The sequence below is a fragment of the Bartonella sp. AU18XJBT genome (assembly GCF_028618595.1).
Taxonomy (GTDB): Bacteria; Pseudomonadota; Alphaproteobacteria; order Rhizobiales; family Rhizobiaceae; genus Bartonella.
Map to the genome: position 1 here is coordinate 1 of NZ_JAQITE010000006.1, position 57,671 is coordinate 57,671.

Consider the following 57,671-nt stretch of genomic DNA (forward strand, 5'->3'; position numbering starts at 1 on the left):
TTTTCATATGGCTCCTCGCTTAATTTCGGCCGGGATTGTTTTATTAATGGGTACGCGGTTCCAGTTATTTGGTTGCTTTAGCTTTGGTGCTAATGCACAAGCTGATAAAAGGTTTGCAATCAAAATCATAAAAATGATCATTTTCATTTTAATGCTCCTCTATTTTTTTCAATAAATAAAGTCTAACATTTATTATCATTATTATAATTTTAATAATAAAGTAAAGTGTATAGTTTTGGACAGTTTCTTTTTTCTTAATTTCATTTTTTAATTTCTAAAAATAATTCAGTTCTAGTGCAGGGATCCTAGTGCTAAATGCTAACCGCTTATTTGATTGTGCGGCGCTTACGGAAATATTATTTCTTGTAAGATTTAATTCTCCATAGATGTCCCAATGTAACGCCTTTTGCTAAAGCATTGGCTATGCTTGACAGCTTAAACAACAGCACAATAGAGATAATGGACAAGATGAGAGCACCACCAAGCGCATAACTGATATTCTGATTGCCATCAAATTTAAAATCTTCCATGTAATTGGCAAAGATATTCATTAATAAACTAGACATAGTTGCTAGGAGAAAAATGAGAATTGTGTAGCTTAAGATTTGAGCTATCCATTGCTCAAAAAAGCGATAGGTTGGCTGCCAAAGCAAAGCAATGATGAAGAATGGCCCGAGCCCGACAAGAAGTGTAATTGCAACGTTTGCCAGCAAAATGAATGCGCCACCGACAGCGGTAAGGAAGCTTGTTGCAAGTAAGATAAGGATACCAAAGAGACCATAAAGGAGCCCATCAGCATCTAAGAAAGCTGCCTCTTCGAAAGCTTTGCTTGCACATTCGAATCCTTTCTCAGCCACTGTGTCGATCAGCTTGGCTAATTGATCTTTTTTTTGTGAATTTTGCACAAGTGCTTTTACTAAATCATCAGGTGTTTCCATTATAAGATTTTTAATGTCCTGTTGATAAAGCCCTGCGGTTAAGGCAATAGAAGTAATAACACTGACTCGAAAGCAACGGTTTACGAGTTCAGCGAGAGGCATATCTATAGCACCACGAATAACGAGCCATCCATAGATGATAAAACCAAGCGTGAGACCGATTGATACAATGGGGGTGATTGCAACGATCGCTTTTGATGAAATATCCATGACATATGTATTTGTTGCTTGATCAATTTCATTGAATAGTTTTGAGAACATTTGGAAGCTCATGGTATTTTTCTTTCACGAATTTTCACTTATCCATTGTTTTAGGATACGATTTGTCAAAAACATTTTTTGGGGTATGAAATTGTTCAAAGTTTTCTAAATATTTTTCATCGTATTGAGATGGTATGAGAATGATGCATTCATTTTTTTCACGATCAAAGAAAGTTATGATTAATTCCGTATAAAACCTCATTGTGTAGCGCTAGCGTATCTCACCTGTGGCATGCCTTTGTTTTTATGATTTAAAATTCTTATGTTGCGTTTATATTTTTGTTGGCGGATCAGTGTTTGCTCTGCATTCCGTAAATGCGCAACCATTTGTAATTTTGTAGCCTCGTTCTGGACCATGGCGTGCATGCCTTTAATGTGCGCTTGTACCTCGACAACAGCTTTCAAATCTTGTGTATCCTTAAGTGCCATTAAATATTGTGCGATTCGCAAAAAACGTTCTTCTGTTTCTTCAAAAACTTGCAAACTTACAACCTTATCCATGATAGAAGCATATTGGCTACGTAAATCAATAAGTGCGCGTATTTCGTGGATAGATTTTGCGGAATACTCTTCTTGTTTTCTTATATCCGCAATCAATTGAGGAAATTTCGGATCAATCGTTTCTTCTTTATTCTCATCATAAATGTGTTGCGGTTCCGTAAGTAGAAGATCATCATCATTTTTCATGACGGCGTTTGGTATTCGACGTCCCGTTATAGATTCATGTATTTTTGTAATTTGCTGAAGGTGCGCCTTCGTGTTATCAAGCTGTTTTTTTAATAACTCAATAAGTTCCGGATTCTCTTTTAGCGAAGAAGAATTCGCTGCCATTACATTTTCATCTTGTCCTATAAATGACATAGCTAAACGTGGCATTCCAAAGAACATGATTATTCCTGTTATAATAAGAATCTTTTTCATATGGCTCCTCGCTTAATTTCGGCCGGGATTGTTTTATTAATGGGTACGCGGTTCCAGTTATTTGGTTGCTTTAGCTTTGGTGCTAATGCACAAGCTGATAAAAGGTTTGCAATCAAAATCATAAAAATGATCATTTTCATTTTAATGCTCCTCTATTTTTTTCAATAAATAAAGTCTAACATTTATTATCATTATTATAATTTTAATAATAAAGTAAAGTGTATAGTTTTGGACAGTTTCTTTTTTCTTAATTTCATTTTTTAATTTCTAAAAATAATTCAGTTCTAGTGCAGGGATCCTAGTGCTAAATGCTAACCGCTTATTTGATTGTGCGGCGCTTACGGAAATATTATTTCTTGTAAGATTTAATTCTCCATAGATGTCCCAATGTAACGCCTTTTGCTAAAGCATTGGCTATGCTTGACAGCTTAAACAACAGCACAATAGAGATAATGGACAAGATGAGAGCACCACCAAGCGCATAACTGATATTCTGATTGCCATCAAATTTAAAATCTTCCATGTAATTGGCAAAGATATTCATTAATAAACTAGACATAGTTGCTAGGAGAAAAATGAGAATTGTGTAGCTTAAGATTTGAGCTATCCATTGCTCAAAAAAGCGATAGGTTGGCTGCCAAAGCAAAGCAATGATGAAGAATGGCCCGAGCCCGACAAGAAGTGTAATTGCAACGTTTGCCAGCAAAATGAATGCGCCACCGACAGCGGTAAGGAAGCTTGTTGCAAGTAAGATAAGGATACCAAAGAGACCATAAAGGAGCCCATCAGCATCTAAGAAAGCTGCCTCTTCGAAAGCTTTGCTTGCACATTCGAATCCTTTCTCAGCCACTGTGTCGATCAGCTTGGCTAATTGATCTTTTTTTTGTGAATTTTGCACAAGTGCTTTTACTAAATCATCAGGTGTTTCCATTATAAGATTTTTAATGTCCTGTTGATAAAGCCCTGCGGTTAAGGCAATAGAAGTAATAACACTGACTCGAAAGCAACGGTTTACGAGTTCAGCGAGAGGCATATCTATAGCACCACGAATAACGAGCCATCCATAGATGATAAAACCAAGCGTGAGACCGATTGATACAATGGGGGTGATTGCAACGATCGCTTTTGATGAAATATCCATGACATATGTATTTGTTGCTTGATCAATTTCATTGAATAGTTTTGAGAACATTTGGAAGCTCATGGTATTTTTCTTTCACGAATTTTCACTTATCCATTGTTTTAGGATACGATTTGTCAAAAACATTTTTTGGGGTATGAAATTGTTCAAAGTTTTCTAAATATTTTTCATCGTATTGAGATGGTATGAGAATGATGCATTCATTTTTTTCACGATCAAAGAAAGTTATGATTAATTCCGTATAAAACCTCATTGTGTAGCGCTAGCGTATCTCACCTGTGGCATGCCTTTGTTTTTATGATTTAAAATTCTTATGTTGCGTTTATATTTTTGTTGGCGGATCAGTGTTTGCTCTGCATTCCGTAAATGCGCAACCATTTGTAATTTTGTAGCCTCATTTTTGAAAATAGAAAGTGTACCTTCCATGTACGATTGTAATTCTAGGATGCCCTTCAGATCTAGCTGAGTTGGTATCACGGAGAAAGCACCTTTAATTTTTCTAAAACGACTTTCTGTTTCCCTAAAAACTTGCAAACTTACGGCTTTATCTACGATTGCTGCGTATTGACTGCGCTTTTCGATAAATTGACGTGCTTCATGAACTGAAAGGCGGCTAAGATATTGGTTTATAACAATGTTTTCCTCTACAGCTTTTGAGGAACCTATATTATTTTCTAAAAAACTGTCCTTTGTAAATCCACTTTTGCCGTAAATGGACTCTGGATTTCGAAAATAACCAGTAGTTAAACTAATTCTTGGTACAATATCCTCTTGACGAGGACCTGTTATAGATTGGTATATTTTTTCTGTTTCTTTAATTTGCTCTTTTGTTGTGTTAAGTTGTGCGTTTAAGGTATCGAGAAATGATGTTATATTAAGGGGTTCTTTGATCTCTTTATTTTTTTGTGGAAGGGGGGTATTGTTTTGAGGAGGGATTTTACTTCCTTTAGTAGGGGTTTTAGCTGTACTTGTGCCAAAAAAGAAACTCCACAAATCTAGCGTTTTGGATGGATCTAAGACTCCTCCAACTATAACACCCATTGCTGAGTTTTGGATCCCTAACGTGACAGCTATTGCTATTAAAATAATAGTTTTTCTCATGTTGTTTTTCTCTTTTGAGCATTTTCAGATTATTTTGGTAAATTACAAAGATACTTAATCAATAATGCTGAATACGATTACTAAAAAAGTGCAGCCAAACACAAACAGAGAAAGCTGATAATACAAGCAAGTTATGATAAACTCTCATCGTATAGACCGTATTATCGGCATCCCTTTATTTTCACTGTTAAGAATTCTTATATTACGTTTTTGCTTTTGTTGACTAATAAGTGCTCGTTCTGCATTGCGTGAATATGCAACCATTTGCAATTTTGTAGCTTCATTTTGGATCATGGCAAGCATACCTTTTATACGTGCTTGCAATTCAGCAATACTTTTTAGATCAGTTGTTGTATCGAGTTTTTCTACAAGTTCTGAGATTTTCTTAAAACGATTTTCTGTTTCTTGAAAAGTTTGTAAACTTACAGCTTTATCAATGGCAGTTGCATATTGCATGCGCTTACCAATAGAATCACGAGACTCGCGAGTAGAGGTAGATATGTCTTCTTCGTTTAAGATATTTTTAAGTGACGCAGATATAGCTGAACGAACAGTTTTATTATAAATCAACTCTGGATTTTTAAGAAAAAAACTATTTTGATCTGTTTGTATCTCTGTGGGACTTTTAATTTCAAATTTTCGATTTCCCATTATAGATTGGTGTATTTTTTTCGTTTCCTCAAGTTGTTTTTTTACGACTTCGAGGATTTCCCTAAGACTTATTTCCTTTTGCTGTGGCGACGCTGGCTTTTTGGCTGGTTTTTTTGATCTTGGGGATGACCAATTAAACCAAGACGTTGAAACTGATGCTCCCAAATCTGCTGCTCCAGCTCCCCAACTCCAAGCCATGGCTGAGTTCGAAAATCCTAAAGTTATTGTTACTGCTATTGAAATGATCTTTTTTTTCATGTTTCCCTCCTGTCATTTTTTGCGTGCTGTAAAAAAATTGGCAACCATATTGCTGGATCATCACCAACTTCCGCGATAATGCTTTCGACTAATTCTGCGTTATCGGGCGTACCTGATAACACCAAGAGCTCGTCACTAAAGTCGTATTCGATAGTTTTTCCATCGCGTGTCAGATGGAATTTACCAAGATTCAGTTCTGCAAGCGCAGATTGATCACCTTGCTTAATGAGGAATTGGCGACTAAACTCACCAAGTCCTTTAACGAGTTCAAATTCGGTATCTGTTAGCTTAAAGCCTTTTGTATAATCTTCATAGTTTGCTTTGGGATTAGCTAGAAAAATGTAAGTCGCACACTGTTGAATGAGTGTTTTAGCAATATTACTTTCCAAGGCATCGCTAGGCTCTTGTGTTGCGTAAACAAAAATACCATTTTGTTTACGGATAGTCTTTTGTTTATTTTTCGCTAAATCTTCAAAGTACGGATCTTGCAAAGGCTTCCAAAACTCATCAAAGATATACATAAATCGCTGTCCGCTAATCATACCTTCTGTGCGGTAAAGCAAATACATCATCACTGGAGTGCGAGTTTCAAAATTATCTAAAAATTCCGTGATATCAAAGCCGTAAATTTGATGTGTTGAAAGATCAAGAGCATCATGGGGATTATCAAATAACCATCCATAATCACCACCTTCACACCATTTTAGTAAGCGAGCATGAACAGATGGGTGGGTATTATAATCACTTAAATGTGGATTTGGTAAAAATTGTACCAGAAAGGACAAACGACGGAGTGATTGGTCAATGTTACTGCTCATAACAGACATAACAGCTTTGTTAATTTCTTCTTCGTCGTGATGCGTGACCTCACCACCAGCTTCTGCCAATTTTTTAACAAATTGTTTCAGAAAAATCAGATTTTCTTGTGTGGGTGGGAGTTGGAAAGGATTGAAACCACTTCTCCTGCCTGGCTTGAATGTTAAATATTTTCCCCCCATCGCTCGAATGGCAACTTCCATGCCACGATCTTTATCAAAAACAACAGTTGTTGGACTAAATTTTTGCGCTTGTGCTAACAAAAAGCCAAGTAACACGGTTTTACCGGAACCAGATTGTCCGATAAGTGCGGTATTACCAAGCAAACGTTTATCTGTCGAGTCCTCTTCAAGTTTGGAGGCATGAAAATTGAAATAAAGCGGTGTTTTACTGGTTGTTTTAAGAATTGTGACGGCCGGTCCCCATGGGTTTCCAGTGGGTTTTCCTGACATAAAATTATGAAAAGATGAAAATGATAAAAAGTTCAATGATGTAATCGGAGCAGGACGTGGTCTCCATTTCCAATTGCCAGGAAGTTGTGCCCAATAGCCAGCCTCTATCGCTAAGTCTACAGGTTTGGGCAGTACCGCAACGTCTAGTAATGCTGCACTTGCTTTGGCCATATGGTCGCGAACTTGTTGAATTGTATCACCATAGATAGTCAATGTGCAGTGATGTTCTCCCATGACAAAATGCCCACTGATAAGCTGGTTTAGTGCTTCATCAATTTGTTCAATTTGGCTCGTTGCCACATCTCGTGCATCAATAAGATTACGCTGATGCCGTTGTAAATAGTCTTTAGCAGCATGTCTGGAGAGCACTGAAAAGCTCTGTGTCAATACGAACTCGAAGTCACTTTCCAACAAAACATTTAATTGTCCTGGTTTGGTTGTTGCATCATATTCTTTAATTTCCAGCATTCCAAATCGACGCATCCCACTGCTTGTTCGCAATTCACCAAGCGCACCCCATTTTGAGAAAAAAGGTCGATTGATAGACATATAGTCAGCAAAACGGTCATAGCAAATGGGCATAGGGCGATATTCACCATTGACAAGCATTCCAAGGAACTCAAGTGCAGAAGAATAAACATGCCCATTTTTTTCATAAGTACCAAGAAGTTCTGCACCGTAACGGTTTAAAGACTGGACTAAAGTACGATTGATGTCATTGAGTTCTTTGATACACGAGTCTTGTCGCATCTTTTTTTGATCAAGCGTTTCACGTTCATGTTTAGAAAAGAACGACATAATTTTATCTGCAATTGGTTGAAAAACGATAGTCAGATATAGATCATTGACCATCAAGTTATAACCAGTAAAGCTTTGCCGATATTTTTCATCAAGCTGATAGCAAAACATTTGATCAAATGTTGAATCAGGATATTCATAAACACGGCGGCGCACAATATGAGTCCAAAGCGATAAATTAGCAGATGCAATACCCCGCAGCATATTGTTAAGATCTTTTGTCCATTGAAAAATATCCTCTTCTGAGGCACTTTGATGCGAGCGACCGTCAATCTTCCAAATTGACAAATATTCTGCATTTTTAGTAGAGATAATCGTATCTGTAATATGATGTGAATAAGGCAGAAACAGGCTTACAGATGTCTCTGATGCAAGGCGTTTGCTGCTTTCAACAGCTGTCATGTTTATCTCCTTTTACTATAATGAGAGGGACTATAACTTGATGCGCCCCAAAAACCTTTGTTGCGATTGCGAAACTTAGTATCGATCCATAACCACCAGATACGAAACGCCTTATCATCGTTCTTAGTAATTTGCACCATAATGAACCATAATGGAGGCGCAATAATCCACAAAAAGATACTTACCGTCATAGCAATAACAGCGACCCCCATAACCATAACGATAAATGGCATCATGGGGACACCCCATATCGTTGGAACACGGGTCGCTCCTTTGAATAGGGGGAATTCTCTTTGTTCTTGTGATTTCATAGGAAGTTCTCATTATTGGATGTAAAATAACATGTGGCTAATATAGAAAGCTGCACCAGCAATAATAACACTGAATGCCCATCTTATAAATGTAGCTTTTGTGATGATGCGAAATATATAAATAAGCAAAAGAAATAAAAGAATGATAGCAGCCGCGCCAGGAATAACCATACTTAAACCATATTGCATTCCTATGAAAATATCTAAACTCTTTGTTGCCGTTTGCGCATATGCAGATTGAGTTATGAAGAATACAATTGAAGTGATAACAATAGCACTGATATTGTTATACGTTTCTGCTTGAAGAATCTTTGATCGTTTCATATCTCTCACCCTCGTTTTGGTTGAAAGCAGCATAAATAATATTTTCTTTTTTGCAGTATGAGGAACATTATTATAGTACCTACAACCAATGCATACAGTTTAAAAAAACATTAAGTATTATATTTATCTAGGTTAATATCAATTAGATGTAAACAACATCGTAGCAAGTTGGGTTGCTGATCCAGCAATAATAACGCCGATTGCCCACCGTACAAACGTATCTTTTTCGATATAGCGCCCTGCATACCCAATTGCTAAACATAATAGTATAACGGCAGCGGCAACAGGAATAATTTTAGTAGAGAGTTCTGTTTTTAGCTTAGTTAAAACTTTGTTAGCATTCTCTAGGTTTGCATATGCAGGATGTGTCATAAAAAATGTGCTTATAGTTGCAGAAATCGCAATAACTCTATTGTTACATTTTGACTGAAGATACATTAATTTTTTCATGTTTTTACTCTTATTATGTTCTTATAAAAACTTTATAATTAATCTCAATTAGGCTTAAATAACATATTAGCAATCTGGAGTGCTGATCCAGCAATAACAACACCGATTGCCCACCGTACAAAAGTATCCTTTTCAATGTAACGTCCTGCATAGCCAATTGCTAAACACAAAAGTATAACGGTAGAGGCAACAGGAATAATCACATCCAATTGTTGTTTAAATTTTTCTAAAGCCTCTTTTGCTTTAGTTAAATTTTGTGCTTGCGCAGATATGGGGTATGTTATAAAAAACACTATTATAGTGGTAAAAATTGCGGTGATTTTATTGTCACTTTTTGATTGTGGATTATTTAACATTTGCATTCTCTACTCTGATATTTTCATAAACAATGTTTTGTATTGCATTTGATTATGGTTTGAGTAACATGGTAGCAAGTTGGGTTGCTGAGCCTGCGATAATAACGCCAATCGCCCAACGCACAAATGTATCTTTTTCTATGTAGCGCCCTGCATAACCAATTGCTAAGCACAAAAGTATGACGGCAGCAGCAATAGGAATAATTTTTTCGATAAGCTCTTTTTGCAAACCTTCTAAAGCTTTTTTAGCGTTTCCTAAAGGTCCATTTTGAGCGTATACAGGATTATTCATAAAGAATAAAGTTATAGTTGCAGAAATCGCAGTGATCCTGTTATTACTTTTTGATTGGAAATTAATTAACTGTTTCATGTGATTTAGCCTCAAAGAAATATTTTATGTTTAAATTATCAACTAGTTACCTTTAAACAATAAAGTTGCGATTTCGACGGCTGAACCGGCGATGATAACGCCGATTGCCCACCGTACAAACGTATCTTTTTCGATATAACGCCCTGCATAACCAATTGCTAAGCACAAAAGTATGACGGCAGCAGCGATAGGGATAATTCCGATTAATTGAGTCTTGAAGGTATCTAAAGCGTTTTTTGCAGTATCTAAATTTTGTGCTTGGGTATATATGGGATGCGCTAGAAAAAAAGCAGTCATCAGAGCAGAAATTGAAATAGGTTTATTAACCATTAGCTGAAGAATTTTTGATTGTTGCATATTGTTTACCCCAATTTAGATTACAGTTGGTATGAAAGCTCTATCTTTTTTATGTGATTTTTATTGATATGCATATAATTTTTGAAATTTAGGTTTGTCTTTGAATAATAAAGAGATTTTATGGTTTTGTGAATAACATATTAGTAAGTTCGGCTGCTGAACCAGCAATAATAACGCCAATTGCCCATCGTATGAACGTATCTTTTTCAATGTAGCGTCCTGCATAACCGATTGCTAAACACAAAAGCACAACAGCAGCAGCGATAGGAATAATTGTTCCTAGTTCTGTTTTGAATTTTTCTAAAACATCTTTTGCGTTTTTCAAGCCCTGTGCTTGGGCCCACGCAGGGTAAGTCATAAAAAACACAGCTACAGCTGCAGAAATTTGAGTAGCTTTATTACGAACTGTTTTGTGAAGAATATTTTCTTGTTTCATTTTGCTTGCCTTCATTAAGATTAAAATTGCCACAAATAACCCCCCTCTCATGAAGAAATTTAAAAAGATACTTTGGATCAGCCCAAGTTCTTAGCTTTCCTCTTTGTGTAAGTAATGTATATTTATTTGGCTTTCCGGTGATTGGATCATCGGAAATAAACGTGAAATACCATTCCCTTTCTGAAAGCATTACGACTGTAATCTCACGTGCTGCTTTTTGACTAAATGCTATGTCAACGCTGTTTTGTTCTATCATTTTCATTATCTTTGCCCTCAATTAGAAGAGATTTTGTCCAATCTTACTAATTAGAGCTTTAACATTTTCTTATCTACCTTTCATTATAATATCCTATCAAAATTTTAGGGCTTCATGAAAATATCAGTTGTCACTCTAGCGAGCTTCTCGATGAAGAAGAATCTTCAGCCGAAAAAGCATCACTGGCGCCACTTTCTTTATGTGTAAATGCATCTTCCTCTCCTTTTGAAGAAAGAGGAAGAGAATCTAATTTAGTTGTCTGTTCTGGTTCTTCTTTTTTAAGTTTTACAGGCTCCTGCAAATCTTCATTTCCTCGTACAGCAGCCTTTGCTCCAATATATGAAGTAATTTTCTGTATAGAGATGTTGTTTGAATGTTTTGTGTCGTAAAAATTCAATACAGACTGCAAAGTCGCTTTTTCAAAGATGCACCTTGGTGTTATTTGTTCATAGCAGTAAGTTAAAGCGCTTTGTTCAGCTTTAATATTTCTGCAAAAATCAAATGCATCAAAAAGAGAAAACAATTTCACATTTCCAGCATTAATTTGCCCTGAAATTATGTCAAAATTATGTTTATTCTGTTTAAACTGTTCAGCTGTTGCGATTGTTTTTTCAAGCTGAGATGATTGATAGAAAAAGTTATCTTTTCCACCTGTTACATAGACACTGTCCTGCACTTCTTGTTCGGCGATAACTGAAAATGCTATGGGGGGCGTATTGAACATGTATGCAGCAGCAAAAAATGTGAAGTCTGGAACAATCATTAGCAATACACCTTATTATGAAGAATTTTATTAGTAGAAAGGCTAATTCTTTGTGGCGCTTTCTCTCGTTGTCTTTTGATTTTATAAATTTGCAGGATGAGATTGTTTAGCTTAGAATATCCCGTGTGATTATTGCTTTGTTCTCTTCTAAGAACATTTTTAATATATGCGAATATCCAACAAACAAGATAAAAGTGTGGAACAAAATAGAGCGCATTACGCCAACCAATATTATTGGAATCACGAGAAAAGACAGAGTTTTTACAAAATAATAATCTTTGATACTGTATTGAAGCTGCTTGTTTTATATAATTCTCTAGTTGAAAAAATCTTTTCAAAAAACATTTATACGAGGTAAAAAGCCGTTGTGTGTGAGCGGAGGTTTTATTGTTATAATGAACTACACCATCATTATACAGAGAGGGCTTGTTCTTTGTTGCGTATTGCCATAATTTATAGAGTGACGATTTATATTTACTTTTGACACCTGATTCATGAGAGTCAGAGAGGTGTAATGGTGCTTGAGCACTGCATTTAGTAGTTCCAGCAATTGAACTGAAAAAAGATGCAGTGGTGGTAATTGATATACCAATAAACAGCTCTTTGTGGTCCAAAATACATCTCCGTCAAAGTGATATATGTATCGTAATTTTAATTTCGATAATAAATAGACAAAAATTGTCTATAATTGTGTTTAAAATATGGCAAGAAAAGATTCTTTTTTGCAAGGGGAGTAATTAAGGTGAATGATCTCAAGAATATGAATTTTGATGAACTACAAGAGATGCGTACACAAATCGATGTGGAATTAAAAAAACGGCAAGCAAAGGAAAAGCAAAATGCGCGACGAAAAATTCTTGAAATTGCTAATGCCCATGGAATTGATATCGCTGATCTTGTGAGCAAAGAGCGCCATTATAGAAATCCCAATAACCAATGGGAATTATGGAATGGGCGTGGACGTAGACCTAAGTGGATTAAAGAGTGGTTGGAGAATGGGTATACACTTGATGAACTTGAAGTAACGTAACACATGTGCGATATTTACAAGATAAGGGAATACCAAGGAATGTAAATGCAAGAAGTATGCTCTTTTGGGTAATTTGATTGTATAAACATACTGAACAAATATGTTAAAGTATTGAGTGACCAAATACAATGATAGGGAGCATGAACAAATTTATTTAAATGCAAAAGGTCTTGTTGTTATAATCTGGCAAGCATAATGATAATGCCAGATTAAATATTGTAATTGCTTTTGGCATTTGAGAGAGGGGGATATTTTGCTTCTTTTTATCGTTTTATTGACATTGCTCTTTTTCGTCTATGCAAATAAAGAGTTTTATTGATTCTTAAAAAAAAGGTCGAAATAAGAATAATATTGCATAGGGATTTTAACTCAATATGCAAAATGATAATTTTATCAATTCGTATGTTAATAAATTAGCATACTTATATTTTCGAAATATTGTTCTGTAGAACAATCCTGATATTATACACTTTATTTGCCTCCAATGTTGTTAAAGCCCTTAGTACTTGAGAGGGAGAGGCTTTTTATTAGCTTTGTTTAATTGTTTTTATTTATACGATATTCTCGCTTGTGATGTGTAAGCGAATGATTTTGATTGATTCAACATGAGAGAGATTTGAAATAAGAGTATTTTATGATCGTTAGATTTCTCATTCAATATAATAATAATGAATTATTATTATAAATAAAAGTGTTGTGTGCTAAAAAGCCTTGTTTATTTTGTTATGCTGTGAAATGGTTTTTTTTGAGGTGTGGAGGTATAAGGCAACTTTTTTGAGACGTTTTTTTCAGTGCGTGGTGAATATTCTTAGAATGTAGCTTGCTTGTCGAGTCTTATGTGAAGTGAAATATGGGAAGGGGAAGTCAAGAGAAAATTACTCGACAGGAATCTGGTTTGTAAACAGATTGGATGAGATAGGAGTTTTTTGTTCTTTGAAGGAGGGAGGCAAAGGTTGTAAAAAAGTGAAATAGTATGAATTTTTTCTTAAAGTGGGAAGCCGTGTAGGAGACGTGGGGCATTTGGAGTGAGTCCGGCAGCTTCTTGAATGAAATATTTTTTCATTTTTGGCGCTTGATTAATGATTCCAAGGCCGGTATCGCGGAGCATCCGTAAAAGAAGGCTATCATTAGAAAAGAGTTTATTAAGCCAATCATTGCTTAAAGCCATACGGACAATTTCAAAACGTCTCCAGCTTTGATAGCGCTCTAAAGCAGTGAGGGAGCCAATGTCAAGACCTAGTCGTGCTGTTTCAATAATCACTTCAGCGAGGGCAGCGCTATCGCGTAATCCTAAATTGAGTCCTTGTCCTGCAATGGGGTGGATGGTGTGGGCGGCATCGCCAACGAGAGCAAAACGTGGTTTAACGCATTGACGTGTTAAAGAAAGATTCAAAGGAAAAGCTTGACGTTCGCCATTCCAAGAGAGTTTGCCTAATCGATGGCCAATGCGTCTTTCGAGTTCTGCTTCAAAAATAAGGGCATCAGCTTTGAGATAATATTGCGCAGTTTTATGATCTTCATTCCACACAATGGCGGATCGGTTGCCTTTGAGAGGGAGAAGAGCAAAAGGACCAGCAGGTAAAAAATGTTGAATTGCTTGACCATTATGGGGTTTTTCATGTTCAACTGTGCAGATGATTGCTGTTTGTTTATAGGGATGAGAAAAGTTTTTAAGACCTGCTTTTTGGCGTAATTTCGAATGGGCTCCGTCAGCTGCAATAAGCAATTTTGTTTGCCAAACCTCTTCATTATTTAAATTGACAGTTGTATGTTGGTCTTCTTGATGAAAATCAATGACACGCGTGTTTGCAATAACAGGGATATTGAGATCTTTGATACGTTTTTTTAAAGTGTTGATGAGTTCTCTCTGCTCTACCATAGCAGCAAAGGGCTCACCAGGGTTAATGTCGCCTTCAAAGGTTAAAAGGGTGGGTTTGACAGGATCACTTGTGCTTGTGTCTGTGATGATCATTGAATGAATGGGTTGCGCATAAGGTTTTATAGGTTCCCAACATTGTAATTGTTTTAACATACGAATAGAAGCGGCAGCAAGGGCAATGGTTCGTATGTTAGAAGCAGGGGTATCTCCTTGTGGAGCAGCATCAACGATTTTTATTTTCAGATTAGGGGCTGTTTGTTTGAGTGCTATCGCTAGGGTTAAACCGACAGCCGCCCCTCCTGCAATGAGCAGATCACATTGTTTCGTTTTATGAGATTTAATTTTTTTATTGGGTTGTACGTCTTTATTGCGATTAGAACACACAATACTTCTTCCATTGTTTATAGTTTGCTTTCTTTTAAAAAGAATATCTTTTTACATTGCCTAAAATAGCTTAACTTTTACTTTTCTTTCTGCTTTACAAAAGCGAGGTTTATTTTTAGCCCCAATCTGATGATAGATTGGTTTTTCAGAGTTCTTCTGCTTAATCATTTATGTAATTCATTTTACAGATTTATCGGATAAGCTTTTTTGAATATCCTCTTCAATTCTTTTTACACTTGGTTGATAAAAAAGAAAACTAAAAACAAACAAAGATGGTCGTGTATTTTTTTAAGTCGTATGAGTTACTTTAGTGTTACCTGTCTTGAAGAGGGACATTTAGTGAGTATGATAATAAAAAATTGTGTTCATTCGTGATGGTTAAAACAGTATTCATATTTTGCTGTTATCATGATGTAGCGTAAAAAACATCATCTGTTTAGGAAGGTGCTGTAGCACCATGTAACACTTTACACATGAGGTATTTTTTTGTTGATCGTGTGATAAATATTCAGGGAAAGCTTTTTATCTGCCTTATGAAGGATTGTCTCTTAGGGTGGTGGTATATGAATGATATGAAGTGGTTAGAAGGTAGAACGTGCTAGATAAGAAGTCGGATTGTTTACAGGCTATTTGTTTACAGATCGGTACAGAGTTTAAGCTTCATCTTTTTTTAATAGAGAGAGGGAGTTATAACTCTTTAAAATATGAAAGTTTTGTATTTGGAATTGATAGATGCACCGAAGTTCTTCTCCTTATGATTCATTAGAAGTGCGAAATTCTCAAGGTTCGCGTCTTATTGAGATGTTTTTACGTCAGATAGGGGTATTTATTGGGCTTGGGCTTTTGGGCTTTATTATTTTTTGTGTGTTTGCTTTGGCGACGTGGAATGTTGCGGACCCATCTTTAACCCATGCAAGTACAAATGAGGTTACAAACCTTATGGGGTGGATGGGGGCAATTTTTTCAGATTTTATTATGCAGTTTTTTGGCTTGGCAAGTCTTGCTGTTTTGTTGCCGCCGTTATTTTGGTCTTTTCTCTTGTTGGCGCAAAAGAATATCTACAATTTGACTTTTCGCTTTTTTTTATGGGTGCTATCAACGATTTGTTTTTTAATTGCTTTTGCCCTTATGTCACCTGTTGCTTCTTTTACTTATTGGCCATTGCCAATAGGATTGGGAGGGGTTTTAGGAGATAAAGCTTTAAGTGTTGCTTCTTCAGTCTTTCCTCTTTTTCTTTCTCCTCCTTACACGGTGTTTTTTAGTGTTGTTTTTATTCTTTTAGGGTTTTTCACTGCTGCTTTTGCTGGCAATGTGATATGGCGGCGTCGAACAAAGAAAAGAAAAGAAAAAAGCATTCCAAAAGACGAAATCGTTAATCCAGTTTTTGAGTTGGAAGAAGATACGGAATATGCCGCAGAGGATGAACGTGAAAATCATGGTTTTTTTGCGACAACTTGTGGCGCTCTTTTACATCTTTTTTATTTTTTACAAGCGCGTTTTTTTCGTTTATTCTGTTTCAAAAAGCGTTTTCAAAGTAAAGGGCAAGGAAAGTCATTTGATCGGATTGAGCCAACTTTTTGGGGTGAAAAAGTAAAGTATAAGGAAAATCAAAATAAAGCCTATGTTTCTCCTGCTAAAAATCGAAAGTCTTTAACAGCTTCTTCAAATGGTGGTTTTGTTCTTCCTTTTGTAGATTATCTTTCGGTTCCACCGCCGTCTGTTCGGGATGCAAAACTTTCTCCTGCTGTTTTAAGAGCAAATTCTCAGGAACTTGAAGGGGTTTTGTTAGATTTTGGGGTCAAGGGGCAAATTATTGATGCTTGTCTTGGACCGGTGGTGACTTTGTATGAATTTGAACCGGCTGCTGGCATTAAGTCTTCCCGTATCATTGGTTTGGCAGATGATATTGCACGCTCGATGCGTGCCATTTCAGCGCGTGTTGCGGTGGTTCCAGGACGTAATGTGATTGGAATAGAATTGCCTAATGCAAAGCGTGAGATGGTTTATTTACGAGAAATATTGCAGGCGCAAGAATTTATTGACAGCAAAGCAAAGCTAGGACTTGCTTTGGGTAAGACAATCGGGGGGGAAGCTGTTATTGCAGATTTAGCAAAAATGCCCCATCTTTTGGTTGCTGGTACAACAGGATCGGGAAAGTCTGTTGCTATCAATACAATGATTTTATCATTGCTTTATCGTATGACACCTGAACAATGTCGTCTCATTATGGTGGATCCGAAAATGCTTGAGCTTTCGGTTTATGACGGCATTCCTCATTTATTAACACCCGTGGTGACAGATCCTAAAAAAGCCGTGATTGCTTTAAAGTGGGCTGTTCGTGAAATGGAAGAGCGCTATAGTAAAATGTCAAAATTGGGCGTTCGTAATATTGATGGGTTTAATGCACGTCTTAGGGAAGCAGCAAGTCAGGGAGAGACAATGGCGCGGACAATTCAAGTTGGATTTGATCGCGAGACCGGTGAGCCTCTTTATGAAACGGAAACGCTTGATTTTAGTCCTATGCCCTATATTGTTGTCATTATTGATGAAATGGCTGATTTGATGATGGTTGCTGGTAAAGATATTGAAGGCGCGGTTCAACGTTTAGCACAAATGGCACGTGCTGCCGGTATCCATGTAATTATGGCGACGCAGCGTCCTTCCGTCGATGTTATTACTGGGACGATCAAAGCCAATTTTCCTACACGTATTTCTTTTTCTGTCAGTTCAAAAATCGATAGCCGAACAATTTTAGGTGAACAGGGGGCAGAGCAATTATTGGGACAAGGAGATATGCTCTTTATGATGGGAGGAGGACGTATTCAGCGTGTGCATGGGCCTTTTGTTGCGGATGACGAAGTGGAGCAGGTTGTTGCGCATCTCAAAGCGCAAGCTCGACCTGATTATTTGGACACAGTTACACAAGAAGTTGAAGAGGATGGTGCTGATGTTTCTTTGGCTTCTCCTTCAGAAGATGATCCCTATAGTCAAGCTGTTGCTATTGTGCTTCGTGATCGTAAGGCTTCGACTTCCTATATTCAACGCCGTTTAGGCATTGGTTATAACCGTGCTGCGACATTGATTGAGAGGATGGAAGAAGAAGGTATCATTAGTCCAGCAAATCACGCAGGGAAACGAGAAATTTTAGTGCCTGCCGAAGAAGAGCGCTTTTGAAAAATCTTTATAGTTGCTTTTTATAATATCTTATAAAACAAGTGTTTATTCTACTGTATCGTAGAAAGTCTGCATTTTCACATACCAGTTCTCGATTTGCGATAGCTCCTTGGCACTTGAGACTCTTTATAAGGGGATTCTTATATCTCATATAACTTTTATCCATACACTAACCTTGCTTGTAACGTGCAAGCAAATGATTTGAATTGATTCAATATGAGAGAGTATATGATGAGAGAATCTTACTGTATTTGGCGTTATGATTTAAGTTAAAAGGATAATTTATTATAAATCAATATCTTGGTATAAAATAATGTCATTGCGAATGTAGAGGTATAAAAGCATGTAAGGCTTGATATTTAAGTGTCTTTTAAAGTGCGCTCTAAATTTTAGGGCAAGGCTTATCTGTGGAGCCTTATATAAATGAATCTATGGGGTAGGAAGCTAAGTGAAATCTGCTAAACTTCAAACTGTTTACAGATTGGTTCGGGTGGAAATTTTTATTCTTTTGGGTTGGAAGGAAGTCAAAAAAGCATTTTTGCAACTTATAAAGAGTTTTTAGGTTCGCGAGCAATATGTTTAGTACTTAATCTGTTATGTATTGACTATAATCTATGTTGTTTCATAGATTAGGAGTGGGAAAGATATATTATGCGTTTAGAAAAGCAGCAGAAAAGCAGGAATTTGGATGCTTTCGGAAACTTAAACGCAGACTGATTATTTGGAAATGATACCGCAAGAGCTTGCAAGAAATAAAGAAGGATGTTTTTTATCTTTTTCTTTAGCAGATGATCCCTATAGTCAAGCTGTTGCTATTGTGCTTCGTAATCGTAAGGCTTCAACTTCTTATATTCAACGGCGTTTAGGCATTGGTTATAACCGTGCCATAACATTGATTGAAAAGATGGAAGAAGAAGGTATCATTAGTCTAGTAAATGATATGGGTTAGCGGAAAGTTTTGAGATTGTCGAAGAAGAATACTTTTAAAAATATTTTGATAGTTTTTTCAAACAATATCTTTATCTTATAAAGAAGGGTATTTATTCATCGTTGATTACTTAAGTTATAAATTATAAAGTCAATTAAGTATTGCTTGGGAGCATTTTTTATGAAAACGTCTTTTTTGCTGCAAAGAAGAGTCTTTGGGTTGGTGATAATTATTATCTTTTGGTGTTTAACTTTTCCTGTTTTTTCGCAAGCGTCTAATAAAGTGATAAAGGCGCAAAATGTTGTAAATCACTTTGCGGCAATCAAAACAATGACAGGTGATTTTATCCAGTTTAGTCCAAAGGGAAAAATGTCTCAGGGGACATTTTACCTAGAGCGTCCAGGGAAAATTCGTTTCATTTACAAAAAAATGCCTTTACAGATTATTGCAGATGGCCAATTTGTAGGTATTAACAATCGGGCTTTGAATACTTGGAACTTTTCACAACTTTCGCAAACGCCAATGAAGTTTTTGCTAGATGATAAAATTGATGTATCTGCTGGGCGTTTATTCGCATTTCGCGAAGATCCAGGGGCTGTGACGATTGTTTTGCGTGATAAAACGATTGGGGCAGGGCAAATAAGGATGGTTTTTGATTCTAAAGGCTCTGCTTTGCGACAGTGGACAATTGTTGACCAACAAAATTTGGAAACTACTGTGCAGATTATGAATGTGCGGACAGACGTCCGGTTCGCTAATGGAATGTTTACACTTCCTTCGAAGAAATAGTGCTGTGTTGTTTCATTGGGATTGAAATGGATGTTCTTTCGTATTGCAACTTGGAATATTAATTCTATTCGTTTACGTCTTGCGCAGGTTTTTCAGTATTTGGAACTCTTTTCCGCAGATGTTTTGTGTCTACAGGAAACAAAATGTCCAGATGCTTTATTCCCAGTGGAGGCTTTTGAAGCAGCGGGTTATAAGCATATCGCATTGAGTGGACAAAAATCTTATAACGGGGTGGCTATTGTTTCTCGTTTGCCTTTTAAAAAGGTAGAAAAGCGTTTCTTTTGTCAAAACCAAGATTGCCGTTATATCTCAGTTATTGTGGAAGTCCATGGGAGAAGCTTGCAGATTCATAATTTTTATGTTCCTGCTGGGGGAGATATTCCTGATGCTGATGTGAATGAAAAATTTCGTCATAAGCTTGATTTTTTAGAAGAAATGTCCGCCATTCGTGCGGATCAAGGAGATGGTCTTTCTTCTCTTTTGGTGGGCGATTTGAATATTGCTCCTTTAGCAGAAGATGTTTGGTCTCATCAGCAATTGTTGAAGGTTGTAAGCCATACTCCCATTGAAACTGAGCGTTTAAAAGCTTTATGCCGTCAAGGTGGATGGGTTGATCTGATGCGGTTGCATATCCCTGTTCCTACCAAGCTTTACACATGGTGGAGTTATCGTGCACGCGATTGGGCATTTACCGATTATGGACGGCGGCTTGATCATGTTTGGTCTTCTCAAGATTTAGCACCTTTTGTTGTAGATCTTTCGATTTTTCGTGATGCGCGCGGATGGGAACGTCCTTCAGATCATATTCCTGTGCAAACTGTATTTGATTTTTCACGTCAAGTTTGAAATAAGAAGTAAATAAAGTATTAATATTAAATAATGATTCTGAAAGAATGCGGGAGAGTAGATGTATATCAGAAATCTCAAAAGGGGCGCTTCTCATGGATTACTTTCTAGTGTCTTGTTGTGGTTGCTTTTGTCAGGCTGTATGGTTGGTCCTAATTACCAGAAGACATCTTTTCGTGTTCCAGCAGTTTGGGGAGAAAAATCTGCACAGACTGCAGGGCAGCCAGTTGCGCTTGCCGGATGGTGGCGGCGTTTGAATGACCCTGTTCTAGATGCATTAATGGATTATGCGATTTCTGGAAATAATAATGTTGCTATTGCCAAAGCGCGGGTACGTGAGGCGCGTGCGGGTTTAGGACAGGTTGTGGGAACTCTTTTGCCAAATGTGTCCAATTCAATTTCAGGAACTCGTAGTCGTTCTGGACAGTCTGATGCATTATTAAACCAATATCATAGTGGTTTTGATGCAAGCTGGGAGCTTGATTTTTTTGGTGGGCATAAACGAGCAGTTGAAGCAGCACGTTATGGTCTTGATGCAGCTGTGGAAGATATGCGCGCTACCATGGTGACATTGCTGGGAGATGTGGCAACAAATTATGTACAAATGCGTGGTTGGCAACAAAAATTGTTGATTGTGCGGCAAATTGCTATATCACAACGTAAAACCTATGAATTGATGCGCGCTAGATTAACAGCTGGTGATGTTTCTGAGCTTGATGTTTCAAATGCGCAAGCACAAATGGCAAATACAGAAGCAGATATATCGCAGATGGAAGCGAATTTAGCAATGAGCATTCATCGCCTTTCTGTCTTAACTGGTTGTGTGCCTACGGCATTGAAGGATCTTTTACAAAAAAATGCTAAGCATGCAAAGATTCCACAACCACATTGGCCGATACCAGCAGGAATTCCGGCTGATATTTTGTTAACACGTCCGGATTTACGACGGGCAGAGCGTCAATATGCGCAAGCGACAGCGCGGATTGGTCAACGTGAAGCAGATCGTTATCCATCACTGACTTTAACAGGTAATATTTCGACAGGAGCAACGGCAATTGATCAGTTATGGAAAAATTCAACGATTGGCTGGTCTTTTGGACCTGGTCTGCGTTTTCCTCTTTTTAATGGAGGTCAGGTTGAGGCTTCTATTGTGGTAGCGCGTGCACAGCGTGATCAAGCTTTTATTACTTATCGAGCTGCTGTGTTGGAGGCTTTAGAAGATGTAGAAAATGCGCTGGTAAGATTAACGAAGGAACATCAACGCTTAGAAAAGCTAATCGTTGCGAATAAAGCTTCTCTTCATTCCTTAAAACTTTCACGGAGCCTTTTTGAGAATGGAAATACCAGTTTTCTTGAATTGTTAAATGCTGATCGCTCTTATTATTCTGCACAAATGGCACTTAAAGATAGCCGTGTTTCTTTGGTTACGCAATATATCACGTTGATGAAAGCATTGGGCGGGGGATGGGATGGCGTTGTTGATGTATCGCGTCCAGAAGTCGTTGATGGTGCACCTCGTTCGCGTGCAAAGGTAGGGAAATGAAAAAAAGCTTACTTAAAAATTTCATTACAAAACACAAAAAACTTTCCTTCTTTTTAACTGCTATATTTCTCATTCTCTTGTTGTGGTTACGTTCTGTTTTTTTTGGAACATCTACTCCAACTTATATAACAGCGGTGGTGAAGCGTGGGGATATTGAGGAAAGTGTTTTAGCTTCTGGTCTTGTACGTCCTTATCGGTTGGTGGCTGTGGGTGCGCGTGCAACAGGGCGTGTGGTGTCAATGCGCGTTTCCCCTGGGAGTGTTGTGAAAGAAGGCGATCTCTTGGCAGAAATTGATCCTACAGATCAGGAAAATGATTTAAAAAGAAAAAAAGCAGCATTATCGCATTATTATGCGAGTTTGGTAGAACAAGAAGCCTATCTTTCTCTTGCACAGAAAAATTTAGAGCGTCAGAAAAAAATGATCGAAACACGTGCGATTTCACGTGCGAACCTCGATGAGGCTGCAACACAGGTGAAAATACGCGAGGCGCAAATTGAACAACTTCGTCAGCAGATTGTGCAAGCACAAATTGATGTGGAGAGTGCAGAGGTCAATTTAGGTTATACACGCATCACTGCCCCTTCAGCGGGAACGGTTTTGGCAACAGTTGTGGAAGAAGGGCAAAATGTGAATGCGGTTCAGTCGGCGCCAACAATTGTTATTTTGGGTGATTTATCAAAGATGACGATCAAGGCGCAAATCTCAGAAGCCGATATTCTTAAAGTTCAGGCTGGACAACCTCTTTATTTTACAGTTCTAGGTAATTCTCAGCGTCGTTATCAAGGCATTTTAGAAAAGGTAGAACCGGCTCCTGAGGCAATTCGTGCTGATGTGAGTATTAATCCTGGTATGGTAGGTGGTTCTAGTGCTTTAATATCGTCGGCTATCTATTACAATGGAATTCTACATGTTGATAATGCGGACAATTTTTTGCGAACCTATATGACTGCTCAAGTTCATATTATCTTAGGGCGCGCGCAGAATGTCTTGTTGGTTCCAAGTGATGCTTTACGCGATGAGACAAGAGAGCGTAAAGCGTGGGTTTCTGTTTTGGTGGGGGAAAATAAGGTGGTTACTAAACAGGTGATTGTTGGGTTGAATAACAAGGTTATGGCAGAGATTGTTTCAGGACTTAACGAGGGTGATGTCGTCATCACCGGCTCGTCTGATGGAGTGATGCCAGAACCTTCTAACATGCATAGCGAAGACGAGAGTTAAACCATGAACACGAACCAAGCAGATGCTGTCCTTGTGTTGGAAAATATTGTATGTAAATTTCCTGCAGGCGAAACATTTGTTACTGTTTTGAAGGATATCAATCTTACCGTTAAGCGCGGTGAAATGGTAGCGATTGTGGGAGCTTCTGGTTCAGGAAAATCCACATTGATGAATATCTTAGGCTGTCTTGATCGGGCAGCTTCTGGTCATTATTGGATTGCAGGGAAAGAAACAGCCTCTCTTTCAGCTGATGAATTGTCAGCTTTGCGGCGCAATCATTTTGGTTTTATTTTCCAGCGCTATCATTTGTTGAATGAATTGACAGCTCTTGGGAATGTTGAAATTCCGGCTATTTATGCAGGATGTGCTGTGGAAGCAAGGAAAAAGCGTGCACAAGATCTTTTAACGCGCTTGGGCATGGGCGATCGGGTCAATCATCGTCCAAATCAACTCTCAGGTGGTCAGCAACAACGCGTTTCTATTGCTCGAGCATTGATGAATAATGCAGAGGTTATTCTTGCAGATGAGCCAACCGGTGCACTGGATAAACAGAGTGGACAGGAAGTGTTGCGTATTTTGGATGAGCTTCATCAAGAAGGTCGTACTATTATCATTGTAACCCACGATATGCAGGTGGCCAAAAGAGCAGAGCGTGTTATCGAAATCAGTGATGGAGAAATTATTGCTGACAGTATGACAAAGGTTGCAAAGAAAAGAGCAGCGGAGGCAAAAATAAAAACGGATAGTCAATCTTTTTATGAAAAACAGAAACTAAAAGTCAAACAACAGCTTGGCTCTTTTCGGTCTTTTGTTGAGCGGTTTCGTGAGGCATTTGTTATGGCTTTGTTGGCAATGAATGCACATCGAATGCGAACTTTTTTAACAATGCTTGGGGTGATTATTGGCATTGGGGCGATTATTGCTATGGTGGCTTTGGGAAATGGTACACGAGAGAAGATTCTGGAAAATTTTAAAAGCTTGGGTGCTAATACATTAACAATTTTACCTGGCAAAAGTTTTTCTGATCCCCAAGCAGACAAAATAACAACTCTTGTTGAAGCTGATGCAGAAGCCTTGTCTGGGTTACCTTATGTTTCTGGTGTAACACCTCAGATTTCAACAAGCTCGAAAGTGCGTTTTGGCGCAGTTGAAGTCAATGCCGTTATTGTGGGGGTGGGAGAACAATTCTTTCAGACACAGGGGCTTAAAGTTTTCAAAGGACAGTTTTTTGATCAAAAAAGTGTGCATGATCGGGCGGTTGATCTCGTGATTGAGAAAGAGGCATTGTCTGTTTTATTCCCTCATAGTCATGAGAGCCCACTTGGAAAAGTGGTGCTTGTGGGTAATGTTCCAGCGCGTATTATTGGTGTTGTTGATTCGCAAAACCAAGTAAGTGGAAACACATCGAATACATTACAGCTTTATTTGCCCTATACAACAGTGCAAACGCGTTTTCTTGGCACAACAGAAGTTCGTGCGATTACCGTTAGGATTGCTGATGATGTTGATTCACATTTAGCGGAAAACATGGTAAAACGTTTTCTCATTATGCGGCATGGTGGAGAAGATTTTTTCATTAGAAATTCAGAATTCTTCCGTGAACGTATCATGGAGAGTACACATATCTTAACACTTTTAATTTCTTCAATTGCAGCTATTTCATTGATTGTGGGGGGTATTGGGGTGATGAATATTATGCTGGTCACCGTTTCTGAGCGGATTAATGAAATTGGTGTGCGTATGGCAGTTGGTGCACGCCAGAGTGATATTTTGCAGCAATTTCTCATTGAAGCGGTGTTGGTTTGTGTCATTGGTGGTGGTTTGGGAATCCTGCTTGGGCTTTCTATTGGTGGTTTATTTCTTCTGTTTAAGGCGCCTATCCACTTGGTTTATACGATTGATTCGATCATCCTATCCCTTACTTTTTCGACCCTTATTGGAATATGTTTTGGTTTTTCTCCAGCGCGGCAAGCTTCACGGCTTGACCCTGTTGTTGCTCTTTCACGCGATTAAGCTTTATCAATTGGAGCATGTTTGTTGTGATGTTTTCCACTTGGATAAAACGTCTATGAAGCGAAACATGGAGGAGAAAAGTTTAGCATGATTCGCTGTTCTATTTTAGAAAACGCTTTTTTCGTTAAGTGGAGCATGCTTTATAGAATGTTAAAGGATGAAGTTTTACGGCACAACGTATCATGAATAAATTTCCCTTGTATTTTTATAGCTATACAAAATACAAGGTGCGGTAGCTTTAGGGTTTTTACCTAAAATAGGAGGGGTAGGGAGTGTAATATCTGTTAATAAGCAAAATAATAAAGAGGAAAGTTTAAATGAAAAGCAGCATATATCCAAAAAACGAACGGGTATATGAGGCGTGTTGGTCTATACACTTTTTCCTTTTCTTTTTTTATTCATGCACCTGTTTGTTTCTCACAAATTGTGTTGCAAAGGGAGGGGCGTTGGTATTAGTAGCGTTTTGTTTTAAGATTCTTTATAGCTTTATGCGACGGAGATATAGGTTTTCACGAATCTCCAGTTTTGTAGGGAGAACGAGATGAATACACTTATGGGCTCATGCTGCTGGGAATGTTAATTGCTGTATTCATTATTACGTGTATCCATATAGCTGGTTATTGGTTTTATGATATGCTTTTATTGCGTTTAGCATCTCCTGAGTATGAGCTTAAACTATTTTCAATAGATAAATATCAAAAAGAAACTTATCAAAATAATAAAGCAAATCTCTACATTCTTGTGAGTGATTACATGATGTTTATTAGGGATAGGGGAAGAGCAGATTCTACACTTTTGCTGCGTGTAATATTCTATTGTAAATAGTCAGTTCGTTCAGTAAAGCGAGTCATCTAAAACCTTTTGAGTGGAACAAGAGGCATTGACGAATTGGTCTAGATTCGATAGTTGAAGGTATTTTTCATTGGGGAGAAGCATGACGCTGCAATCGCTTTTACAGACATATCGTGATGAAGCGCGTACCGAACGGGACAAAGGTACATATTTTGAGCGTTTTGCTCTTGCTTATCTGACACATGATCCTCTTCAGTCTGGATGTTATGAAAAGGTTCAAACCTTTAAAGATTGGGCTCGTGAAAATGATTGGGATGTTCATGATACCGGTATCGATCTTGTGGCAAAGATTCGTGATGGAGAGGGTTTTGCGGCAATCCAATGTAAATTTTATGATGCAGCCTATCGGATTAGAAAAGCAGATATTGATAGTTTTATTTCGGCATCAGGGAAAGCTCCATTCAAGCGGCGTATTATTATAGATAGTACTGAAGGTGCTTGGAGTGATAACGCTGAAACAATGATACGGGGGCAGGATATTCCTGTTATACGGATTAATCTTTCCAATATACAACAAAGTCCGATTCGTTGGGAAACTTTTGCAGCCCAGGGCAAAGTTGTGTTGGAGGATAAAAAGAAAATTCGTCCACATCAGCTGGAGGCATTGTGTTTTGTGCGTTCGGGGCTTGCTGAGGCTGATCGGGGTAAGCTTATTATGGCTTGTGGTACTGGTAAGACATTTACCAGTCTCAAAATTGCTGAGGATTTGGCGGGTGAAGGCAAGTTTGTCTTGTTTCTTGTTCCTTCCTTGGCACTGATGTCACAGACGGTTCGTGAATGGACAACGGATGCAGAAATCGGATTGCGCTCCTTTGCTGTCTGTTCCGATACACAAGTGGGAAAGCGTCGTAAAAATAGTGATGATGTTGCTGAAATTGATGTGTTTGATCTTGCTTTTCCGGCGACAACCGATGCTGCTAAACTTGCAAAACAGGTGGGTAAGAGTGTTGCAGATAGGATGACCGTTGTGTTTGCAACCTATCAATCCATTCAGGTGGTTGCGGATGCTCAGAAAAAGTATGGTTTGCCAATATTTGATCTTATCATTTGTGATGAAGCGCACCGTACAACAGGGGCAACGCTGGTTGGAGAGGATGAATCCAATTTTGTTAAGGTGCATTCTAATGATGTTATTCGTGCTAAGAAGCGCCTTTATATGACAGCGACACCACGTATTTTTGGTGATAACGCAAAAAGTCGCGCGAATGAAGCTAATGTTGTTCTCGCTTCGATGGATGATGAAAAGCTTTTTGGTAAAACACTTTTTTATCGGGGCTTTTCATGGGCAGTACAGAATGATCTTTTAACGGATTATAAGGTTATTGTCTTAGCAATGGACGAAAAATTGATCAGTTCAGCTGTTCAGAAGCGTCTTAGTGATGACCAGTCTGAGCTTGTTCTTGATGATGCAACGAAGATTATTGGCTGTTATAAGGCGCTGACAAAACAAGATCTGAAGGCTGATGTTGGGGCGGATCTACACCCTATGCATCGTGCTTTAGCGTTTTGTAAAACTATTAAAAGTTCTGAACTAGTCCGTGATGAATTTTCTGCGGTTGTTAGAGAATATCTTGATTATACGAAAGAGGATACGGAAAATGAGCACTTTCTGAAGTGTGAAGTTAAACATGTTGATGGCACTTTCAATGCGAAGGATCGTGGTGCATTACTTGATTGGCTGAAAGCTGATAGTGGTGAGGATGTTTGTCGTATTTTGACCAATGCACGGTGTTTGTCTGAGGGGGTAGATGTTCCGGCTCTTGATGCGATCATGTTTTTAAATCCACGCAAGAGCCAGATTGATGTTGTGCAAGCGGTTGGGCGGGTGATGCGTCGCTCTGAGGGCAAAAAGATGGGGTATGTCATTTTGCCAATCGGTATTCCCTCTGGGATTCCAGTGGAACAGGCTTTGAACAACAATGATAAATATCGGGTTGTTTGGCAAATTTTAAATGCTTTGCGTGCGCATGATGATCGTTTTGATGCGACGATTAATAAGGCATCGCTAGGGCAAGATATCAGCAATGTGATTGAGATTATTGGTGTGACACAGAGCACTGAGTTACAGGCTGTTACAGCTGTTGTAGACAATCTTCCACTACGCGCACAACCCGCACGAGCGGGAATTGGAACACCGGAATATGATTTTACTTTTACAGATCAGGTAAACAAGGAGTTTTCTTTCCCAGTGGATGAACTTTCTCGTGCGATTTTGGCAAAGATCGTCAAGAAATGTGGGACACGTGATTATTGGGAAGATTGGGCGAGCAACATTGCTGAAATTGCTAAGAATCATATCACACGCTTAACAGGCATACTTGCAGAGCCAGAGACTGAGGCGCGTCGAGCCTTTGATAAATTTGTGGCAGAACTGCGTGATGATTTAAATGACACGATTACAGAGGCTGATGCGATTGAGATGTTGGCACAACATATTATCACGCGTCCTGTCTTTCAGGTGTTGTTTGAAGGGTATCAGTTTACACGTGAGAATCCTGTCTCGCGTGCTATGCAGCGTATGCTTGATGTACTTGATGAGGCGAATCTTGATAAGGAATCCAAAGATCTCGAGAAATTTTACACAAGTGTAAAATTACGCGCCAGTGGCATTACGGATCCAAAAGCAAAACAGAGGTTGATTGTAGAGCTTTACGATAAATTTTTTCGTTATGCTTTTCCACGTACTGTAGAAAAACTTGGCATTGTTTATACCCCCGTTGAGGTTGTGGATTTTATCATTCACTCTGTTAATGATGTTTTAGAGCAAGAATTTGGGCAAACGCTTGGCTCATCTGGTATTCACATCATGGATCCCTTTACAGGAACGGGGACTTTTATCACGCGGCTTTTACAATCAGGTTTGATAAAACCAGAGGAGATGAAACACAAATTTTGTCATGAGATTCATGCCAATGAGATTGTGCTTTTAGCCTATTATATTGCAGCCATTAATATTGAGACAACCTATCATGGTCTGATGGGGGGAGGTTATGTTCCCTTTGAGGGAATTTGTTTAACCGATACATTCCAGCTTTATGAGCAAGAAAAAGACCTGATCAGTGATTTGCTGGTGGATAACAGCACACGTCGCTCACGCCAGAAGGAACTGGATATTCGTGTTATTGTTGGCAACCCTCCTTATTCTTCGGGGCAAAAAAGCGAAAACGATAATGCGAAAAATATTGATTACCCTAAATTGGATAACCGCATTCGTGAAACTTATGCTGCTCAATCCAAAGCGAGCAATGTTAATGGACTTTATGACAGTTATATTCGTGCTATTCGTTGGGCAAGTGATCGCATAAAAGACTGTGGTGTTATTGGTTTTGTGACAAATTCAGGTTTTATCAATGGATATTCTACGAGTGGTTTACGAAAAGTATTGAATGAAGAATTTTCGAGCATTTATGTTCTCAATTTGCGTGGTGATATTCGCAAAAATATGATGAGCAAAGGACGTGCTCAAGAAGGGCAAAATGTTTTCGGAAGTGGAAGTATGGCAGGAATTGCTGTGACATTGTTTGTTAAAAATCCAAATGTCACGGAGCATTGCAAAATTCACTATTACGATATTGGAAATAATCTCACGACAAAAGAGAAATTATTTCAACTTCAGCGGTTGAGTAGTGTTGGTGGGATCAAGTGTGAACACGGTTGGCAGATGATTACACCAGATGAGCATGGAGATTGGCTGGATCAGCGCAATAGTGATTTTGAAAAATTTCTAGCCTTAGGTGATAAGAAGAGCAGTGATAAAAAGCTATTCAAAACTTTTTCTCGTGGCATACAAACTGGTCGTGATGCTTGGGCATATAACTCTAGTCATGAAGATTTATTAAAAAATATGAGCAATATGATTGCTTTTTATAACGGTGAAGTAGAGCGTTTTAGTTATGCTTATGCACATTCTGATCGTAAAACACGTATAGGTGCTGTAGACGATTTTGTTAACACGGATGCCAAAAAGATCAGTTGGAGTCGTGCACTTAAACAAAAATTAGCTAGAGAAAAGGTTTTTGAACTTAAACAGACATGTCTTATTCAGAGTTCATACCGTCCTTTTACACGACAGTGGCTCTATTATAATCGTGCTTTTAATGAAATGATTTACCAAATGTCGCGTATTTTTCCATTAGAAAAAGCGGTTGAAAATAGGGTAATACAAATTACAGGAGTTGGAGCAAGTAGTGGTTTTTCTGTTCTGTTGACTAAGAGTTTACCCAATCTTCATACAATGGATACTGGTCAGTGTTTTCCAAGGTATATTTATGAAAATGTTGTATCTTTGAAAGATCAAAATGATAATCAGTCTCATTTATTTGAGAATGCTATAGTAGAAATCACAATAACTGGTTTGCAGCGGCGTGATGCTCTCACGGATGAAGGGTTGGCACATTTTAAGGCAGTATATCCTGGTGAAATGATAACAAAGGATGATTTGTTTTATTATGTTTATGGGATTTTGCATTCTGAAGATTATCGTGCGCGTTATGCGCATAATTTGTCTAAAGAATTGCCACGTATTCCAACAGTTAAAAAGGTAGAGGATTTTTGGGCTTTTGTAACAGCGGGGCGAAAGCTTGGTGATTTGCATATGAATTATGAAGAGGTTGAGCCCTATCCCGTTACCTATAAACAGGGTGATCCAAGAACTTGGATGATTTCTGATGAGAAGAGTTTCTATCGTGTTGAAGCGATGAAATTTGCTGGTAAGCGTGGCGCTATTGATAAGAGCACAGTGATTTATAACGCACATATCACGATGCAGAATATTCCTCTTGAAGCTTATGATTATGTGGTCAATGGCAGGTCTGCTCTTGAATGGGTTATGGAGCGGCAGATTGTCAAAACGGATAAAGCGAGTGGGATTGTTAATGATGCTAATCGCTATGCTGTTGAAACGGTGGGTAATCCAGCTTATCCATTGGAATTATTTCAGCGGGTTATTACTGTAAGCTTGGAAACAATGAAAATTGTTCGTAGTCTACCAAAATTGGAAGTGAGAAAAACTGAAAAGGTTAAGTTATCCATTGTGCGGTAAAACAGCGCTGTGTCGTAACAAACTGGCACTATCATACACTTTGCCAGCTCGTGGGTATTGCGACAGCTCTTGGCACTTGAGACGGTACATCCCAAGTGGCTTAAGAGCTATCGTAATATTGGGGGGCGGAAAAATATAGGTGGGGCGATTTTTATTTTTTATGAAGCGTAAAAATGGTGGTATAAATAGATCTTTATAGCAAGTTTGAAGATTTTATAGTTGTCTGGGCGGCTTTATTTACAAGAGCTTAATATATTCGGATGGCATGTACAATCTCGTGCTGTGAGAGATATCTTGGGATGTAAGAGATGTCTTGGGTGAACGTGCAATACAGTGACACGTGTGGGGTGTTCTATGTTGTATGAGAGTAAGCTCGGTTCGAGCTTTTATAGAGGCAATCTTGTGTGGAAGGGTATGGAAAGAGCGGTATGAAGCGGTCAGAAGATGGCAAGGTTTTAAAAAAGTCAGAAGGATAAAGATCAGAAAGCGGTTCTGAGATAGACTTGGAGCGTTTTAATATATTGGAATAGAAGAATGCGGATTTGATTGATCTGTTGTATTGCGCTTTCAGCATTGCTCTTTTTAACAGGATAGGCAATGAAATGGATATCAGGCATGAGATATTTAAGTTCTCGCATCGAGCGCCACATATGGTAATCATGGGTGACGATATAAAGGGTTTTATAGTGGTGTTTTTTGATCCAAGCAGCGCTTTCTTCGGCGTTTCCTCTGGTGTTAATCGCTTGATGCCCAATGTCAATACAACAGGAGACAAGCCGTGGGGTAATATGCATGTTATGCATGAAACCTTTCAGATTGGTTGTGGTGTTTACGCCACTGATAAGGAGTCGTGAACCAATCCCCCTTTGTAAGAGATTGAGACCTGTCTCTATTCGGTTTTCTCCGCCTGTTAGCACAATGATGGCATCCGCTTTGGGGAGAGGTTTTGGGGGGACAAGTCGTTCAGTTTTTTCAGAAAAAACAATAAAACCGCCCCAGAAAATGAAAACAATGATTGCAAGAGTAAGTGTTGTCGGTGGAAAATAGCGAAATAAAAAGCACACAGACCAACGATAATGGGGTTGTTTTGGAAGAGGACGTTCTAAATTTTTTTGCCTCAATGAGTTGGAATGGTAGGAGTGGTGAGTCATAAAATTAAAATAAACCGTTTTCACATTGATCAATTTTTTTCAGTTGCGTTAAAATAGTCATGCGGTTTGTAAGGGTGGTAAGAAAAGAAACGAAAATAATAAGAAGAATGATTTTTCCGTAAGGAATGGAACTTATGGAAATATGTCCAAACAAAGCTGTTACTTGGCTAGCTTCCACTCTTCCCAAGTTATAATTCGTCCAGAGACAAAAGGCTGAAAACAGAAATATGCTTGTGAGACCACCATATAAAGCACCACGCAGTGCAGTTTTAAAAAAATGCCAGTCAAATTGGCGGGCAATGAAAATAGTTTCAGTACCAAGGAAATATAAGACATTGATAATATGCGCATTTTCTGCCAATGCATTGCGGGTGGTAAAAATGATGGTAAGAATAAGAGAGCCTAGAACCAATGCTAAAATTGAAAAACCAATGAAAACAGTGGTGTGTGCCATGGTCGCAAAACGATGGACCCAAACACGGTGATCATCAAATTGACCTCCTGGAATTTGGGTTTTAATGGCGTGATTAATGGCTGCAAAATTGATTTTTTCATCCCTCTTCAGGGTCACAATGATAAGGCGGGGAAGGGGCAGTTCATTGACATTGAAGCCTGTTCCAAGCCATGGCTCCAGTAATTTTTCTGTAGCTTTTTGGTCAACAATTTTTGCATCTTGCACACCAGAAAATGTTTTAACCAATTGTACGGCATCACGGAGAGCTTTGTTGATATCAACATTATCAATGGGGCGTATTTGTATTGTTGCTTCATAGCTAATCTGATTACTCCAATTTTGGGCGGCACGTTGGACTAAATCAACACCGATTAAGGTGAGGCTTGAAAGAAACGTCATAATAGCAATCACGGCAACCAATGCTTTTCCAGAAATATTACCACTGGGAATAATCGCTGTTGTATTTTTTTTATTGCTTGTAAAAATGGGGAAAGATTTATTCATGAATCGTCATCCGTCCGTTATGGAGAAGCATACGTCGTGCTGCAACTTGTTCCATTAAGGCAATATCATGGGTAGCAATGATAACAGCTGTTCCAAAACGATTTAATTCAATAAACAAACGCAGTAGGCGTTTTGCCAAGGGCGGATCGACATTTCCGGTAGGTTCATCGGCAAGTAGAATTTCAGGTTGATCAATGAGCGCGCGTGCAATGGCTACCCTTTGTTTTTCTCCGCCAGAAAGAACTGGTGGTAAAACATGAATATGATCTCCAAGACCTACCCAACAGAGAAGATCTTCCACTTCACTGCGATAGGTTGCTTCTTCTTGTCCTTTAATGCGTAAAGGTAAGGAGACATTTTCATAAGTGGTCATGTGGTCGAGTAAACGAAAATCTTGAAACACCACACCGATACGTTGTCGCAGCGCAGGGAGCTCTTGTCGTTTGAGTAATGCTGTGTCTGTTCCAAAGAGATCAATATGACCGCGGGTGGGTTTGAGTGCCAAAAACATAAGACGCATCAACGACGTTTTCCCTGCTCCAGAGGCGCCAGTGAGAAATTGAAATGATCCAGGAGGAATATGAAAGCTAATATCACGAAGGACCTCAGGTCCCATTCCATAGCGTAGACCGACATTTTCAAAATGAATCACTTTTTATTATTACTCCTGATTTTATATTGCATCATTTATTCTAAGAACTCTTACTTTCATTACTTTAGATTTTTGTTGTAAGCTTGGTTATTTTAGATTTCATGGTTTTTAATATTTGTTATACATCCTCGTTATAGATAAATATTTTTGCTCAAGAATATTATCATTTATACTTTCTCTTGTTAGCTTTATTTATGATTTTAGCAGGAATTTCAAAGTGATTCTAGCATAAACATCAGAACTATTTTTCCTTCGTTCTCAGAGTTTTTTTTGCATTGAGTGGGTACTTGGTGATTTTAAAAAGCTATGTTGCTCTTTTTATCTCACTTTCTTATTCTTATTCGCATTCATATTCCAATCTTAGCATCTTCCAATCGTGAAGTTTTTTCTTCTATTGTTTTTTATTTGTTATGAAGAAAAGCGTTTGTTGTTAGGGAGAGCATATGCGTTGTTTCGTTTTTTGTTCTCATGGGTGGTTTTCGTAACAATGCGAGGATAATTTTAGCAGAAAAACAAAAACCACCGTATATTATATTTCTTCGTGTTTTTTTAGTTTTGTCGGTTAGCAATCAGATCTTCAACAACTTGTGGTTCGGCAAGAGTTGAGATATCTCCGAGAGTATCAAAATCGTTTTCGGCGATTTTTCGTAAAATACGTCTCATAATTTTTCCTGATCGCGTTTTGGGAAGCTGCGGGGCAAATTGAATTTTATCTAATATGGCAATAGAGCCTATTTCTTGTCTTACATGTTTAATAAGCTCTTTTTGTAACTCTTCACTTGGAGCTGTCCCTTCCATGAGGGTGATAAAACTATAAATTCCTTGCCCTTTAATGGGATGCGGGTAACCCACAATAGCTGCTTCTGATACAGCGGGATGAGAAACAAGGGCTGATTCAATTTCAGCGGTTCCTAACCTGTGTCCCGAGACATTGAGAATGTCATCAACTCGTCCTGTGATCCAATAATAGCCGTCGCTATCGCGCCTACAGCCATCGCCTGAAAAATATTTTCCTTTATAGGAGGAAAAATAAGTTTGAATAAAGCGCTCATGATCCTTATAAAGTGTGCGCATTTGTCCGGGCCATGAATCACCGATACAAAGATTGCCTTCTGCTTCACCCTCTAAAACATTGCCTTGAGCATCAACAATTTGGGGTTGAATACCAAAGAAAGGACGTGTGGCTGACCCTGCTTTAAGGGGTGTTGCACCAGGCAAGGGCGTGATCATATGCCCCCCTGTTTCTGTTTGCCACCATGTATCGAGAATCGGACAACGGTCATTTCCAACTGTATGATAAAACCATTCCCATGCTTCTGGGTTAATAGGTTCTCCTACTGTTCCTAAAAGACGCAACGATGTTCTTTTTGAGTGTTCAACAAACGAATTTCCTGCTCCCATTAAGGCGCGTATAGCTGTTGGTGCGGTATAGAGTGTATTGACTTGGTGCTTGTCGACAATTTCCCAAAATCTTCCTTTGTCAGGAAAGGTTGGTGTGCCTTCAAACATTAAAGTAGTCGCACCATTGCATAAAGGTCCATAAACTAAGTAAGAATGACCGGTAATCCAACCAATATCAGCTGTGCACCAGTAAACTTCATTGGGGTGATAATCAAAAACATATTGATGTGTCATCGAGGCAAAAACAAGATAGCCCGCTGTGGTATGTAAAACACCTTTGGGGTTGCCGGTGGAGCCGGAAGTATAAAGAATAAAAAGTGGATCTTCAGCGTTCATGGGTTCTGGTGGACAGTCTGTTTTGGCATGAGCTATCTCTTCATGGTACCAAAAATCACGCCCCTTTATCCATTGAATGGGTCCACAAGTTCGCCGTATAACCATGACTTGGTCTACATGCACGTTTTGGCGCGCTGCTATCTCAATAGCATGATCAACATTGTCTTTTAAGTTGATCCGTTTGCCGCCACGCAAGCCGTGATCAGCGGTAATGATGAAGGTTGATTCGCAGTCAACAAGACGCCCTGCTATTGCCTCAGCAGAAAAGCCCGCAAAAATAACCGAATGAACAGCACCAATGCGGGCACACGCGAGCATAGCATAGGCTGCTTCGGGAATCATGGGGAGGTAAATGGTTACTTTATCGCCTTTCTTAATACCACGACTTTTCAAAAGATTAGCAAAACGACAAACATGTTCATAAAGCTCATTATAGGTTATTTTTTTATCATGATAGGGGTTATCCCCTTCCCAAATGAGCGCGATTTTGTCTCCATGGGTTTTCAGGTAGCGATCAATGCAATTATAGGCAACATTTGTTATCCCATCTTCGTACCATTGAATTGATACATCATCATTAAAAGAAGTGTTTTTTACTTTTGTAAAAGGTTTAAACCATTCAATGCGTTGACCATGTTTGGCCCAGAAGCTTTCTGGGTCATCGATGCTTTCTCGATACCATTGTTGATAAGTTTCCTCATCGAGTAAAGTATTTTTTTTGATCTCTTCTGATACTAGATAGATTTTTTCAGTCATGCTTCCCTCTTTTTATTTTTTAGAAAAATCAGCCATTGTATTTTTATATTTGTGGCAGAGTTTTCCCAAAAGCTTTTCATTGTGAGATTAGACTAAATGACAAAGATTAGAATAGTCAATTTTTAAAATCTGATGTGATGATATTAAAGAGGGTATTCTATGCTTTTAGGATACTCAAATGTGGTAAAACCTATTGCGGTATAGAGCTTTTTATAAACGCATAAAGACATTTAAAAATGTCTATTATAAAATATTTCTTACAAGTTGATATAAACCAATATCGTTAAATAAAAGACTAACAAGAGAGAATATTGAGCTTATTAATAATGATTTTTTAGAGAATCTTTCCAACTGTAATAAATAAACTTATAATAAAAAATATATATTAAACCAGAAAAAAACGTTGCTATAAGCGATTCAATAATTTTATGAGTAAAATCTGTCATTATAAATGATAATCACTCATTAATAGTATCGTCGCTACTTTATTCAGCGTGCTCGCAACTCATCCAATGAAGATTAATATAAACCGAAATATCTACGCAAAATATCAGAAATAAAGGAAATAATAACTGACGATAATGCCATTATAATAGACAATTTCCAACTCACACCACTGAATATTTTAAAAGGAATGGCAATTATAGGAGTAATTATAATTAGCATGAAAAATAGTCTTACAATTTCATAATGAATATCCATTATAACAAAATCCTAGTTATAGTAATGAGATTAATAAATACTTTTGAAAAAATTTGTTCAGTGTACTCGAAACTCATCCGATAAATATTAATATAAACCAAAGTATCTACACAAACTATCAAAAATAAATAGCACAACTCCTCCCGATAATGATGTTATGATAGATAACTTCCAACTCCGATCACAGAATACTTTGATAATACTAGTATAGAGAGATACAAATACAACAAGCATACAAAACATTCTTACGATTTCATAACGAATATTCATTATAGTAAAATCCTAGTTATATTATCTGATACTATTAGATATCTCTGAAAATTATTTCATCCAGCAATATTTATTTTGGTATATTCTTTCGAATATATTTACAAAAATACTAATTTCAGAGATATCTTTGTCGCTATTCTCTATAAATTAGAACCAACATTCATGAGCTTTTTGTGCAAAGCCCCAAACAAAACCTCCTAGGAATCCCGATGTGTAACCTGCAACTCCACCTGTAAATGCCCCCGCTGGTCCTCCAGATATACCACCTAGAATTGCTCCGCCTACTCCTGCCGGTCCCGCTGTGTTGAACCCTTGTGCATTCATGTGAGACATAAAAGCATTAGGACTACATGCATTTCCATGAGTAGGTCTTGAATTGTGCGAATGACCAAAAGAAGGCTTTGTCACCATATGACCGAATGTGTTGAATGAACCAAACATATTAATTCTCCTTAATTCTCTACATTAAAAGTAGTATCACAATGATACATTTCAAATGGCTATCGCGTATTTCTAGAAAAATGTCAAAGATAAACTTTAAAAATAACAATAAAAATACTGTATAAATAATATATAAATTATGTATATATGAAATTATTATTCTTAATAAGATAATAATATTAATTATAAGTTTTTAAAATATAAGAAATGACACCATATTTTTTCTTAATTAAAGTTTAAATTTAGAAAAATTGGGCATATGAAAATTTGAAGTTTTTCTCTTTATTTATGCGAACGATAAAGGAATATCGTTATTGAAATCGGTCTCATTGCCATTGTTTTGCCTGCATGTATTATGCGCATATACATGGGATTCGTTCTTTTACTTTTCAAGCGGATATTGACTGTATTCACGCTTTGTAGAACATAGAAAGCCTCTATGCTATCGTTGTGATCTTATAGGATTGCTGTCATGTTGTTTAGCGCGGCTCTTGGTGCTCTATTGGGCATTTGAGATGTTTATTTTGCTCAAGTGACTTACATGAAAGAGTTTTGTTACTGTATTACGCAGCCATAAGCCTTTTTTGCCTGCTTTACGCCATTAGCATGTGAGGAAATTGTTTACGCGTGTTGGAGAAGTTAAGAGAATTCATGGTTTTTAATGGAAATCATTGCGACAATCCTATTGAATATTCTTTTGCTATTAGTGATTTTGCGACAGTTTTTTCATGAATGCGCAACGCCTCTCTTATCATTTTGCCTTTATATAAGGATTTATTTTTTATGTTGCTTTTGCTGGAGAGGCGGTCAGAGGGGGGGTAAAGTAGAGCCAATATGCGAGACTATGAGAGCCTAAGCAGGGCTGTTTTGAAGTCATTTTATGGGTTGAGGAGGGCTGGTGAGAAATTTGAGAAGACTAGCTTTTTGCTTATTTTGCGAACAGGGTGAAAGAGGGATTGGAATCTTTCTTGCTAGAGTTGCTCTTTTTATATTGATCTTGAGGGGAATATTTTTTCTCATTTTTGTTGTTTTGGGTTTGTTCGTAGAATTTTCAATGGAGATTTATATGAAGGGGGGAATAAATTTATATGAGGGTAAATTGCTTTACACAGGGCGTTTTCCAAATAAAGCAGAGCCAATGCGAAGGACGTTAGAGCCAAACTGTAGAGCTGTTTTGAAGTCACTGGACATGCCCATGGAAAGCTTTGGAAGACCGGCTTGTTTTGCTAATTTTGCTAACAGCGCGAAATAGGGTCCGGGGTTTTCATCGACAGGGGGGATGCCCATAAGACCGATGATATTAAGTCCATAGTTGTTTTTGCATTGGTTGACAAAAGATGTTGCTTCTTGTGGTGCGATACCACTTTTTTGCGGTTCTAAGCCAATGTTAACCTGAACATAGCAAGGAAGATGCCTTTTTTGTTTTTGCATTTCTTCCGCCAAAATTTTGGCTATTTTTTCACGATCAACTGTTTGAATGACATCAAAAATTTTGATAGCTTCAGCGGCTTTATTTGATTGTAGGGGACCAATGAGATGAAGTTTAATATTTTCAAATTGTTGACGTAACTCGAGCCATTTTTGTGCCGCTTCTTGTACGCGGTTTTCTGCAAATAAAGATTGGCCTGCTTGCAAAAGGGGACGTATATCAGCGGCAGAAACAGTTTTTGAAACAGCGATAAGTTCAATTTCTTCTACGGGGCGTTGTAGCTCTTGACATGTTTCAGCAATGTCTTTTTGAAGGTTTTGCCATGTTTCAATGGAAGGGGCATCGAGGGGCGTTTGTGTATTCATATTTTTGTGCTTTACCTTTTTTGTTTAAGAGTTGGTCGTTTTTTTAAAAGTTTTATAAAATACTTAGGGAAATATTTCACGAAAATGTTGACGATGAGCTTAATCCATGGTCAAGCATAATAAAACAAGTTTTTTGGTGCAGTTTTATTAAAAGAGTATAATGGGAATGACGATTGAACATTATAATATAGGCGAACGCTATAATCCGCGTGCGAGAGAAAAAAAATGGCAAGAAATTTGGGATGAAAAGAAAACTTTTCAGACTGTTCAAGAAGATGCTCGTGAAAAATATTATGTTTTAGAAATGTTTCCTTATCCGTCAGGCCGCATTCACATGGGGCATGTGCGCAATTATGCCATGGGAGATGTGGTGGCACGTTATAAAAGGGCAAAGGGTTTTAATGTGCTTCATCCTATGGGCTGGGATGCTTTTGGTATGCCGGCTGAAAATGCTGCTCTGCAAAGTAAAGTGCATCCTAAAACTTGGACCTATCAAAATATTGCTGTGATGCGCGGGCAATTAAAGCAATTAGGGCTCTCACTCGATTGGACGCGTGAATTTGCGACTTGTGATGTGGAATATTACCACCGCCAACAAATGCTGTTTCTTGATTTCTATCAAAAGGGGTTGGTGGCGCGTAAAGTGGCGAAGGTCAATTGGGACCCGGTTGACCACACTGTTTTGGCCAATGAACAGGTTGTTGATGGACGGGGTTGGCGTTCAGGCGCGTTGGTTGAGCAACGTGAGTTGACCCAGTGGTTTTTCAAAATTAGCGATTTTAGTGAAGATCTCTTGGCGGGGCTTGAAGAACTGGATCAATGGCCGGAAAAAGTTCGCACGATGCAAAAAAATTGGATCGGGAAATCTCAAGGTTTGCTGATTCGTTGGGCTTTAAAGTCGATTGCGGATACTGATGATGCAAGTGGTGTTGATGATGTTTGTGAGACATTTGATGAGGTTGTTTGTTATTCAACACGTCCTGATACACTTTTTGGCGCCTCTTTTTTAGCTCTGTCTGTTGATCATCCTATTGCACAAGCTTTAGCAAAGAAAGATAAAGCGTTGAGTGCTTTTATCGAAAATTGTCGGTGTGGTGGAACGACAACAGCAGCACTTGAAACAGCTGAAAAACAAGGGTTTCTCACCCCCCTTTTGGCAGTTCATCCTTTTGATTCAACAGTACATATTCCTGTTTATATCGCGAATTTTGTGCTTATGGATTATGGAACAGGGGTTGTTTTTGGTTGTCCGGCTCATGATCAGAGAGATTTTGATTTTGCGCGTAAATATGATCTTCCAATAAAACCGGTGGTTTTGCCAAAAGGAGAGCAAGCAGAAGATTTTGTCATTGCTGAAACAGCTTATACGGGTGATGGTGTGATGATCAATTCCAGCTTTTTGGATGGTTTGACACCCCAACAAGCTTTTGAAAAAGCAGCCAAAAGGCTTGAAGAACAAATGCTCAATGGGCAACCGCAAGGGAAAAAAACAGTGCAATTTCGTTTGCGTGATTGGGGGATTTCGCGTCAACGTTATTGGGGGTGCCCCATTCCGATGATCCATTGTACATCTTGCGGCGTTGTTCCTGTACCACGGACTAATTTGCCAGTTGTGTTGCCTGATGATGTTACTTTTGATCAACCTGGAAATCCTCTTGCACGGCATGAAAGGTGGCAGAATGTTACTTGTCCTTCCTGTGGTCAACCTGCCAAACGTGAAACCGATACCATGGATACATTTGTTGACTCTTCTTGGTATTATGCACGCTTTACGGCTCCTTTTGCGCAGGAACCTGTTGACAAACAAGCAATCTCTGAATGGTTGCCTGTGCAACAATATATTGGTGGAATTGAGCATGCCATTCTTCATCTTCTTTATGCACGCTTTTTTATGCGTGCCATGAAATTGATCGGTCATGTGACTGTTGATGAGCCTTTTAAGGGGCTTTTTACCCAAGGTATGGTGGTGCATGAAACCTATCGGGATGATCAAGGGTGGGTTTCTCCAGCAGAAATTTCCATTGTTGAAAAGGATGGAAAACGACAGGCTTACAAATTGACTGATCAAAGTGAAGTGATGATTGGTTCGATTGAAAAAATGTCGAAATCCAAAAAAAATGTCGTTGATCCTGATGATATTATTGCATCCTATGGCGCTGATACTGTGCGTTGGTTTGTGTTGTCAGATTCTCCCCCCGAGCGGGATGTCATCTGGACAGAATCTGGTGTTGAAGGAGCTCATCGCTTTGTCCAGCGTGTTTGGCGCCATGTGGCTTTGAGTGCTTCTGTTTTAAAGGACGTGGCGCCTTGTGCAGGGCATCAGGGGGAAGCTTTGGAACTTTCAAAGGTCGCACATTGCACGCTTTGCGCTGTGGAAGATGATTTGGAAAAATTTGCTTTTAATCGGGCTATTGCACGCCTTTATGAATTCTTGAATATTATGGCACCGTTGCTCAACAAGATAGCAAGTGTTGACGATGAAATGAAAGCTTCTTTACGTCAAGCTATGGATTTTTTTCTTGCCATGATTGCACCGATGATGCCCCATTTAGCGGAAGAATGTCATGCTGCTTTAGGAGGAAAAACTTTAATGTCTGCGCTTGCTTGGCCTGTTTATGACAGCGCGTTAACCGTTGCGGAATGCTATACTTTGCCAGTACAAATTAATGGTAAAAAACGTGGTGAGGTGAGCGTTGCAGCAACAGCGAGTGAGACGATGATTAAAGAAGCCGTTTTGGCTTTAGATTTCGTCCAGGCGCAGCTGGTTGAAAAACCTATGAAAAAAATTATTATTGTTCCACAAAGGATTGTGAATGTCGTTCTTTAAAAGTTTTCTGCTTGTCGTTTTAGCGGGTGTCTTCACATTGTTGTGTGGGTGCAAAGTTGAACCGCTTTACCGTCAAGAGTCGCAGAGTTTAAGCGCAATGAATTCTGCTGTTTATGGGGATTCTATTTCTCAGCACGCTTCTTTGGGGCTTGCGCAAAAGCTTGCCTCTATTGTTGTGGAAGAGCCTTCGGATCGTTTTGGACAAATGGTGCGCAATCATCTGCTGTTCCTTTTGTATGGAAAAGGTGGTAAGCCTTTTCTACCTACTTATCGATTGGCATTGCAGATATCCGTCCTTACAAGAGAATCGATGCAGATAGAGGTTGATCTTGAGAAAAAGAGAAAAGGACGCCCTTCTGTTGGAACTGTTATGAGCAAAGCTTCCTATACCTTGCAGGATATGAAAAATATCTCTGTTGCACAAGGAACAGCAATGATGAACGCATCTTTTGAGCGGCTTCGTCAAGAATATGCAACGATGCAAGCTGAAGAAGATGCAAAAAAGCGTGCGGCAGAAGAGCTTGCTGAACAGATTTTTTTGTTACTTTCAAAAGATCTTTCTCATAAAATTCTTAGTCACTAGTCACTAGTCACTAGGCAATATTTTGTCCAGTTTTTTTCCAGTCGTTGAGAAATATTTGCAATCCTTTCTCAGTGAGGGGATGTGTGATGAGGGCTTTTAAAATTGCTGGTGGAACTGTTGCAACATCAGCACCGCTGAGGGCTGCTTCTTTGACATGATTAACGGTGCGAATTGATGCTGCCAAGATTTGTGTTTCGAAGTTATAGTTATCATAAATTGTGCGAATTTCATGAAGTAGTTCACTGCCATTTATGCCGCAATCATCGAGTCTCCCGATAAAAGGCGAAACGAATGTCGCACCTGCTTTGGCAGCAAGTAAGGCTTGATTGGCAGAAAAACAAAGGGTGAGATTTATTTTTAGTCCTTCTGCTGTAAGGGCTTTACAGGCTTTTAAACCATCGAGTGTTAAAGGAAGCTTGATACAAATATTGTCGGCAATCTTTGCTAAAACAGCCGCTTCTTTCATCATGCTTTCAAATTCCGTTGCGGCAACTTCAGCAGAAACAGGTCCGCTAATGAGAGCACAAATTTCTTTTGTAACATCAAGAATATTGCGTCCTGATTTTAGGATAAGAGAGGGATTGGTGGTGACACCATCAACAAGGCTTAAATTCTGTAACTCTTGGATTTCTTCAATATTGGCGCTATCCACAAAAAACTTCATCTCTAACCTCTTCTTGTTAGCTTTTTTATTCAAAGCTTTTCACATTTTATCCTGTTTTTTGTTATGCGCTATTGTTGATGGCAAAAGCAAGAGCAAGAATGAAGATCTCTTTAGAAAATGGGAATGTCATGGTGTTAATGAAGATGGTGTTAATGAAAAAGAATGCCATGATATTCATCATGGATCTACTTTCTGTAAAGAAAGATCTCGTGTTGTTTCCATGTCTCTTTCATGGCGTTGCTCGTAATAAGGCATAGGATTCATTGTGCACGAACGTTTTTGTATCTTGGCATTTTTGCCTATCGGCATCTTTGCAGAGCGATAGCTTTATAGTTATGGCAATAGGCGAGTATTATCACACCCTTTGTTCGTTTTTCGTTGGTGATTGTTCTTGATACCTGAGAATTTTGACGTTTCCTTTTCTCAGGGGGGTACATTTAGTTTTTCTTGTCGCTTGTCAGTGAATGGATTTTTGTGTCGTAAAACACCATTAAAGAAGGGGTGCGTTTTACGTGTGAAGTTTTTCAATTTATTTATAATGGAAAAATTCTCATGTTGAGCGTTTTTATTAGGAGAGGAAAAATAATTTATCTTTATAAATTAATACCTTAATAATAATTTGAGATGTGAGGTGGAAAGACAATAAAAGTATGTATCTTGGGCATGAAGTCACACTATGGGGTAGCTTTGTTGAGGGGAACATTTACGATATCATGTTGAGAGCTTAATCGTGATGGATTTTATTTGCACAGAGGAACGGCGCTTTTTTTGTTATAGAGGTTGACGTTGTGTTTATTGTTGGCGTTTTAGAAATGGAATGCGTATGAAAAAGAATTTTTGAAAGAAAAGTATTGTCGTAAAGGGAGAGTGATTGAATCTCGTAATGAATTTTATCCGCAGTAAGTTTTATAAGGGTGCTTAAAGATAAAGTGTAGATCTGTTGGTGCTCAAAAGGATCGTAGATAAGATGATCTTAGATAAGGGGGGGATTGTAGATTGGTTAAAAAGATGAATTCAAACATGATAGAGGAAAAGGTTGTCTCTGTATTGGTTCCTCTTCCTGTTGCGCATGCTTATAGTTATAAAGTTCCGTCTTCTATGGAGGTGGAACTTGGTTCTTTTGTTCGTGTTCCTGTTATGGGGCGTGAGCTTTGCGGTTTTGTTGTAGATGTGGGAGAGCAGGCAAAGGATGGACAAAGGTCTGTTTCGGTGGCGCGTGAAAAATTACGCTTTGTGCTTCATGTTTTTGATTGTCCCCCATTAAAGGCAGAAATGATTACATTTTTGCGGTTTGTGAGTCGTTATACGATGACGCCTTTTGGTCTTGTTGCACGATTGGTTTTATCCGTACCGGCCGCTTTAGAGCCGGAAGCGCAGATGCTGGGATTGCGCTATTGTGGGGGAGATGTGGAACGTCTCACACCAGCGCGCTTACGGGTTTTGGAATTGGTGCGCAATGAGAAAATATGGACACGTGTGGGGCTTGCGCATGCGGCTGGAACTTCTGTTTCTGTTGTTGAAGGGTTAAAAGCGCTAGGAATTTTTGAAGAAGTTAAGGTTCCTGCTCCTGATCTTGTGGGCATGCCTGATCCTGATTTTTGCGCTCCTCAATTGCAGGGCGCACAAAATGAGGCAGCAACATTGTTGCGGGAAGGGGTTTTGTCTTCTCAGTTTCAAGTTTTTTTGCTGGATGGTGTTACGGGTTCAGGAAAGACAGAAGTTTATTTTGAAGCAGTTGCTCAAGCTTTCAAAGGGGGTAGCCAAGTTTTAATTTTATTGCCGGAAATTGCTTTAACACAGCAGTTTTTAGATCGTTTTTATGCACGCTTTGGCGCTGCGGCAGCAGAATGGCATTCCGATTTGACACCACGTCGTAGAGAACGCGTCTGGCGGCAAGTTGCAGAAGGGCGGGTGCGTGTCGTTGCGGGGGCTCGTTCGGCACTTTTTCTTCCCTTCCACGCGCTTGGCTTGATTGTTGTTGATGAAGAGCATGATAGCGCTTATAAACAAGAAGAGCGCATTTTTTATCATGCGCGTGATATGGCAGTTGCACGGGGCTCTTTTGAGCATTTTCCTGTTATTTTATCTTCAGCTACACCGTCGATTGAAAGTCAAGCCAATGTTTTAAAAGGGCGTTATCAAAAGGTGCATTTACCCTCTCGTTTTAAAGAAGTTGCACTTCCTCAGTTGCGGGTGGTTGATATGCGTCAAGGAGGGGTGCAAAAGGGGCGCTTTATTTCCTTTGCTCTTGAAAAGGCTTTAAAACAAACGCTTGAGAAAGGCGAGCAGGCGCTGCTTTTTCTTAATCGCCGTGGTTACGCACCTTTAACTTTATGCCGAATTTGCGGACATCGTTTTCATTGTACCGATTGTTCAAGTTGGTTGGTAGAACATCGTGCGCAAGGGCAACTGAAATGTCATCATTGTGGATATCATGAACCACTTCCTCAAGCCTGTCCTGAATGCGGGACATTAGATCATCTCGTGGCTTGTGGACCGGGTGTGGAAAGAATTGCAGAAGAAACACAAATGCTTTTTCCTCAAGCGCGATCATTGATTCTTTCAGCAGATCTCAAAGGGGGGATTGGGCAATTGCGAAGCGAATTACAAGCCATTGCAAATGGCGATGTAGACATTATTATTGGAACACAGTTGGTCGCTAAAGGACATCATTTTCCCAGGCTCTCTCTGGTTGGCGTTATTGATGCTGATCTTGGTCTTGCCAATGGCGATTTACGCGCAAGTGAACGTACCTACCAGCTGCTTTCTCAAGTTACCGGAAGAGCAGGGCGTGTGGGATTGGAAAGTTTAGGATTATTGCAAACTTATCAACCAGAGCATCCGGTCATCAAAGCCTTACTTTCATGCCAGCCAGAAGATTTTTACACACGTGAGATTGCAGCGCGTCAGCATTATCATTTGCCCCCCTATGGGCGGCTTGCCTCTTTGATTGTCTCTGCACAACAGCGCCAAGCAGCAGAACATTATGCGCGCGCATTGCGTCAAGCAGCACCACGGGAAAAAAATATCTCGGTTATGGGACCAGCAGAAGCTCCTTTGGCTTTGGTTCGGGGGCGTTATCGTTTTCGGCTTTTACTGCAAGGACAGCGCTCTTTTGATATACAAGGGTTTATACGTGCAATGCTTAGTGGTACACCCAAAATGCCCAGTTCTGTTCGGGTTCAAATTGATATTGATCCGCAAAGTTTTTTCTAAAATCAGTATCGCATAAAGTGAAGGGTCTCTTTGCTTAAGATGCTTTACTTTAATACTATCTATTCAGAATAAACATCCTAGCAGCAGAATATGATACATGTGCATTGCATTAAGCAGAGCCATGGGAAAAAATATCTTTATTATGAAACCAGTAGAAGCGCTTCTCTTATTTGAGGACGCTATCATTTCGGCTTTTACTCCTTTTTTGTGTTAGGGGCAGGATCCTTTTTATAGGCGGATTATAGGTTATAAAGGCGGATTATAGGGGCTGAAAATGCTTAGCTGTACACCCCAAAATATCCAATTTTATACGGGTTCAAATTGATATTGATCTATGCTTTTTCTAAAATTAGTGCAACATAATGCCATATAATATAGTGCCATATAAAGTGAAGCTATGTGGACTTAATGAAAGTCGTGTTTTTGATGTTGTTTGACCTTAAAACCTTATGAAGCAGCGTTCATAAGATGTATCAGCGCTGTACGAGTCGCACCTGCTTTTGTATGCTAGATTAAGGCGAGCGTATTGCATATATCCATTTTATTTATCTTTGATGAGAATGCAGATTCATTTTGGAGCGTAAAGGTTAAAATGCGTATTTATCGTTGTCGTCCTTATTTATGGCTCTAGAATTTTCAAAAGCGTCCATAATTATAATTTTTATAAATAATAAAATATTGACTTATAATGATAATATGCTGTTATTCGTATTAGAATCTCAACTATTGTAGGATTCACTTATTTCAAATCTGGTTATATTGATCTATCAAAACCATTCGTTTGCATGTTACAGATAGGAGAGCCTGTGTCGAGTGAAACTATACAAGATAGGACTAAAATTCTTAATCTTCTCAAGTGTTAAGGGCTGTCGTAAAATTGGGAGATGGCAAAGTATGTGATAGTGCTGGCTTGTTCTTTCATAAGTGTAAAGATGGGGCTGCTCAATGAGGTTACTATATATAGCATTCATGGGCGCTGTCGTGAAATAGAGATTATCCATTGTTTCATGCTTTTGTTACTTTCGTTCTCTAAAGGGGGCACATTTTTCATGTAAAGCAGAACGCCCAAAACGGAAATTACCGAACATCTATTGTATTACTATATTCATATGCTTGTTTAAGCAAATGTTTCTCAACATGCTTGAATTCATTTTACGATGTTTCTCGAGTGTAGAATGTAAAAGCTTTCATGAATGAAAAAACCGCGTTAAGGATCACTATCTTTATTTCATAAAGGTATCAAATGGCGCCATTGTATTATAAAGCTCTTGGTACTTGAGAGCGTTTATACGAGGTGTTTTTTTCTTTAATCATTTTCTTTTTTGTTTGTGATGGAGCAAGAGAGTGATTTTGATAGAAAGATTTGAAATAAGAGAATCTTTCGATGTGTGGGGCTCATCTGGTATGAAAAATGATACATTATCATTATAAATCAATGTATTGTATACTTAAAGAGTGTGTTTACAAGAAAATATACTTGGTGAAATTTTTTAAAAGGAGTGGGTATTTGAAGAAAAAAGATCAATTTTTTTTTAATTTTTAGGAGGATATTCATTACTTTTTTTCTTATCAGTTTGCAATAATAGACTTTTTCAGTCGCATTCGCATCTCGTTAAAGGTCTTGTGGTGATAAAGGGAGTGTTTTTTAGAGAAGAAGTATTTTGTTATGGTGGCAAGAACGTTTGAAGCAAAATCAAAGAGAGTGAAAAAATCGCTCAGAGAATGTCAAAAAGAGGCATAAAAAAACTGTGATGCCATCCTGTATATCTAAAAAAAATTCTTTTCAAAAATATTTTGAATATTTTATTAAAATTTTTAAAAAGCAGCGATTTGTGGTGTTGCGAGTCGGCTATGTCTATGCTAGAAACCAAGTGATTTTTATTCTAGGTTTTAAGAAGAAGATTCTTAAGATTGAGAATGTCTGTTTCATTTCATCTGATAACTATCAGAGAGTCGCTCAAGGGAAAGAGGCGGTATTTCGTGTCGGATTCATTTTCTCTCATACCGCTGCCGTTGGTAGATCAACGCTATGCGCAAGCGCTTTTTGATTGCGTTCAAGAAGCTGGAAACGTTGAAAAGGTTGAAAAGGCAGTGGAAGATCTTTTGCTTGTTTTGGAGCAAAATAAAGATTTAAAACGCTTTGTGCTTAGTCCATTCTTTTCAGTTAAAGAGCAAATTAAGGTGATGCAATCTGTTTGTGCAAACATCAAATTTGCTGATAAAAACGCAGGGCAGGTTATTGGTAATTTTTTACGCGTTATTGCAACAAACCGTAGGCTTAGTGCTGTATTTGGTATTTTACATGCTTTCCAGCATTGTGTTGCGCGTGCTCGTAGGCAGGTTACTGCGCAAATTGTTTCTGCGCGCCCCTTAAGTTCTCAACAAAGACAAGAATTGTGTGAGGCTTTGGAAGGTGTCGTTGGGGGAAAGGTTTTGCTACACATCATTGTAAATCCAACAATTCTTGGTGGATTAATCGTTCGTGTGGGGTCGTCTCAAATTGATACGTCACTTATCACAAAATTGTCTTCGCTTAAGCTTGCATTGAAAAAAGAGGTCAGCTGATGGATATTAGACCATCTGAAATTTCAAAAATTCTAAAAGAGCAAATCAAAAACTTTGACCAAAAGGCTGAGGTTTCAGAAATTGGTTGGGTTCTCTCTGTGGGGGATGGTATCGCTCGCGTTTACGGCTTGGATAATGTTCAAGCAGGGGAAATGGTTGCCTTCCCAAATGGTGTGCGCGGTATGGCGCTCAATTTGGAAGTTGATAATGTTGGTGTGGTCATTTTTGGCTCAGATCGTGATATTCGTGAAGGCGATTGTGTAAAGCGATTGGGCACTATCGTCGATGTTCCTGTGGGTCCCGCTTTGCTCGGGCGTGTGGTTGATGCGTTGGGAAACCCTATAGATGGTAAGGGGCCCATTAAAGCAACAGAGCGTCGTCGTGTTGATGTTAAGTCCCCTGGAATTATTCCGCGTCAGTCTGTGCATGAACCGATGTCGACCGGATTGAAAGCGATTGACGCACTTATCCCTATTGGACGGGGACAGCGTGAATTGGTGATTGGTGATCGCCAAACAGGAAAAACCGCAATTTTGCTCGATACATTTTTAAACCAAAAACCTTTTCATGAAAAAGGAGCTGGACGAGAGCAAGACAAAGTTTATTGTATTTATGTGGCTATCGGTCAAAAACGTTCGACGGTGGCACAATTCGTTAAAGTTTTAGAAGAACGTGGAGCGCTGGAATATTCTATTATTGTTGCAGCGACCGCTTCTGATCCAGCACCATTGCAATTTATTGCACCTCTTGCGGGATGTGCTATGGGTGAGTATTTCCGTGATAATGGGCAACATGCTTTGATCGGGTATGATGATTTGTCAAAACAGGCGGTGGCGTATCGTCAAATGTCTCTTTTGTTGCGTCGTCCTCCAGGTCGTGAAGCTTATCCGGGAGATGTTTTCTATCTGCATTCGCGTCTTTTAGAACGGGCTGCGAAGTTGAATGCGGAAAATGGATCTGGGTCGTTGACAGCTTTGCCGGTTATTGAAACGCAAGCCAATGATGTTTCTGCCTATATTCCTACAAATGTGATTTCGATTACGGATGGACAAATTTTTCTAGAGACTAATTTATTTTATCAAGGAATTCGTCCTGCTGTAAATGTTGGTCTTTCTGTGTCGCGTGTTGGTTCTGCCGCACAAATTAAGGCGATGAAGCAAGTTGCTGGCTCGATTAAAGGTGAATTGGCGCAATATCGTGAAATGGCAGCTTTTGCGCAGTTTGGCTCTGATTTGGATGCGTCAACCCAGCGTTTGTTGAATCGGGGGGCGCGCTTGACAGAGCTGTTGAAGCAGCCACAATTTTCTCCACTCAAAACAGAAGAACAAGTGGTGGTTATTTTCGCGGGTGTGAATGGCTATCTTGATGCTTTAGTGGTTTCTGATGTTGCGCGGTTTGAGCAGGGACTTTTGGTGCTTTTGCGGAGTGATTATCAAGATCTCTTAAAGGCAATTGCTGAGCAAAAGCAAATAACAGACGAGCTGAAAGATAAGTTGATAACTGTTCTTAATACTTATGCGAAAAATTTCTCGTGATGAATTGATGGAATGCTTGAATGTCCTCACTAAAAGATCTTAGAGACCGTATCGCTTCGGTTAAAGCAACACAAAAGATTACCAAAGCTATGCAGATGGTTGCAGCGGCGAGGTTGCATCGTGCTCAAGAGGCAGCGCAGTCTGCGCGTCCTTATGCGAAGAAGATGGCTGATATTTTGACCAGTGTTGCTGCTAATGTAGATGGTGTTGATGCGCCTGCTCTTATGCGTGGTACGGGGCGAGATGATGTGCATCTCTTGGTGGTGTGTACTGCTGAGCGCGGTTTGTGTGGTGCTTTTAATGTGCAAATCGCTCGTCGTGCACGTGAACAGATTAAAGTATTGTTGGCGGCTAATAAAATAGTGAAAATTATCACTGTGGGCAAAAAAGGTGCGGATATTTTATCGCGTGATTACAAAGGCTTGATAATTGATCATATCGATTTGCATGCTGTAAAACGAATTGGTTTTGCAGAGGCGGTGATGATTAGTCAACGAATTGTTGATTTATTCAATGAAGGCGCTTTCGATGTCTGTACGCTGTTTTATTCTGAATTTATTTCTGTGATTAATCAGCGTCCAACAGCTTTTGTCTTGATTCCAATGATTGCTCCAAAAGCAGCTGTTGAGGCACTCGATGTTGAGGAGCAAACAGATCATAGTAAAGGTTCACAATCAATTGTTTATGAGTATGAACCTGATGCGGCTTCTCTTTTAGAGGCGCTTGTGCCACGCAATCTTTCGGTGCAAATCTTTCGGGCTTTGCTAGAAAATATTGCTGGTGAGATGGGCGCCAAGATGACGGCTATGGACAATGCATCGCGCAATGCAGGTGAAATGATTAATAAATTGACGGTAGCTTATAATCGTCAACGTCAGGCACAGATTACGACAGAATTGATCGAAATTATTGCGGGCGCTGAAGCGCTTTAAATGGAAAAGGTAAGGATTGATGGTAAAAGCAGTAACCTCAAGCAAAGGAACAGAAAAAGGTGAAAAAAAGAAACCAGCTGCTCGTTCCGGCGTGAAAAAAGCCGCTTCGAAATCTCAAGTGGATGTAACGGCTTCAGCGGATGTAAAGGCTTCTTCTGCGTCTGCGCGTAGTGCAGCTAAAAATACACCTGTAAAAAAAGAGACATCCGCAAAAAAAGAAGAGCGTGCAAAAGGCGCTGTTGGTGAGGTCAAGCAGGTTATTGGTGCTGTTGTTGATGTGCAATTTGAAGGTGAATTGCCAAATATTCTCAATGCTTTGGAAACAGAGAATTTAGGCAATCGCTTGGTATTAGAAGTTGCGCAGCACTTGGGTGAAAATACTGTGCGTACGATTGCTATGGATACCACTGATGGTTTGATGCGGGGCCAAAAGGTTGTGGATACAGGTACGCAAATTAGCGTTCCTGTAGGAGAAGCGACCTTGGGACGTATCATGAATGTGATTGGAGAACCGGTGGATAATGTGGGACCAATTCCTGCGACAAAAACACGTTCTATTCACCAAGAGGCACCTGAATATGTTGAGCAATCGACAGTTTCGGAGATTCTCGTCACCGGTATTAAAGTCGTGGATTTGTTAGCTCCTTATTCTAAAGGAGGTAAAATTGGCTTGTTTGGTGGTGCTGGTGTTGGAAAAACCGTTCTCATTATGGAGCTTATAAACAATATTGCAAAGGCACATGGTGGGTATTCTGTGTTTGCTGGTGTTGGAGAACGTACACGTGAAGGAAATGATCTTTATTATGAAATGATCGAGAGCCGCGTGAATGTGAATCCAAAAGAGAATAATGGTTCAACGGAAGGGTCAAAGTGTGCTCTTGTTTACGGGCAAATGAATGAACCACCAGGAGCGCGTGCGCGTGTGGCTCTTTCAGGATTGACAATTGCAGAAAGTTTCCGTGATGAAGGACAAGATGTTCTCTTCTTTGTGGATAATATTTTCCGTTTCACGCAAGCAGGAGCTGAGGTATCGGCTCTTTTAGGGCGTATTCCTTCTGCTGTTGGGTATCAGCCTACCTTGGCAACGGATATGGGGGCACTGCAAGAACGTATTACTAGTACAAAAACAGGCTCTATTACTTCCGTTCAGGCAATTTATGTTCCTGCTGATGACTTGACGGATCCGGCGCCGGCAGCATCTTTTGCTCATTTGGATGCAACAACTGTTCTTTCGCGCTCTATTGCGGAAAAGGGAATTTATCCGGCGGTTGATCCGCTTGACTCTTTCTCGCGTATGTTGGATCCATTGATTGTGGGGGAAGAGCATTATACAGTTGCTTGTCAAGTGCAAACCATTTTACAACGTTATAGAGCGCTTCAGGATATTATTGCTATTCTTGGAATGGATGAACTTTCTGAAGATGACAAATTGCTGGTGGGGCGGGCGCGTAAAATTGAACGTTTCCTTTCGCAACCTTTCCATGTTGCGGAAGCCTTTACTGGTTCGCCGGGGAAACTCGTTCCTTTAGAAGAGACAATCAAAGGCTTTAAAGGTCTTTGTGCTGGTGATTATGATGATTTACCAGAAGCTGCTTTTTATATGGTTGGTTCGATTGATGAAGCACTTGAAAAAGGAAAGCGTCTCATGGCAGAGGCTTCTTAATAAGAAGCTTCTTATTCAAGAACATAGCTGTCATGGGTATTTTTCGTTAAAAAGGACAAGTCGTTGAAGAAAACAGAGAGTCCTTATATCGGGTATTGTGGAGACTTTTGTGGAAAACAATAGAGAAGAGCATTTTTTATTTGAGCTTATATCGCCTGAAAAAATTGTGTTTTCAGAGCAGGTCGTGTCTGTTGTTCTTCCTTCAGCCTCGGGGTATTTGACAGTTATGGCGCATCATGCACCATTGGTGGCAAGTATTGTGTTGGGCAGTGTTCGTGTTCGTACCTCTTTGGGTGAAAAATTATTTGCTGTATGCGGGGGTGTTGCAAGTATTACCTTTTCTGGCTGCTCTTTATTGGTAGAGCGCATTGTGGCTGTAGAGCACCTTTCTTTTGATGTATTAGAACAGCAAATTTTGCAGATTCAGGCGATGTTAGGAGGGACAAGTGATGAGGACAATCATAAAATAGAGTCTTTTTTCCAGCAGTTGTCAGCTGATGGTGCTGTATTGATAGAAGCGTAGCAAAGTATACAGGAAAAGGTGACATGAGCGGAAAAAAGAGTACGGTTGTGTCTGCTAAAAGGAGCGCAAAACCTTTTCCTCGTCCTGGTCGTGTCTTTGCGGGACCTTTGCCAAAGTGCTTTGTTTATATTTTGGCTTCTCTTATTTTGCAATGGGCTTATGGTCTAGGGGCTAATATTGTTCAGTCTAACATTGTTCATCTTACGGGTGATTTTCATGCAACTTTGGCTGAAACGACATGGCTGGTAGCGGCCTATATGGCGCCAAATGTGAGTGTAGCGATTATGTTGATCAAAATCCGCTATCAATTTGGGCTGCGCGCTTTTGCTGAATTATCAATTCTTGGCTTTGTTTTGGTTTGCGTGTTGCAGCTCTTTGTGACGGATTTGCGTTCTGCATTGATTATTCGCTTTTTTGCTGGGATTGCTGCTGCTCCTTTGGCTTCGCTTGCGCTGCTTTATATGATGGAGGCTTTTGCTCCAGCAAAGAAGTTTACTGTTGGTCTTAGTTTGAATTATATGAATGCAGCTTTAGCGGCACCTTTATCGCGTTTGATTTCTCCTGATTTGCTGGAAAATGGTGGTTTTTCCAGTCTTTCTGCTCTGGAAATGGGGTTGGTTCTCATCAGCTTGGTCTGTATTTATACTTTACCTCTTACTCCTGTTGTGCGCAGTAAGGTTATTCAAAAATTAGATTGGATTAGCTATGGTTTGATTGCTCTTGGTCTTGGATTAAATGCTGTGATTATGTCTGTTGGCATATTGTATTGGTGGTATGAAGCACCATGGATTGGTTGGGGGCTCGCACTTGCTATTTTCTCGTTGGCACTTGCTATTATTATTGAGCTTAATAGAGAAAAACCGTTGATTGATTTACGTTGGATTTTCAGTAAAGAAATGATCCAATCTGTTTTTATTTTATTGATCTTTCATGTTTTTTTATTGGAGCGGTCAAATTTGCCCGTAGGTTTTTTTAATCTTTTTGGTTTGCTTAATCGTGAGATGGCGCCCATGTATCTTGCGGTGACATTAGGGATTCTGTTAGGGGGGGCTGTTTGTGTCTTTTTTTTACGGGCGGGGCGTGAGGATTATTTTTATTTGTTATCTTTAGGTTGTTTGGCGTTGGGAGCTTATTTAGACAGTCATGTAAACCATTTAACGCGTCCGAAAGATATGATGTTGAGCCAAGGGTTGGTGAGTTTTAGTTATGCACTTTTTTTGCCTCCTGCTCTTTGCAAAGGGTTTGTGATCGCTGGTGAGCGAGGACCGCGTTACGTTTTAAGTTTTATTGCTGTTTTTTTGTTAACGCAAGTGACAGGGGGATTAATGGGATCAGCTTTTTTTGGCAGCCTACAGTTTTATTTTGCTCATAAAAACTTTGAGTCCTTAACACAAAATATTATTATTACTGATCCGCTTATTTCTGGTGAGATGAATACTTTATTTTCGCCTTCTTATGGTGTTTCTGTTCCCAATGGTTTGAGAAGTGAGCAGGGTACTTCTATGTTGATAGAAAAATTTAAGTTAACAGCAAATATTTTTGCTTATGATGACGTTTTTCGGCTTTATTTTTATATTTCAATGGTTGTATTCGTTATTTTTCTTGTCACAATGATTGTTAAGTCATGCTCTTTGCGTGCATTAGAAAAGTAGAGTAATGTCATAGAAAGAGGGGTGCAAAAAATGATAAAAGCATTACGGTCAAAAGCTACGATTGTTGCATTCCTGTCAGGTATTACGGGGGTTTTGCTAATCTTGTGGGCTTGGAGACTTCCTCCTTTTGTAAATAATATTCAAATAACGGATAATGCTTCCATTAAGGGCAATGTTACTCTGGTTAGTTCACAGATCTCTGGGGTGATTGCACGGATTTATGTGCAAGATTATCAACGTGTTGAAAAAGGAATGCTGCTCTTTGAGCTTGATGATTCTCTTTTTCGTCAGCAGCTTGCACGAGCACAGGCTGTTCTCGATTCAAAAAATGCAAAATTGGCCAGTATTGAATTGCAAGCTCAGATTTTACAGGGAGAAGTTAATGCTGCAGAAGCCGAATTAGCGCGTTCACGAGCATTCTCTAATGTTGTTCCTGATAGTAAAAAGTTAGGATTTGGTGATGCGGCAATTTCTGTTTCTCGCCCTCTTTCACAACTTTTGGCAGCCCTAGAAACAAAACGACAATTGCAAAAACAATTAAATCTTGAAAAACAAAGTTTACAGTCAGAAGTTTCGGGAGCGAAGGTGAGTGTTGAGTTGGCAAAACTTAATCTCGATCATACAAAGATTTTGTCTCCTAGAACAGGCTATATTGGATTGGTTGGCGCTAGGGTAGGGCAATATGTTATGCCGGGGACGCAATTGGTCTCTGTGATTTCTGATGATATTTGGATTATTGCTAATTATAAAGAAACGCAGCTTTCTCAGATGCGTGTGGGACAACCGGTTGTTTTTTCTGTTGATGCATTGAACAACAAAAAGTTAACAGGACGTGTGGTTCGTTTTGCTCCAGCAACGGGTTCTGAGTTTTCATTGTTAAAAACAGATACGACAATTGGTAATTTTATCAAAATTGCGCAACGTATTTCAGTACGGATTGCTTTAGATCCTGGGCAGGAGGGAATTGAAAAACTCATTCCTGGGATGTCTGTGGTTACGTATGTGGATACTTCGCAGCGGGTCGATTCTGGAGGATGAAATTTTGGGTTTGTTCAGTTTAATTTTTGCGTCATTTACGTATAGCAAATGGATCTTCACATTGGAAGATTTCGTTTGGTTTGCTATAATACATCTTTTGAAACTCTTAAGCTTCTTACTCGTCTATGTCATGATGTAAAATAATGTTCCTTAGAATATTAAAGCGCATGCATCTTTACTCACTTCTATTTCTTTTGAAATAACTCAGTAGGGGGGGAATATTAGAAGCTTTGCCTGTAGTTTCTAGCAACATCATCTTTTGAGGCATGGAAAGAAGGTGCTTCTTTTTATCTGAGTGTAATCTTTGTGTGATGTTTGCAATGATGTGAGGCAGATCATTGGGAAATGTATCTCTGATACATGTGTTGCTATTATCAATGTGTATTGCATGTATAACAGTGATGCTAAGTTTGAAAACTGTTGTAATAATCCAGCTAAAAAACGCCCGTACATAATATTATACACTATAGAGCGTATAAAATGTAGTTACCGGAGGATATAGACGATGAAAGATGTGAATGGTGTTGTCTATTTGTTATTGTAAGGGATTAAATCGTTATCTATCTAAGTCAATATCCCTTCGTTTTCTGTTGCCATTTAAATACCAAGATATTTATTGTGTGTTTTGATAATTTCTTGAAGAGTGCTTAAAGAACTATTTCTTTCAGTTTTATGCAGTTTGAGCACAATTTTTAAATTGTGCTTTGTTATAATTTTTGTAATCAATTCTGATCAATTAGGCTAAAGACAATGCTGACATGAATGTTTTTCTGATTTAGCCGTTTTCTTTTTGTTTTTAAGTTCCAAACATTTTACGAATATTCTCTTCTTATAGTCGCTGTAATTCTTAAAGTTTAGCTCCTCCTCTAGCTTCACTTTCGGTTCTCCGTTTTTCATCTCCAGCTTCCCATTTCATATTCGGCTTTTCTTTTAGCTGCCTCTTCTTTTTGC

General features: G+C 39.0%; 45 protein-coding genes and 1 pseudogene. 19 read left to right on the forward strand and 27 right to left on the reverse strand.

The features are described 5' to 3' along the window. Positions 1–3 precede the first annotated feature (3 nt). From PVV60_RS03110 to PVV60_RS03195, 18 genes are all read right to left on the reverse strand, one after another. The gene (locus PVV60_RS03110) at positions 4–147 is read right to left on the reverse strand and encodes a TrwH protein (RefSeq protein WP_273723061.1); all 144 of its coding nucleotides are present in this window, start codon (positions 145–147) and stop codon (positions 4–6) included. A 209-nt stretch (positions 148–356) separates the two neighbouring features. Then, entirely contained in the window at positions 357–1,211 is an 855-nt protein-coding gene (locus PVV60_RS03115) for a type IV secretion system protein (RefSeq protein ID WP_273723062.1), read from the reverse strand. 186 nt (positions 1,212–1,397) lie between these two features. After that, complete coding sequence (locus PVV60_RS03120; RefSeq protein ID WP_273723064.1) at positions 1,398–2,120, reverse strand: type IV secretion system protein; 723 nt, start codon at positions 2,118–2,120, stop codon at positions 1,398–1,400. Then, complete coding sequence (locus tag PVV60_RS03125) at positions 2,117–2,260, reverse strand: TrwH protein (RefSeq protein ID WP_273723061.1); 144 nt, start codon at positions 2,258–2,260, stop codon at positions 2,117–2,119. The genes PVV60_RS03120 and PVV60_RS03125 overlap by 4 nt, the downstream gene beginning before the upstream one ends. 209 nt (positions 2,261–2,469) lie before the next feature. Further along, on the reverse strand, positions 2,470–3,324 hold the full coding sequence (locus tag PVV60_RS03130) for a type IV secretion system protein (RefSeq protein WP_273723062.1): 855 nt from the start codon (positions 3,322–3,324) through the stop codon (positions 2,470–2,472). Between the two features lie 186 nt (positions 3,325–3,510). Continuing rightward, positions 3,511–4,362 (reverse strand): type IV secretion system protein, encoded by an 852-nt coding sequence (locus tag PVV60_RS03135; protein ID WP_273723065.1) that lies wholly within the window; start codon positions 4,360–4,362, stop codon positions 3,511–3,513. Between the two features lie 144 nt (positions 4,363–4,506). Next, positions 4,507–5,271, reverse strand: coding sequence for a type IV secretion system protein (locus PVV60_RS03140; RefSeq protein ID WP_273723066.1), 765 nt, complete (start codon positions 5,269–5,271; stop codon positions 4,507–4,509). Continuing rightward, positions 5,268–7,739, reverse strand: coding sequence for a VirB4 family type IV secretion/conjugal transfer ATPase (locus PVV60_RS03145; RefSeq protein ID WP_273723067.1), 2,472 nt, complete (start codon positions 7,737–7,739; stop codon positions 5,268–5,270). The genes PVV60_RS03140 and PVV60_RS03145 overlap by 4 nt, the downstream gene beginning before the upstream one ends. 2 nt (positions 7,740–7,741) lie before the next feature. Next, positions 7,742–8,050, reverse strand: coding sequence for a type IV secretion system protein VirB3 (locus PVV60_RS03150; protein ID WP_273723069.1), 309 nt, complete (start codon positions 8,048–8,050; stop codon positions 7,742–7,744). Positions 8,051–8,062: 12 nt separating this feature from the next. After that, a complete protein-coding gene (locus PVV60_RS03155) occupies positions 8,063–8,374 on the reverse strand; it encodes a conjugal transfer protein (protein ID WP_273723071.1) in 312 nt (103 codons plus the stop codon). Between the two features lie 138 nt (positions 8,375–8,512). Continuing rightward, positions 8,513–8,824, reverse strand: coding sequence for a VirB2 family type IV secretion system major pilin TrwL (trwL, locus tag PVV60_RS03160; RefSeq protein WP_273723073.1), 312 nt, complete (start codon positions 8,822–8,824; stop codon positions 8,513–8,515). A gap of 44 nt (positions 8,825–8,868) precedes the next feature. Next, complete coding sequence (trwL, locus tag PVV60_RS03165; protein WP_273723074.1) at positions 8,869–9,186, reverse strand: VirB2 family type IV secretion system major pilin TrwL; 318 nt, start codon at positions 9,184–9,186, stop codon at positions 8,869–8,871. Between the two features lie 46 nt (positions 9,187–9,232). Next, positions 9,233–9,550, reverse strand: coding sequence for a VirB2 family type IV secretion system major pilin TrwL (gene trwL / locus PVV60_RS03170; protein WP_273723075.1), 318 nt, complete (start codon positions 9,548–9,550; stop codon positions 9,233–9,235). Between the two features lie 42 nt (positions 9,551–9,592). After that, positions 9,593–9,907, reverse strand: coding sequence for a VirB2 family type IV secretion system major pilin TrwL (gene trwL / locus PVV60_RS03175; protein ID WP_273723076.1), 315 nt, complete (start codon positions 9,905–9,907; stop codon positions 9,593–9,595). A 118-nt stretch (positions 9,908–10,025) separates the two neighbouring features. Further along, the gene (gene trwL / locus PVV60_RS03180) at positions 10,026–10,343 is read right to left on the reverse strand and encodes a VirB2 family type IV secretion system major pilin TrwL (RefSeq protein ID WP_273723078.1); all 318 of its coding nucleotides are present in this window, start codon (positions 10,341–10,343) and stop codon (positions 10,026–10,028) included. Continuing rightward, positions 10,306–10,605, reverse strand: coding sequence for a KorA family transcriptional regulator (gene korA / locus PVV60_RS03185; RefSeq protein WP_273723079.1), 300 nt, complete (start codon positions 10,603–10,605; stop codon positions 10,306–10,308). The genes trwL (PVV60_RS03180) and korA overlap by 38 nt, the downstream gene beginning before the upstream one ends. Before the next feature lie 124 nt (positions 10,606–10,729). Next, positions 10,730–11,362, reverse strand: a complete 633-nt coding sequence (locus PVV60_RS03190; RefSeq protein ID WP_273723080.1) for a TrwN protein — start codon at positions 11,360–11,362, stop codon at positions 10,730–10,732. After that, positions 11,362–11,976, reverse strand: a complete 615-nt coding sequence (locus tag PVV60_RS03195; protein ID WP_273723081.1) for a hypothetical protein — start codon at positions 11,974–11,976, stop codon at positions 11,362–11,364. The genes PVV60_RS03190 and PVV60_RS03195 overlap by 1 nt, the downstream gene beginning before the upstream one ends. Before the next feature lie 128 nt (positions 11,977–12,104). On the opposite strand from PVV60_RS03195, the gene PVV60_RS03200 reads away from it, so the two are divergent. Next, positions 12,105–12,392, forward strand: a complete 288-nt coding sequence (locus PVV60_RS03200) for an H-NS family nucleoid-associated regulatory protein (RefSeq protein WP_015857007.1) — start codon at positions 12,105–12,107, stop codon at positions 12,390–12,392. A gap of 985 nt (positions 12,393–13,377) precedes the next feature. On the opposite strand, the gene PVV60_RS03205 is transcribed toward PVV60_RS03200, so the two are convergent. Next, positions 13,378–14,655, reverse strand: coding sequence for a ubiquinone biosynthesis hydroxylase (locus tag PVV60_RS03205; RefSeq protein WP_273723084.1), 1,278 nt, complete (start codon positions 14,653–14,655; stop codon positions 13,378–13,380). 732 nt (positions 14,656–15,387) lie between these two features. On the opposite strand from PVV60_RS03205, the gene PVV60_RS03210 reads away from it, so the two are divergent. The 8 genes and pseudogenes from PVV60_RS03210 to PVV60_RS03245 all read left to right on the forward strand — a co-directional run bounded on the left by PVV60_RS03210 (position 15,388) and on the right by PVV60_RS03245 (position 31,061). Then, positions 15,388–17,829 carry a DNA translocase FtsK 4TM domain-containing protein gene (locus tag PVV60_RS03210; RefSeq protein WP_273723086.1) on the forward strand — a complete coding sequence of 814 codons (2,442 nt, stop codon included), beginning with the start codon at positions 15,388–15,390 and terminating at the stop codon, positions 17,827–17,829. A 715-nt stretch (positions 17,830–18,544) separates the two neighbouring features. Then, positions 18,545–18,778: pseudogene (locus PVV60_RS03215) on the forward strand (DNA translocase FtsK); the annotation flags it as partial. 159 nt (positions 18,779–18,937) lie between these two features. After that, positions 18,938–19,546: an outer-membrane lipoprotein carrier protein LolA gene (locus PVV60_RS03220; RefSeq protein ID WP_273723087.1), complete on the forward strand. Its 609-nt coding sequence runs from the start codon at positions 18,938–18,940 to the stop codon at positions 19,544–19,546. 30 nt (positions 19,547–19,576) lie between these two features. Further along, the gene (locus PVV60_RS03225) at positions 19,577–20,392 is read left to right on the forward strand and encodes an exodeoxyribonuclease III (RefSeq protein ID WP_273723088.1); all 816 of its coding nucleotides are present in this window, start codon (positions 19,577–19,579) and stop codon (positions 20,390–20,392) included. A 61-nt stretch (positions 20,393–20,453) separates the two neighbouring features. Then, complete coding sequence (locus tag PVV60_RS03230) at positions 20,454–21,935, forward strand: efflux transporter outer membrane subunit (RefSeq protein WP_273723089.1); 1,482 nt, start codon at positions 20,454–20,456, stop codon at positions 21,933–21,935. Further along, positions 21,932–23,155, forward strand: a complete 1,224-nt coding sequence (locus PVV60_RS03235) for an efflux RND transporter periplasmic adaptor subunit (RefSeq protein WP_273723090.1) — start codon at positions 21,932–21,934, stop codon at positions 23,153–23,155. Before PVV60_RS03230 ends, PVV60_RS03235 begins: the two co-directional genes overlap by 4 nt. A 3-nt stretch (positions 23,156–23,158) precedes the next feature. Next, positions 23,159–25,168 carry a MacB family efflux pump subunit gene (locus PVV60_RS03240; protein WP_273723091.1) on the forward strand — a complete coding sequence of 670 codons (2,010 nt, stop codon included), beginning with the start codon at positions 23,159–23,161 and terminating at the stop codon, positions 25,166–25,168. A gap of 934 nt (positions 25,169–26,102) precedes the next feature. Next, the gene (locus PVV60_RS03245; protein WP_273723093.1) at positions 26,103–31,061 is read left to right on the forward strand and encodes a type ISP restriction/modification enzyme; all 4,959 of its coding nucleotides are present in this window, start codon (positions 26,103–26,105) and stop codon (positions 31,059–31,061) included. A gap of 479 nt (positions 31,062–31,540) precedes the next feature. On the opposite strand, the gene PVV60_RS03250 is transcribed toward PVV60_RS03245, so the two are convergent. From PVV60_RS03250 to PVV60_RS03275, 6 genes are all read right to left on the reverse strand, one after another. Then, entirely contained in the window at positions 31,541–32,212 is a 672-nt protein-coding gene (locus PVV60_RS03250; protein ID WP_273723095.1) for a YdcF family protein, read from the reverse strand. A gap of 4 nt (positions 32,213–32,216) precedes the next feature. Continuing rightward, on the reverse strand, positions 32,217–33,170 hold the full coding sequence (locus PVV60_RS03255; protein ID WP_273723096.1) for an ABC transporter permease: 954 nt from the start codon (positions 33,168–33,170) through the stop codon (positions 32,217–32,219). Further along, entirely contained in the window at positions 33,163–33,822 is a 660-nt protein-coding gene (gene ftsE, locus PVV60_RS03260; RefSeq protein WP_273723097.1) for a cell division ATP-binding protein FtsE, read from the reverse strand. Before ftsE ends, PVV60_RS03255 begins: the two co-directional genes overlap by 8 nt. 549 nt (positions 33,823–34,371) lie before the next feature. Beyond that, the gene (acs, locus tag PVV60_RS03265) at positions 34,372–36,315 is read right to left on the reverse strand and encodes an acetate--CoA ligase (RefSeq protein ID WP_273723098.1); all 1,944 of its coding nucleotides are present in this window, start codon (positions 36,313–36,315) and stop codon (positions 34,372–34,374) included. Between the two features lie 1,119 nt (positions 36,316–37,434). Next, on the reverse strand, positions 37,435–37,728 hold the full coding sequence (locus PVV60_RS03270; protein ID WP_273723099.1) for a hypothetical protein: 294 nt from the start codon (positions 37,726–37,728) through the stop codon (positions 37,435–37,437). A gap of 1,104 nt (positions 37,729–38,832) precedes the next feature. Continuing rightward, complete coding sequence (locus PVV60_RS03275) at positions 38,833–39,522, reverse strand: YggS family pyridoxal phosphate-dependent enzyme (RefSeq protein ID WP_273723101.1); 690 nt, start codon at positions 39,520–39,522, stop codon at positions 38,833–38,835. A gap of 166 nt (positions 39,523–39,688) precedes the next feature. Here PVV60_RS03275 and leuS point away from each other — a divergent pair, with 166 nt between their 5' ends. After that, positions 39,689–42,349: a leucine--tRNA ligase gene (gene leuS, locus PVV60_RS03280; RefSeq protein WP_273723102.1), complete on the forward strand. Its 2,661-nt coding sequence runs from the start codon at positions 39,689–39,691 to the stop codon at positions 42,347–42,349. Beyond that, on the forward strand, positions 42,336–42,932 hold the full coding sequence (locus PVV60_RS03285) for an LPS assembly lipoprotein LptE (protein ID WP_273723103.1): 597 nt from the start codon (positions 42,336–42,338) through the stop codon (positions 42,930–42,932). Before leuS ends, PVV60_RS03285 begins: the two co-directional genes overlap by 14 nt. Positions 42,933–42,942: 10 nt before the next feature. Here the strand turns inward: PVV60_RS03285 and fsa are convergent, their stop codons facing one another. Then, a complete protein-coding gene (gene fsa, locus PVV60_RS03290) occupies positions 42,943–43,596 on the reverse strand; it encodes a fructose-6-phosphate aldolase (protein WP_273723105.1) in 654 nt (217 codons plus the stop codon). A 177-nt stretch (positions 43,597–43,773) separates the two neighbouring features. After that, positions 43,774–43,905: a hypothetical protein gene (locus PVV60_RS03295; RefSeq protein ID WP_273723106.1), complete on the reverse strand. Its 132-nt coding sequence runs from the start codon at positions 43,903–43,905 to the stop codon at positions 43,774–43,776. A 699-nt stretch (positions 43,906–44,604) separates the two neighbouring features. On the opposite strand from PVV60_RS03295, the gene PVV60_RS03300 reads away from it, so the two are divergent. The 8 genes from PVV60_RS03300 (at position 44,605) to PVV60_RS03335 (ending at position 56,720) form a co-directional block, all read left to right on the forward strand. Then, complete coding sequence (locus PVV60_RS03300; protein ID WP_273723108.1) at positions 44,605–46,812, forward strand: primosomal protein N'; 2,208 nt, start codon at positions 44,605–44,607, stop codon at positions 46,810–46,812. A 1,980-nt stretch (positions 46,813–48,792) separates the two neighbouring features. Further along, positions 48,793–49,377, forward strand: a complete 585-nt coding sequence (gene atpH, locus PVV60_RS03305; RefSeq protein WP_273723109.1) for an ATP synthase F1 subunit delta — start codon at positions 48,793–48,795, stop codon at positions 49,375–49,377. Next, a complete protein-coding gene (gene atpA, locus PVV60_RS03310) occupies positions 49,377–50,912 on the forward strand; it encodes a F0F1 ATP synthase subunit alpha (RefSeq protein ID WP_273723110.1) in 1,536 nt (511 codons plus the stop codon). The genes atpH and atpA overlap by 1 nt, the downstream gene beginning before the upstream one ends. Before the next feature lie 20 nt (positions 50,913–50,932). After that, positions 50,933–51,844, forward strand: a complete 912-nt coding sequence (locus PVV60_RS03315; RefSeq protein ID WP_273723111.1) for a F0F1 ATP synthase subunit gamma — start codon at positions 50,933–50,935, stop codon at positions 51,842–51,844. 19 nt (positions 51,845–51,863) lie between these two features. Then, entirely contained in the window at positions 51,864–53,507 is a 1,644-nt protein-coding gene (atpD, locus tag PVV60_RS03320; RefSeq protein WP_273723112.1) for a F0F1 ATP synthase subunit beta, read from the forward strand. Positions 53,508–53,616: 109 nt separating this feature from the next. Further along, complete coding sequence (locus PVV60_RS03325; protein ID WP_273723114.1) at positions 53,617–54,030, forward strand: F0F1 ATP synthase subunit epsilon; 414 nt, start codon at positions 53,617–53,619, stop codon at positions 54,028–54,030. A 23-nt stretch (positions 54,031–54,053) separates the two neighbouring features. Next, positions 54,054–55,682 carry an MFS transporter gene (locus PVV60_RS03330; RefSeq protein WP_273723116.1) on the forward strand — a complete coding sequence of 543 codons (1,629 nt, stop codon included), beginning with the start codon at positions 54,054–54,056 and terminating at the stop codon, positions 55,680–55,682. Between the two features lie 30 nt (positions 55,683–55,712). Continuing rightward, positions 55,713–56,720, forward strand: coding sequence for an HlyD family secretion protein (locus tag PVV60_RS03335; protein ID WP_273723118.1), 1,008 nt, complete (start codon positions 55,713–55,715; stop codon positions 56,718–56,720). The last annotated feature ends 951 nt before the right edge of the window (positions 56,721–57,671 follow it).

Coding starts and splice junctions, on each gene's coding strand:
- PVV60_RS03300 (WP_273723108.1), top strand. CDS start 44,605: ATGAATTCAAACATGATAGAGGAAAAGGTTGTCTCTGTATTGGTTCCT.
- PVV60_RS03115 (WP_273723062.1), bottom strand. CDS start 1,211: ATGAGCTTCCAAATGTTCTCAAAACTATTCAATGAAATTGATCAAGCA.
- PVV60_RS03270 (WP_273723099.1), bottom strand. CDS start 37,728: ATGTTTGGTTCATTCAACACATTCGGTCATATGGTGACAAAGCCTTCT.
- PVV60_RS03140 (WP_273723066.1), bottom strand. CDS start 5,271: ATGAAAAAAAAGATCATTTCAATAGCAGTAACAATAACTTTAGGATTT.
- PVV60_RS03190 (WP_273723080.1), bottom strand. CDS start 11,362: ATGATTGTTCCAGACTTCACATTTTTTGCTGCTGCATACATGTTCAAT.
- PVV60_RS03155 (WP_273723071.1), bottom strand. CDS start 8,374: ATGAAACGATCAAAGATTCTTCAAGCAGAAACGTATAACAATATCAGT.
- PVV60_RS03315 (WP_273723111.1), top strand. CDS start 50,933: ATGTCCTCACTAAAAGATCTTAGAGACCGTATCGCTTCGGTTAAAGCA.
- PVV60_RS03110 (WP_273723061.1), bottom strand. CDS start 147: ATGAAAATGATCATTTTTATGATTTTGATTGCAAACCTTTTATCAGCT.
- PVV60_RS03145 (WP_273723067.1), bottom strand. CDS start 7,739: ATGACAGCTGTTGAAAGCAGCAAACGCCTTGCATCAGAGACATCTGTA.
- PVV60_RS03245 (WP_273723093.1), top strand. CDS start 26,103: ATGACGCTGCAATCGCTTTTACAGACATATCGTGATGAAGCGCGTACC.
- acs (WP_273723098.1), bottom strand. CDS start 36,315: ATGACTGAAAAAATCTATCTAGTATCAGAAGAGATCAAAAAAAATACT.
- trwL (WP_273723076.1), bottom strand. CDS start 9,907: ATGCAACAATCAAAAATTCTTCAGCTAATGGTTAATAAACCTATTTCA.
- PVV60_RS03235 (WP_273723090.1), top strand. CDS start 21,932: ATGAAAAAAAGCTTACTTAAAAATTTCATTACAAAACACAAAAAACTT.
- leuS (WP_273723102.1), top strand. CDS start 39,689: ATGACGATTGAACATTATAATATAGGCGAACGCTATAATCCGCGTGCG.
- PVV60_RS03285 (WP_273723103.1), top strand. CDS start 42,336: ATGTCGTTCTTTAAAAGTTTTCTGCTTGTCGTTTTAGCGGGTGTCTTC.
- PVV60_RS03295 (WP_273723106.1), bottom strand. CDS start 43,905: ATGCCGATAGGCAAAAATGCCAAGATACAAAAACGTTCGTGCACAATG.
- trwL (WP_273723073.1), bottom strand. CDS start 8,824: ATGAAAAAATTAATGTATCTTCAGTCAAAATGTAACAATAGAGTTATT.
- trwL (WP_273723075.1), bottom strand. CDS start 9,550: ATGAAACAGTTAATTAATTTCCAATCAAAAAGTAATAACAGGATCACT.
- korA (WP_273723079.1), bottom strand. CDS start 10,605: ATGAAAATGATAGAACAAAACAGCGTTGACATAGCATTTAGTCAAAAA.
- PVV60_RS03330 (WP_273723116.1), top strand. CDS start 54,054: ATGAGCGGAAAAAAGAGTACGGTTGTGTCTGCTAAAAGGAGCGCAAAA.
- PVV60_RS03220 (WP_273723087.1), top strand. CDS start 18,938: ATGAAAACGTCTTTTTTGCTGCAAAGAAGAGTCTTTGGGTTGGTGATA.
- PVV60_RS03335 (WP_273723118.1), top strand. CDS start 55,713: ATGATAAAAGCATTACGGTCAAAAGCTACGATTGTTGCATTCCTGTCA.
- PVV60_RS03120 (WP_273723064.1), bottom strand. CDS start 2,120: ATGAAAAAGATTCTTATTATAACAGGAATAATCATGTTCTTTGGAATG.
- PVV60_RS03255 (WP_273723096.1), bottom strand. CDS start 33,170: ATGAATAAATCTTTCCCCATTTTTACAAGCAATAAAAAAAATACAACA.
- PVV60_RS03135 (WP_273723065.1), bottom strand. CDS start 4,362: ATGAGAAAAACTATTATTTTAATAGCAATAGCTGTCACGTTAGGGATC.
- PVV60_RS03250 (WP_273723095.1), bottom strand. CDS start 32,212: ATGACTCACCACTCCTACCATTCCAACTCATTGAGGCAAAAAAATTTA.
- PVV60_RS03150 (WP_273723069.1), bottom strand. CDS start 8,050: ATGAAATCACAAGAACAAAGAGAATTCCCCCTATTCAAAGGAGCGACC.
- fsa (WP_273723105.1), bottom strand. CDS start 43,596: ATGAAGTTTTTTGTGGATAGCGCCAATATTGAAGAAATCCAAGAGTTA.
- PVV60_RS03130 (WP_273723062.1), bottom strand. CDS start 3,324: ATGAGCTTCCAAATGTTCTCAAAACTATTCAATGAAATTGATCAAGCA.
- PVV60_RS03225 (WP_273723088.1), top strand. CDS start 19,577: ATGTTCTTTCGTATTGCAACTTGGAATATTAATTCTATTCGTTTACGT.
- PVV60_RS03230 (WP_273723089.1), top strand. CDS start 20,454: ATGTATATCAGAAATCTCAAAAGGGGCGCTTCTCATGGATTACTTTCT.
- PVV60_RS03275 (WP_273723101.1), bottom strand. CDS start 39,522: ATGAATACACAAACGCCCCTCGATGCCCCTTCCATTGAAACATGGCAA.
- PVV60_RS03125 (WP_273723061.1), bottom strand. CDS start 2,260: ATGAAAATGATCATTTTTATGATTTTGATTGCAAACCTTTTATCAGCT.
- atpD (WP_273723112.1), top strand. CDS start 51,864: ATGGTAAAAGCAGTAACCTCAAGCAAAGGAACAGAAAAAGGTGAAAAA.
- atpA (WP_273723110.1), top strand. CDS start 49,377: ATGGATATTAGACCATCTGAAATTTCAAAAATTCTAAAAGAGCAAATC.
- trwL (WP_273723074.1), bottom strand. CDS start 9,186: ATGCAAATGTTAAATAATCCACAATCAAAAAGTGACAATAAAATCACC.
- PVV60_RS03240 (WP_273723091.1), top strand. CDS start 23,159: ATGAACACGAACCAAGCAGATGCTGTCCTTGTGTTGGAAAATATTGTA.
- trwL (WP_273723078.1), bottom strand. CDS start 10,343: ATGAAACAAGAAAATATTCTTCACAAAACAGTTCGTAATAAAGCTACT.
- PVV60_RS03210 (WP_273723086.1), top strand. CDS start 15,388: ATGCACCGAAGTTCTTCTCCTTATGATTCATTAGAAGTGCGAAATTCT.